The sequence below is a fragment of the Pseudonocardia sp. Ae150A_Ps1 genome (genome assembly GCF_001932315.1).
In the GTDB taxonomy this organism is placed as follows: domain Bacteria; phylum Actinomycetota; class Actinomycetes; order Mycobacteriales; family Pseudonocardiaceae; genus Pseudonocardia.
In genome coordinates this window covers 6,079,097-6,135,547 of record NZ_MCIJ01000001.1, presented here as the reverse complement: position 1 = coordinate 6,135,547, position 56,451 = coordinate 6,079,097, and the positions used below count along the sequence as shown (strand labels likewise).

At 73.4% G+C, this 56,451-nt stretch carries 51 protein-coding genes and 1 pseudogene (1 of these 52 running past the window's edge); 21 read left to right on the top strand and 31 right to left on the bottom strand.

All coding sequences use genetic code 11. From position 1 onward, the window contains the following. Positions 1 to 299: 299 nt before the first annotated feature. The 10 genes from tyrS to argC form a co-directional block, all read right to left on the bottom strand. The gene (gene tyrS, locus Ae150APs1_RS28885) at positions 300 to 1,571 is read right to left on the bottom strand and encodes a tyrosine--tRNA ligase (protein ID WP_170918156.1); all 1,272 of its coding nucleotides are present in this window, start codon (positions 1,569 to 1,571) and stop codon (positions 300 to 302) included. Positions 1,572 to 1,579: 8 nt separating this feature from the next. Beyond that, positions 1,580 to 2,254, bottom strand: coding sequence for a DNA-3-methyladenine glycosylase (locus Ae150APs1_RS28880; RefSeq protein ID WP_075302769.1), 675 nt, complete (start codon positions 2,252 to 2,254; stop codon positions 1,580 to 1,582). Positions 2,255 to 2,317: 63 nt separating this feature from the next. Then, positions 2,318 to 3,541: an aminotransferase class I/II-fold pyridoxal phosphate-dependent enzyme gene (locus Ae150APs1_RS28875; protein ID WP_075301504.1), complete on the bottom strand. Its 1,224-nt coding sequence runs from the start codon at positions 3,539 to 3,541 to the stop codon at positions 2,318 to 2,320. Beyond that, on the bottom strand, positions 3,538 to 4,947 hold the full coding sequence (gene argH, locus Ae150APs1_RS28870) for an argininosuccinate lyase (protein ID WP_075301502.1): 1,410 nt from the start codon (positions 4,945 to 4,947) through the stop codon (positions 3,538 to 3,540). Before argH ends, Ae150APs1_RS28875 begins: the two co-directional genes overlap by 4 nt. A gap of 84 nt (positions 4,948 to 5,031) precedes the next feature. Continuing rightward, the gene (locus Ae150APs1_RS28865) at positions 5,032 to 5,583 is read right to left on the bottom strand and encodes an arginine repressor (RefSeq protein ID WP_010225546.1); all 552 of its coding nucleotides are present in this window, start codon (positions 5,581 to 5,583) and stop codon (positions 5,032 to 5,034) included. Next, positions 5,580 to 6,500: an ornithine carbamoyltransferase gene (argF, locus tag Ae150APs1_RS28860; RefSeq protein ID WP_075301500.1), complete on the bottom strand. Its 921-nt coding sequence runs from the start codon at positions 6,498 to 6,500 to the stop codon at positions 5,580 to 5,582. The genes Ae150APs1_RS28865 and argF overlap by 4 nt, the downstream gene beginning before the upstream one ends. Beyond that, the gene (locus Ae150APs1_RS28855; RefSeq protein ID WP_075301498.1) at positions 6,500 to 7,693 is read right to left on the bottom strand and encodes an acetylornithine transaminase; all 1,194 of its coding nucleotides are present in this window, start codon (positions 7,691 to 7,693) and stop codon (positions 6,500 to 6,502) included. Before Ae150APs1_RS28855 ends, argF begins: the two co-directional genes overlap by 1 nt. Then, positions 7,690 to 8,616 carry an acetylglutamate kinase gene (gene argB, locus Ae150APs1_RS28850; protein ID WP_010225551.1) on the bottom strand — a complete coding sequence of 309 codons (927 nt, stop codon included), beginning with the start codon at positions 8,614 to 8,616 and terminating at the stop codon, positions 7,690 to 7,692. The genes Ae150APs1_RS28855 and argB overlap by 4 nt, the downstream gene beginning before the upstream one ends. Before the next feature lie 31 nt (positions 8,617 to 8,647). Further along, entirely contained in the window at positions 8,648 to 9,820 is a 1,173-nt protein-coding gene (argJ, locus tag Ae150APs1_RS28845; protein WP_075301496.1) for a bifunctional glutamate N-acetyltransferase/amino-acid acetyltransferase ArgJ, read from the bottom strand. Continuing rightward, entirely contained in the window at positions 9,817 to 10,851 is a 1,035-nt protein-coding gene (gene argC, locus Ae150APs1_RS28840; RefSeq protein WP_170918205.1) for an N-acetyl-gamma-glutamyl-phosphate reductase, read from the bottom strand. Before argC ends, argJ begins: the two co-directional genes overlap by 4 nt. Positions 10,852 to 10,953: 102 nt before the next feature. Here argC and Ae150APs1_RS31585 point away from each other — a divergent pair, with 102 nt between their 5' ends. Further along, the gene (locus tag Ae150APs1_RS31585) at positions 10,954 to 11,766 is read left to right on the top strand and encodes a hypothetical protein (protein ID WP_075301492.1); all 813 of its coding nucleotides are present in this window, start codon (positions 10,954 to 10,956) and stop codon (positions 11,764 to 11,766) included. A 13-nt stretch (positions 11,767 to 11,779) separates the two neighbouring features. Here Ae150APs1_RS31585 and pheT read toward each other — a convergent pair whose 3' ends face one another. From pheT to uvrA, 7 genes are all read right to left on the bottom strand, one after another. Continuing rightward, entirely contained in the window at positions 11,780 to 14,287 is a 2,508-nt protein-coding gene (gene pheT / locus Ae150APs1_RS28830; RefSeq protein ID WP_075301490.1) for a phenylalanine--tRNA ligase subunit beta, read from the bottom strand. A gap of 45 nt (positions 14,288 to 14,332) precedes the next feature. Next, positions 14,333 to 15,385 (bottom strand): phenylalanine--tRNA ligase subunit alpha, encoded by a 1,053-nt coding sequence (gene pheS / locus Ae150APs1_RS28825; RefSeq protein WP_075301488.1) that lies wholly within the window; start codon positions 15,383 to 15,385, stop codon positions 14,333 to 14,335. A 46-nt stretch (positions 15,386 to 15,431) separates the two neighbouring features. Beyond that, positions 15,432 to 16,274, bottom strand: coding sequence for an RNA methyltransferase (locus tag Ae150APs1_RS28820; protein WP_075301486.1), 843 nt, complete (start codon positions 16,272 to 16,274; stop codon positions 15,432 to 15,434). 1 nt (position 16,275) lies between these two features. Next, a complete protein-coding gene (rplT, locus tag Ae150APs1_RS28815) occupies positions 16,276 to 16,659 on the bottom strand; it encodes a 50S ribosomal protein L20 (protein ID WP_010225564.1) in 384 nt (127 codons plus the stop codon). Between the two features lie 72 nt (positions 16,660 to 16,731). Next, positions 16,732 to 16,926, bottom strand: a complete 195-nt coding sequence (gene rpmI, locus Ae150APs1_RS28810; RefSeq protein ID WP_010225565.1) for a 50S ribosomal protein L35 — start codon at positions 16,924 to 16,926, stop codon at positions 16,732 to 16,734. A gap of 96 nt (positions 16,927 to 17,022) precedes the next feature. Continuing rightward, on the bottom strand, positions 17,023 to 17,595 hold the full coding sequence (gene infC / locus Ae150APs1_RS28805; protein ID WP_075302767.1) for a translation initiation factor IF-3: 573 nt from the start codon (positions 17,593 to 17,595) through the stop codon (positions 17,023 to 17,025). A gap of 319 nt (positions 17,596 to 17,914) precedes the next feature. Then, positions 17,915 to 20,938: an excinuclease ABC subunit UvrA gene (uvrA, locus tag Ae150APs1_RS28800; protein ID WP_075302765.1), complete on the bottom strand. Its 3,024-nt coding sequence runs from the start codon at positions 20,936 to 20,938 to the stop codon at positions 17,915 to 17,917. Between the two features lie 366 nt (positions 20,939 to 21,304). Here uvrA and Ae150APs1_RS28795 point away from each other — a divergent pair, with 366 nt between their 5' ends. Next, positions 21,305 to 21,979: an MBL fold metallo-hydrolase gene (locus tag Ae150APs1_RS28795; RefSeq protein ID WP_010225571.1), complete on the top strand. Its 675-nt coding sequence runs from the start codon at positions 21,305 to 21,307 to the stop codon at positions 21,977 to 21,979. Between the two features lie 24 nt (positions 21,980 to 22,003). On the opposite strand, the gene Ae150APs1_RS28790 is transcribed toward Ae150APs1_RS28795, so the two are convergent. Further along, positions 22,004 to 22,834: an AraC family transcriptional regulator gene (locus Ae150APs1_RS28790; protein ID WP_010225574.1), complete on the bottom strand. Its 831-nt coding sequence runs from the start codon at positions 22,832 to 22,834 to the stop codon at positions 22,004 to 22,006. A gap of 49 nt (positions 22,835 to 22,883) precedes the next feature. Between Ae150APs1_RS28790 and Ae150APs1_RS28785 the strand changes: the two genes are divergently transcribed. Further along, positions 22,884 to 23,339: a DUF2000 domain-containing protein gene (locus tag Ae150APs1_RS28785; protein WP_010225576.1), complete on the top strand. Its 456-nt coding sequence runs from the start codon at positions 22,884 to 22,886 to the stop codon at positions 23,337 to 23,339. Here Ae150APs1_RS28785 and Ae150APs1_RS32340 read toward each other — a convergent pair. After that, entirely contained in the window at positions 23,314 to 23,643 is a 330-nt protein-coding gene (locus tag Ae150APs1_RS32340; RefSeq protein ID WP_075301484.1) for a hypothetical protein, read from the bottom strand. The two genes, Ae150APs1_RS28785 and Ae150APs1_RS32340, sit on opposite strands and share 26 nt — an antisense overlap. Before the next feature lie 669 nt (positions 23,644 to 24,312). Here Ae150APs1_RS32340 and Ae150APs1_RS32335 point away from each other — a divergent pair. From Ae150APs1_RS32335 to pqqE, 12 genes and pseudogenes are all read left to right on the top strand, one after another. Next, positions 24,313 to 24,960, top strand: a complete 648-nt coding sequence (locus Ae150APs1_RS32335; protein ID WP_170918154.1) for a hypothetical protein — start codon at positions 24,313 to 24,315, stop codon at positions 24,958 to 24,960. A gap of 24 nt (positions 24,961 to 24,984) precedes the next feature. Next, on the top strand, positions 24,985 to 25,503 hold the full coding sequence (gene rnhA, locus Ae150APs1_RS28770; protein WP_060722443.1) for a ribonuclease HI: 519 nt from the start codon (positions 24,985 to 24,987) through the stop codon (positions 25,501 to 25,503). Next, positions 25,500 to 27,596 (top strand): prolyl oligopeptidase family serine peptidase, encoded by a 2,097-nt coding sequence (locus Ae150APs1_RS28765; RefSeq protein WP_075301480.1) that lies wholly within the window; start codon positions 25,500 to 25,502, stop codon positions 27,594 to 27,596. Before rnhA ends, Ae150APs1_RS28765 begins: the two co-directional genes overlap by 4 nt. Before the next feature lie 264 nt (positions 27,597 to 27,860). Beyond that, positions 27,861 to 28,081, top strand: a pseudogene (locus Ae150APs1_RS28760) (rubredoxin). 13 nt (positions 28,082 to 28,094) lie between these two features. Then, the gene (locus tag Ae150APs1_RS28755; protein WP_075301478.1) at positions 28,095 to 28,862 is read left to right on the top strand and encodes a ribonucleotide-diphosphate reductase subunit beta; all 768 of its coding nucleotides are present in this window, start codon (positions 28,095 to 28,097) and stop codon (positions 28,860 to 28,862) included. Positions 28,863 to 29,847: 985 nt separating this feature from the next. Further along, the gene (locus tag Ae150APs1_RS28750) at positions 29,848 to 30,312 is read left to right on the top strand and encodes an MSMEG_3727 family PQQ-associated protein (protein WP_010241632.1); all 465 of its coding nucleotides are present in this window, start codon (positions 29,848 to 29,850) and stop codon (positions 30,310 to 30,312) included. Between the two features lie 12 nt (positions 30,313 to 30,324). Beyond that, a complete protein-coding gene (locus Ae150APs1_RS28745) occupies positions 30,325 to 32,013 on the top strand; it encodes a PQQ-dependent dehydrogenase, methanol/ethanol family (RefSeq protein WP_075301476.1) in 1,689 nt (562 codons plus the stop codon). Between the two features lie 53 nt (positions 32,014 to 32,066). Beyond that, positions 32,067 to 32,159: a pyrroloquinoline quinone precursor peptide PqqA gene (gene pqqA, locus Ae150APs1_RS31570; RefSeq protein WP_227012628.1), complete on the top strand. Its 93-nt coding sequence runs from the start codon at positions 32,067 to 32,069 to the stop codon at positions 32,157 to 32,159. A gap of 66 nt (positions 32,160 to 32,225) precedes the next feature. After that, positions 32,226 to 33,119, top strand: coding sequence for a pyrroloquinoline quinone biosynthesis protein PqqB (gene pqqB, locus Ae150APs1_RS28735; RefSeq protein ID WP_075301474.1), 894 nt, complete (start codon positions 32,226 to 32,228; stop codon positions 33,117 to 33,119). Position 33,120: 1 nt separating this feature from the next. Continuing rightward, positions 33,121 to 33,834 carry a pyrroloquinoline-quinone synthase PqqC gene (gene pqqC, locus Ae150APs1_RS28730; protein ID WP_075301472.1) on the top strand — a complete coding sequence of 238 codons (714 nt, stop codon included), beginning with the start codon at positions 33,121 to 33,123 and terminating at the stop codon, positions 33,832 to 33,834. Between the two features lie 4 nt (positions 33,835 to 33,838). Beyond that, positions 33,839 to 34,135 carry a pyrroloquinoline quinone biosynthesis peptide chaperone PqqD gene (pqqD, locus tag Ae150APs1_RS28725; RefSeq protein WP_029239985.1) on the top strand — a complete coding sequence of 99 codons (297 nt, stop codon included), beginning with the start codon at positions 33,839 to 33,841 and terminating at the stop codon, positions 34,133 to 34,135. Beyond that, positions 34,132 to 35,214 (top strand): pyrroloquinoline quinone biosynthesis protein PqqE, encoded by a 1,083-nt coding sequence (gene pqqE / locus Ae150APs1_RS28720; RefSeq protein WP_075301470.1) that lies wholly within the window; start codon positions 34,132 to 34,134, stop codon positions 35,212 to 35,214. Before pqqD ends, pqqE begins: the two co-directional genes overlap by 4 nt. Before the next feature lie 68 nt (positions 35,215 to 35,282). On the opposite strand, the gene Ae150APs1_RS28715 is transcribed toward pqqE, so the two are convergent. After that, positions 35,283 to 36,365, bottom strand: coding sequence for a sodium:proton exchanger (locus tag Ae150APs1_RS28715; RefSeq protein ID WP_139317165.1), 1,083 nt, complete (start codon positions 36,363 to 36,365; stop codon positions 35,283 to 35,285). A 192-nt stretch (positions 36,366 to 36,557) separates the two neighbouring features. Further along, entirely contained in the window at positions 36,558 to 37,181 is a 624-nt protein-coding gene (locus Ae150APs1_RS28710; protein WP_075301468.1) for an SMI1/KNR4 family protein, read from the bottom strand. A 176-nt stretch (positions 37,182 to 37,357) separates the two neighbouring features. On the opposite strand from Ae150APs1_RS28710, the gene Ae150APs1_RS34060 reads away from it, so the two are divergent. Both Ae150APs1_RS34060 and Ae150APs1_RS28700 read left to right on the top strand, forming a co-directional pair. Beyond that, the gene (locus tag Ae150APs1_RS34060; protein ID WP_010241620.1) at positions 37,358 to 37,735 is read left to right on the top strand and encodes an FKBP-type peptidyl-prolyl cis-trans isomerase; all 378 of its coding nucleotides are present in this window, start codon (positions 37,358 to 37,360) and stop codon (positions 37,733 to 37,735) included. Beyond that, positions 37,732 to 38,241, top strand: coding sequence for a metallophosphoesterase family protein (locus tag Ae150APs1_RS28700; RefSeq protein WP_075302761.1), 510 nt, complete (start codon positions 37,732 to 37,734; stop codon positions 38,239 to 38,241). Before Ae150APs1_RS34060 ends, Ae150APs1_RS28700 begins: the two co-directional genes overlap by 4 nt. Here Ae150APs1_RS28700 and Ae150APs1_RS28695 read toward each other — a convergent pair. Then, positions 38,238 to 39,332: a TerC family protein gene (locus Ae150APs1_RS28695; protein ID WP_075301466.1), complete on the bottom strand. Its 1,095-nt coding sequence runs from the start codon at positions 39,330 to 39,332 to the stop codon at positions 38,238 to 38,240. The genes Ae150APs1_RS28700 and Ae150APs1_RS28695 overlap by 4 nt on opposite strands. Positions 39,333 to 39,711: 379 nt before the next feature. Here Ae150APs1_RS28695 and Ae150APs1_RS28690 point away from each other — a divergent pair, with 379 nt between their 5' ends. Together Ae150APs1_RS28690 and Ae150APs1_RS28685 are read left to right on the top strand one after the other, a co-directional pair. Further along, the gene (locus Ae150APs1_RS28690; protein WP_249266510.1) at positions 39,712 to 42,855 is read left to right on the top strand and encodes an ATP-binding cassette domain-containing protein; all 3,144 of its coding nucleotides are present in this window, start codon (positions 39,712 to 39,714) and stop codon (positions 42,853 to 42,855) included. Continuing rightward, the gene (locus Ae150APs1_RS28685) at positions 42,852 to 43,778 is read left to right on the top strand and encodes an ABC transporter permease (RefSeq protein WP_060572367.1); all 927 of its coding nucleotides are present in this window, start codon (positions 42,852 to 42,854) and stop codon (positions 43,776 to 43,778) included. Before Ae150APs1_RS28690 ends, Ae150APs1_RS28685 begins: the two co-directional genes overlap by 4 nt. A gap of 41 nt (positions 43,779 to 43,819) precedes the next feature. On the opposite strand, the gene Ae150APs1_RS28680 is transcribed toward Ae150APs1_RS28685, so the two are convergent. From Ae150APs1_RS28680 to uvrB, 4 genes are all read right to left on the bottom strand, one after another. Next, complete coding sequence (locus tag Ae150APs1_RS28680; protein WP_010241611.1) at positions 43,820 to 44,587, bottom strand: acetoin reductase; 768 nt, start codon at positions 44,585 to 44,587, stop codon at positions 43,820 to 43,822. 159 nt (positions 44,588 to 44,746) lie between these two features. Further along, a complete protein-coding gene (locus Ae150APs1_RS28675) occupies positions 44,747 to 46,024 on the bottom strand; it encodes a GAF domain-containing protein (protein WP_083680493.1) in 1,278 nt (425 codons plus the stop codon). A gap of 84 nt (positions 46,025 to 46,108) precedes the next feature. Then, entirely contained in the window at positions 46,109 to 47,386 is a 1,278-nt protein-coding gene (locus Ae150APs1_RS28670) for a glycosyltransferase 87 family protein (protein WP_075301462.1), read from the bottom strand. Positions 47,387 to 47,516: 130 nt separating this feature from the next. Continuing rightward, positions 47,517 to 49,745 carry an excinuclease ABC subunit UvrB gene (uvrB, locus tag Ae150APs1_RS28665; RefSeq protein ID WP_249266509.1) on the bottom strand — a complete coding sequence of 743 codons (2,229 nt, stop codon included), beginning with the start codon at positions 49,743 to 49,745 and terminating at the stop codon, positions 47,517 to 47,519. Positions 49,746 to 49,819: 74 nt separating this feature from the next. Here uvrB and Ae150APs1_RS28660 point away from each other — a divergent pair, with 74 nt between their 5' ends. Beyond that, positions 49,820 to 50,362 (top strand): DUF402 domain-containing protein, encoded by a 543-nt coding sequence (locus Ae150APs1_RS28660; RefSeq protein WP_075301460.1) that lies wholly within the window; start codon positions 49,820 to 49,822, stop codon positions 50,360 to 50,362. A 12-nt stretch (positions 50,363 to 50,374) separates the two neighbouring features. Here Ae150APs1_RS28660 and Ae150APs1_RS32330 read toward each other — a convergent pair whose 3' ends face one another. The 5 genes from Ae150APs1_RS32330 to rpsA form a co-directional block, all read right to left on the bottom strand. Beyond that, positions 50,375 to 51,190, bottom strand: coding sequence for a hypothetical protein (locus Ae150APs1_RS32330; protein WP_075301458.1), 816 nt, complete (start codon positions 51,188 to 51,190; stop codon positions 50,375 to 50,377). Then, positions 51,187 to 51,960 carry a sigma factor-like helix-turn-helix DNA-binding protein gene (locus Ae150APs1_RS28650; protein WP_075301456.1) on the bottom strand — a complete coding sequence of 258 codons (774 nt, stop codon included), beginning with the start codon at positions 51,958 to 51,960 and terminating at the stop codon, positions 51,187 to 51,189. The genes Ae150APs1_RS32330 and Ae150APs1_RS28650 overlap by 4 nt, the downstream gene beginning before the upstream one ends. A gap of 213 nt (positions 51,961 to 52,173) precedes the next feature. After that, entirely contained in the window at positions 52,174 to 53,301 is a 1,128-nt protein-coding gene (gene coaE / locus Ae150APs1_RS28645) for a dephospho-CoA kinase (protein ID WP_075301454.1), read from the bottom strand. A gap of 36 nt (positions 53,302 to 53,337) precedes the next feature. Further along, positions 53,338 to 54,153, bottom strand: coding sequence for a hypothetical protein (locus tag Ae150APs1_RS28640; RefSeq protein ID WP_075301452.1), 816 nt, complete (start codon positions 54,151 to 54,153; stop codon positions 53,338 to 53,340). 260 nt (positions 54,154 to 54,413) lie between these two features. Next, positions 54,414 to 55,901 carry a 30S ribosomal protein S1 gene (gene rpsA, locus Ae150APs1_RS28635; RefSeq protein ID WP_075301450.1) on the bottom strand — a complete coding sequence of 496 codons (1,488 nt, stop codon included), beginning with the start codon at positions 55,899 to 55,901 and terminating at the stop codon, positions 54,414 to 54,416. Positions 55,902 to 56,220: 319 nt separating this feature from the next. Here rpsA and Ae150APs1_RS28630 point away from each other — a divergent pair, with 319 nt between their 5' ends. After that, positions 56,221 to 56,451, top strand: partial view of a class I SAM-dependent methyltransferase gene (locus tag Ae150APs1_RS28630; RefSeq protein WP_075302755.1) — the start only. Its footprint extends 618 nt past the window's final position; only the first 231 of its 849 coding nucleotides appear in the window; its start codon is at positions 56,221 to 56,223; its stop codon lies off the right edge, out of view.

The window sequence follows — 56,451 nt, the reverse complement described above, 5'->3', positions numbered from 1 at the left end:
GCTCGAGAACCGGACCTCTCGGCCGTCGTCCCGGGGCATCGAGTTGCTCCTTCAGGGAGGCAACTCTTCTATGCTACGTGCACCTGAGGCCAGAGTCAACCCTTGTCTCAGGCGTCCTGATCTCCACCAGAGTGGATCTCGAGGCCGTCACCCCCGGCCCGGACTCGGGGCTTCGGCCTGTCGGCCGTTCCCGCTCTCGTCCGTCCCGTCCTGGCGACGAAGAGAAAGTTACAGCACCGTGGACAGGGCCTCTGCACGGGGGGGTACCCAACGACAGTCTCTGCAGGTCAGGCAGTCATTCAGCCCGCAAGGCGTGCGCCCGCGAGGTTGCGCTTCCCGCGCCGGACCACGAGCCATCCCCCGGCGAGGGCGTCCTCGGCGCGTGGCACCCACTCCTCGTCGGTCACCTTCACGTTGTTGACGTACGCCCCGCCCTCCTTGACCGCGCGGCGCGCGGCGCCCCGGCTGTCGGTCAGTCCGGTCGACACGAGCAGGTCGACGATCGTGTCGCTCCCACCGGTGTCGGCCGTGGGTACCTCGGCGAGCGCTGCGGCCAGCGTGCCGGCGTCCAGCTCGGACAGGTCTGCGCGTCCGAAGAGGGCCTGACTCGCCGTCGTCACCTGCCGGGTCTGCTCCTCACCGTGGACCATCGTGGTCAGCTCGGTCGCCAGCCGTCGTTGTGCGCTGCGCAGATGGGGCGCGTCGGTCAGTTCGGTGGCCAGGACGTCGATCTCCTCGCGATCCAGGAAGGTGAGGAGCTTCAGGTAGCCGATGACGTCGGCGTCGGCGACGTTCACGAAGTACTGGTACCAGGCGTAGGGCGAGGTCCGGTCCGGATCGAGCCAGATGTTGCCGCCACCCGTGGACTTGCCGAACTTCCGCCCCTCGGAGTCCGTCACCAGCGGCAGTGTCATCGCGTGCACGGACGCACCCTCGATCCGCCGGATCAGGTCGACCCCGCCGACGATGTTGCCCCACTGGTCGGAGCCACCGATCTGGAGACGGCAGCCGAGCTCCCGGTACAGGTGCAGGTAGTCCTGCGACTGGAGCAACAGGTAGCTGAACTCGGTGTAGGACATGCCCTCCCCGGCGAGACGACGCTTCACCGTCTCCCGGGCGAGCATCGTGTTCACGGGGAAGTGTTTGCCGAGGTCGCGCAGGAACTCGAGGACGGTCTGCTGCCCCGTCCAGTCCAGGTTGTTGACCGCCAGGGCCCCGGTCGGGGAGTCGTCGAACGTCACGAACCGCTCGAGCTGGCCCCGGATCAGGCCCGTCCACTCGGCGACGGTCGCCTCGTCGTTGAGGGTCCGCTCCCCCACGTCCCGCGGGTCCCCGATCATCCCCGTGGCTCCCCCGGCGAGGATCACCGGCCGGTGACCGGCCTCCTGGAACCGTCGCAACGTCAGCATCGGGGCGAGGTGCCCGGCGTGCAGGCTCGGCGCGGTCGGATCGAACCCGGCGTAGAGCGTGATCGGCTCGTCGCCGGCGAGATCCTTCGCCAGCGCGTCACGGTCGGTGCTCTGCGCGATCAGGCCGCGCCACTCCAGCTCGTCCAGGATGTCCGTACCCACGCCGCCCATCATCGTCGGCGGGGCCGGGACGCCGCATCCGGGTACGGATCCCCATCCGGGGAGCCGCCGTCGGAACGGCTCCTGCGCCCTGCCCGGGTCCCCGCCCGGTACGTACTCACGGCGGTCGACCCCGCCACCCAGTACCGCCACGGCAGGTCGGCCGCGGCCGCCACACCCACCCGGGGACCGGTCCGCACGGACCCGGAGGGCACCGGGTCCCCCGCGACCAGCCGCACGCGCGACGCCGGGTCGGTGACGTCGACACCGTTGTCGTCGCGCCCCAGCCCGAGCAGCGACGCCAGGCGGGCCGGTCCGCGAGCCAGGTCGGCGTCCGTGCGGGCGGTCGGCCGCCGGAGCCGGGCGACCCCCGGGTCGGTCAGGACCTCGGCACCACGAAGCAGCACCGCGCCCGGCTCACCGTCGGACAAGCACGTCACGTTCGCGCAGAAGTGCATGCCGTACACGAAGTACACGTAGAGGTGCCCCGGCGGTCCGAACATCACCGCGTTGCGCGGAGTACGGCCCCGGAACGAGTGCGACGCCGGGTCGTCCCGTCCCCGGTACGCCTCGACCTCGACGAGCCGCACCGCGACCACACCGTCCGGGGTGTCCGCCTCCAGCACGCACCCCAGGAGCCGCTCGGCGGCCGGCAGGACGTCGACCGCCAGCTCCGACCGGTCCAGGACGGCCGAGGGGCCCGGCCGGTCGTACCGGTCGGGCCCCTCGGCGTCGTGCTCCGCCCCCACTCAGCGCCGGGACAGGGCGAGCTGCACGCAGGTCACGACACCCGCCATCGCCTTCTCCACCTCGTCCTGCGGCGGCAGGGTCGGGGCGAGGCGGATGACCGCGTCCTGCGGGTCCTTGCCTCCCGGGTGCGTCGCACCGGCCGGCGTCAGCACGACGCCGGCGTCCTTGGCGAGGCGCACGACCTCGGTCGCCAGACCCTCCGGAACGGTGAGGCTGACGAAGTAGCCGCCCTTCGGCGTCGTCCACGAGACGCCCTCGACGTCGGAGAACGCCTCGCTCAGCAGCCGTTCGACGGCGGCGAACTTCGGCGCGATCAGCTCACGGTGGGCGGCCATGTGGGCACGCAGACCGGCCTCGTCCTTGAGGAAGCGGGCCTGGCGCAGGTGATTGACCTTGTCCGGGCCGATCGACTTCTTGCCGGTGAGCGCCGTCCACCAGTCGACGTTCGCCGGCGACGCGCCGAGGAAGGCGACGCCGGCACCGGCGAGCGTGATCTTCGAGGTCGAGCCGAACACGAACGGACGGTCGGGGTGACCGGCCTCGGCGGCCAGCGCCAGCATGTCGGCCAACTCGATCTCGTCGGTGGTCAGGTGGTGCACCGCGTAGGCGTTGTCCCACATGATCCGGAAGTCCGGGGCCGCGGTCGGCATCGACGCGAGCCGGCGCACGACGTCGTCGGAGTAGACGGCACCGTCCGGGTTCGAGTACTTGGGCACGCACCAGATGCCCTTGATCGACGGGGCGTCGGCCACGAGCCGCTCGACCTCGTCCATGTCCGGGCCCTCGGGGGTCATCGGAACGGACACCAGGTCGATGCCGAGGCGGTCGCAGACGCCGTAGTGCCGGTCGTAGCCGGGGACGGGCGCGATGAAGGCCACCCGGCCGGCGTCGGCCCAGCGGGTGGTCGCGCCCGGCAACGGGGACAGCAGCGCGTGCACCAGCGTGTCGTGCATCAGCTCCAGGCTGGAGTTGTTCCACGCGATCAGCTGGTCGACCGGGACCTGCAGGGACGGCGCGAAGATCTCCCGGAGCTCGGGCAGGCCCTTGAGACCGCCGTAGTTGCGGGTGTCGGTGCCGTCGGCTGCGCGGTGGTCACCCGCACCCGGCAGTCCGAGCAGCGCGTTCGACAGGTCGAGCTGCTCGGATGACGGCTTGCCCCGCGTCAGGTCCAGCTTCAGGCCGGCGGCCTTGAGCTCCTCGTACACTGCGGCAGGGTCGGTCATGCGGTTCCTCCGGTGAACTCTCGTGCTGCTGCGGCTTCGTCGCGCAGGTCGGTCAGCTGCTCGGCGACCCGGTCGCCCGCGGTACCGCCCCGGGCGTCCCGTGACGCGATGGAGCCTTCCACGCTCAGCACCTCGCGGACACTCGGAGTCAGCGCCGGGTGGACGCCGGCCAGTTCGCCGTCGGTCAGGTCGTCGAGGCCGACGCCGCGGGCCTCCGCGGCCCGGACGCATCCGCCGGCCGCCTCGTGCGCCACCCGGAACGGCACGCCCTGGCGGACGAGCCACTCCGCGACGTCCGTCGCGAGGGTGAAGCCGGCCGGGGCCAGCTCGGCCAGCCGGTCGGTGTGGAAGGTCAGTGTCGCCACCATCCCGGCGATCGCGGGGAGCAGGAGCTCGAGCTGGGCGACCGAGTCGAACAGCGGCTCCTTGTCCTCCTGCAGGTCGCGGTTGTAGGCGAGCGGAAGGCCCTTGAGCGTCGTCATCAGCCCGGTGAGGTTCCCGACCAGCCGGCCGGACTTGCCGCGGGCCAGCTCCGCGACGTCCGGGTTCTTCTTCTGCGGCATGATCGAGCTGCCCGTGGAGAAGGCGTCGTCGAGGGTGACGTAGCCGAACTCGGCGGTCGCCCAGAGGATCACCTCCTCCGACAGCCGCGAGAGATCGACGCCGATCATCGCAAGCACGAACGCGGCCTCGGCGGCGAAGTCCCGCGACGCGGTGCCGTCGATCGAGTTCGCCGACGAGCCGGTGAAGCCGAGCTCCGCGGCCACGGCCTCCGGGTCGAGCCCCAGCGAGGAACCGGCGAGCGCGCCGGAGCCGTACGGCGAGTACGCGGTGCGCCGGTCCCAGTCGCGGAGCCGGTCCACGTCGCGCAGCAGAGCCTGCGCGTGGGCACCGAGCTGGTGACCGAGCAGCACCGGCTGGGCGTGCTGCAGGTGGGTGCGGCCCGGCATCGCCGCGAACGAGTGCGTCTCGGCCTGGCCGACCAGCGCATCGACCACGTCGAGCACCCCGTCGGCGACCCGCCGGGTCGCGTCGCGCAGCCACATCCGGAACTGGGTGGCGACCTGGTCGTTGCGCGACCGGCCGGCGCGCAGCTTCCCGCCGAGGTCGGGCCCGGCCCGCTCGATCAGGCCGCGCTCCAGAGCGGTGTGCACGTCCTCGTCACCCGGCTCGGGGCCGAACACGCCGGACGCCACGTCCGCGGCGAGCTCGTCGAGCGCCTTGTGCATGCCGGACAGCTCCTCGTCCGACAGCAGTCCGGCGCGGTGCAGCACGCGGGCGTGCGCCTTCGAACCGCGGATGTCGTAGGGGGCCAGTGCCCAGTCGAAGTGCGTCGACTTGCTCAGCGCGGCGAGCGCATCGGCCGGACCGGACGCGAACCGGCCACCCCACAGCGCGGCGCTCATGACCGCCGCCCGTCGCCGGTGCCGCCGGTCGCCGGTGCGGTGCCCGGCCCGGCTCCGTGGGCCGGTACGCCCCGGTCCGCCATGTCAGCTCTCCTTCGTCGCGTGCGCCGGGACCGGCACGTCGGCCGGCACGGCGTTCGGCAGTTCCTGCAGCCGCTGCGCGAGCTCCGCCCCGGTGCGGGGCTCGCGAGCGACCACGATGATCGTGTCGTCGCCGGCGATGGTCCCGACGACGTCGTGCAGCGCGGCCCGGTCGAGCGCGCTCGCAAGGTAGTGCGCGGCGCCCGGCGGCGTCCGCAGGACCGCCAGGTTCCCACTCGCGTCGGCCGAGACGAGCAGCTCCCCCAGCAAGCGGCCCAGCCGCGTCGTGCCGCCCTCGACGCCACGGACCGGGCTTCCGTCCTCGGGGATGCGGTAGACCGGGGCGCCGCCGTCGGGGCCACGGAGCTTGACCGCGCCGAGCTCGTCGAGATCCCGCGACAGCGTGGCCTGTGTGGTCTCGATGCCGTGCAGCTGGTCCAGCAGGACCTGCAGCTCCGGCTGGCTGCGGACCGCGCGATGCCAGAGCACGTCGACGATCTTGGCCTGCCGGGTGACCCGGCTCGCGTTGCCCTGACGTCGTTCGCCGTCGCTCATGCGCGCAGCAGCCAGGTGAGGAGGGCCTTCTGCGCGTGCAGCCGGTTCTCCGCCTCGTCCCACACCGCGCTGGCCGGGCCGTCGATCACGTCGTCGGTGATCTCCTCCCCGCGGTGCGCGGGCAGGCAGTGCAGCACGATGGCGCCGGGGGCGGCGCGGGCGAGCAGATCGGCGCCGATCTGGTACGAGCGGAACGGCGCGATCCGGTCCAGACCGTCCTCCTCCTGCCCCATCGACGTCCAGGTGTCGGTGACCAGGACGTCGGCGCCCGCGACCGCGGCGACCGGGTCGGCGACGAGCGTGACCGAACCGCCGGTCCGCTCGGCGCGCGCCTTCGCGTCGCGGACCACCTCCGGGTCCGGGGTGAACCCGGCCGGGGCGGACACGCGCACGTGCAGCCCGGCGGTCGCCCCGCCGAGCAGCAGCGAGTGCGCGATGTTGTTCGCGCCGTCGCCGAGGTAGGTGAGCGTGACGCCGGCGAGCCGCCCGAGCCGCTCCCGGACCGTCTGCAGGTCGGCGAGGATCTGGCACGGGTGGAACCGGTCGGTCAGCGCGTTCACCACCGGCACGGTCGCCACCGATGCCATCTCCTCGATCCGCTCCTGGCCCGAGGTGCGCCAGACGATCGCGTCGACGTAGCGGGACAGGACCCGGGAGGTGTCGGAGATGGTCTCGCCACGCCCGAGCTGGCTGGTGGTCCCGTCGAGGATGACCGCCGTGCCCCCGAGCTGGGTGATCCCGGCCTCGAACGACACGCGGGTGCGGGTCGAGGACTTGTCGAAGACGACGGCGACGGCCTTCGGTCCCTCGAGGGGACGCTCGGAGAACCGGTCGGCCTTGAGCCGGTCGGCCAGGTCGAGGACCTCGGTCTGCTCGGCCGGGGAGAGATCGTCGTCGCGCAGGAGGTGACGGAGCATCAGCTGCCCTGGCCTTCCCGCTCGGCGGCGGCCGCGTCGAGGATCGCGGGGAACGCGGCGAGGAACTCGTGGGCCTCCTCGTCGGTCAGTGTGAGCGCCGGGGCCAGGCGCAGCCGCTCCGGTGTGCAGTTGTTGATCAGGAAACCGGCGTCGCGCGCCGCGGTCGCCGCCTGGGCCGCGACCGGCGAGGTCAGCCCGATGCCGATGTGCAGGCCCGCACCCGTCACCTCGCCGACCACCGGGTGTCCGAGGCCCTCGATCCCGCTGCGGATCTCCTTGCCGAGCCGGCCGACGTGCTCGAGCAGGCCGTCGGTCGCGACCGTGTCGAGCACCGCGAGCGCCGCCGCGCAGGCGACCGGGTTGCCGCCGAAGGTGGTGCCGTGCTGCCCCGGTTCGAGCAGCGCGGCCGCTGCGCCGATCCCGATGCAGGCTCCGATCGGCAGACCGCCACCGAGGCCCTTGGCCAGGGTGACGACGTCGGGAACGACGCCGTGGGCCTGGTGGGCGAACCACTGCCCGGTCCGCCCGATGCCCGTCTGCACCTCGTCGAGGACGAGCAGGGCCCCCCGCTCCGCGGTGATCCGGCGCGCCTCGGCGAGATAGCCCTCCGGGGGCACGATCACCCCGGCCTCGCCGAGGATCGGCTCCAGGAACACCGCGGCCGTGTTCTCGGTGACCGCCGCGTCGAGCACCGCGAGGTCTCCGAACGGGATGTGCGTGACACCCGACGGCATCGGCTCGAACGGGGCCCGCTTTGCCGGCTGCCCGGTGAGCGCGAGCGCTCCCATGGTGCGGCCGTGGAACGCACCCTCGCAGGCGACGATCTCCGGCCGCCCGGTGCGGCGCGCGATCTTGAACGCGGCCTCGTTGGCCTCGGTCCCGGAGTTGCAGAGGAGCGTGCGCGCGTCGACCCGGCCGAGCAGCCCCTGCAGGCGCTCGGCGAGCTGGAGAGCGGGCTCGGTGATGAAGAAGTTCGAGGTGTGGCCGAGCGTGCCGACCTGGGTGGACACCGCCTCGACGACCGCGGGGTGGGCGTGGCCCAGCGCGTTGACCGCGATGCCGGCGTAGAGGTCCAGGTACCGGCGGCCCTCGGCGTCCCACACGTGGGCGCCCTCGCCGCGGACCAGGGTCAGCGGCGGGGTGCCGTAGTTGTTCATCAGCGCGGCCTGCCACCGCTGGGCGTGCGTGGTCATTCCTGTGTCACCCCGTCAGCAGGGGTGTCGGGAAGGACCATCGTCCCGACACCCTCGTGTGTGAAGACCTCGAGCAGGACCGAGTGCGGTACCCGCCCGTCGATCACGTGCGCCTGCCCGACGCCCGAGCGCACCGCGCGCAGGCAGGCCTCCATCTTGGGCGCCATGCCGCTCTCCAGCCGGGGCAGCATCGGCTCGAGCTGGTCCGCCGTCAGCGAGGTGATGATCGACTCCGGGTCGGGGTAGTTCGCGTAGAGCCCCTCGACGTCGGTGAGCACCACCAGCTTCGCGGCGTCCAGTGCACCCGCCAGCGCGGCGGCCGCGCTGTCGGCGTTGATGTTGTGCACCTGGCCGTCGGCGTCCGGCGCGATCCCGGCGACCACCGGGATCCGGCCCGCGGCGATGATGTCCAGCACCGCGTCCGGGTTCACCTCGGTGACGTCGCCGACCAGCCCGATGTCGACCGGGTCGCCGCCCACCAGGGCGGTGCGCTTCTCGGCGGTGAACAGGCCGGCGTCCTCACCGGAGAGCCCCACCGCCAGGGGCCCGTGCTGGTTGATCAGCCCGACCAGCTCCCGGCCGACCTGACCGAAGAGCACCATCCGGACGATCTCCATCGTCTCCGGGGTGGTGACCCGCAGCCCGCCGCGGAACTCGCCGGGCATCCCCAGCCGGGTGAGCATCGCGCTGATCTGCGGTCCGCCGCCGTGGACGACGACCGGGTGGATGCCCGCCAGCCGCAGGAAGACCATGTCCCGGGCGAAGGCCTGCTTCAGCTCCTCGTCGATCATCGCGTTGCCGCCGTACTTCACGACCACGATCCGGCCGTGGAAGCGCTGCAGCCACGGCAGCGCCTCGGCCAGCACCCCGGCCTTCTCGCCGGCCCGCTTCAGCCGTGCAGGTGTCTCCGGCGAGGGCGCCACCTGCGGCTGCGGTCTGCTCGCGGCGGACTGCTCAGGAGGAGTAGGCACTGTTCTCCTCCACGTAGGCATGGGACAGGTCGGTGGTCCGGATCTCCGCGGTGTTGCCCTCGATCCCGCCGGAGCGGCCGAGCTCGACCTCGATCAGGACGTCCTTGCCGGACAGGTCGCAGTCGGCGCGGTCACCGGCCACGACGGCACCGCGGCACAGCAGCACGCCGTTGATCGTGATGTCCAGCGTCTCCGGATCGATGTCCGCGTCGGCGTACCCGGCCGCGGCGGCGATCCGGCCCCAGTTCGGGTCGGAGCCGAACATCGCGGTCTTCACCAGCGCGTCCCGGGCGATCGTGCGGGCGACCGTGACTGCGTCGTCCTCCGAGGCGGCCCCGCTGACCCGCACGGTGATCCGCTTGCTGACCCCCTCGGCGTCGGCCTGCATCTGGGCGGCCAGGTCCCGGCAGACCCGGGTGAGCGCAGCGGTGAACACGGCCTGGTCGGCCGGCACGCCCGACGCACCCGACGACAGCACGAGCACGGTGTCGTTGGTCGACATCGAGCCGTCGACGTCGAGTCGGTCGAAGCTGTAGCGCACCGCCTCGCGCAGCGCCGCGTCGAGCACCGGCTGCTCGACCACCGCGTCGGTGGTGATCACGCTGAGCATCGTCGCCATCGACGGGGCGATCATCCCGGCGCCCTTGGTGGTGCCGCCGACGGTCCAGCCCGCCGGGTCGGAGACCTGGGCCTCCTTCGGCACGGTGTCGGTGGTCATGATCGCGCCGGCCACCGAGGCCCCCGCCTCGGGAGTCGCCGCCAGCTCGCCGGACACCTTCTCCACACCGGCGAGCACGGTCTCGCGCGGGAGCTGCTCGCCGATGAGACCGGTCGAGCAGATCGCGACCTCGATCGCGCCGCACCCGAGCATCTCCGCGGTCTTCTCCGCGGTGGCGTGCGCCGTCTGGAAGCCCTCGGGGCCGGTGCAGGCGTTCGCGCCGCCGGCGTTGAGCACGACCGCGCGGAGCGCTCCCGTGGTGAGCACCTGCTGCGACCACAACACCGGAGCGGCCTTCACCTTGTTCCGGGTGAACACGCCCGCGGCCTCGGTGCGCGGCCCGTCGTTGACGACCAGCGCCAGGTCGGCCCTGCCGGACTTCTTGATCCCCGCGGCGATCCCCGCGGCACGGAACCCCTGCGCTGCGGTCACGCTCACGGTGCCACTCCCGTCGTCGGCAGGCCGGTCGTCTCGGGCAGGCCGAGCGCCAGGTTCATGCACTGCACGGCACCGCCGGCGGTGCCCTTGGTGAGGTTGTCGATGGCGGAGACGACGATCAGGCGCCCCGCGTCGGGGTCGACGGTCATCTGCAGGGCCACCACGTTCGACCCCAGGGTCTGCGCGGTGGTCGGCCACTGCCCCTCCGGCAGCAGCCGGACGAACGGCTCGCCCGCGTAGGCCTTCTCGTACGCCTGCCGGACCGTGGCCGTGTCGGTCGAGGGATCGGCCAGCGGTGCCGAGCACGAGGCGAGGATGCCCCGGGGCAGCGGCGCGAGGACCGGGGTGAAGCTCACCGACACCGGTGCGCCGAGTGCGGCCGACAGGTTCTGGGTGATCTCGGGGGTGTGCCGGTGGGCGCCCCCGACGCCGTACGCCGACAGGGAGCCCATGACCTCGGCGCCGAGCAGGTGGGGCTTGAGCGACTTGCCCGCGCCCGACGTGCCGGTCACGGCGGTGATCACGACCTCGGGCGCGACCAGGCCCGCGACCAGCGCGGGGAACAGTGCGAGGCTCGTGCCCGTCGGGTAGCAGCCGGGCACGGCGACCCGGTTCGAGCCGACGAGCTGCTCCCGTGCCCCGGGCAGCTCGGGCAGGCCGTACGGCCAGTGCCCGGCGTGCTCGCCGCCGTACCAGCGGTCCCAGGCGGCGGGATCGGTCAGCCGGTGGTCCGCCCCGCAGTCGATCACCAGGGTGTCCTCGCCGAGCTGCGCGGCGAGCTCGGCGGACTTGCCGTGCGGGAGCGCGAGGAACACCGCGTCGTGCCCGGCGAGACGCTCCGCCGTGCTCTCCTCCAGCACACGCTCCGCGAGCGGCGCGAGGTGCGGCTGGTGCTCGCCCAGACGGCTCCCGGCGTTGCCGCCTGCTGTGAGGGCACCGATCTCCACGTCCGGATGTGCGAGGAGCAACCGGAGGAGCTCTCCCCCGGCGTACCCGCTGGCTCCCGCCACTGCGATGCGTACCACGTGGATGATTATGCACGCCGACGGAAGCTCATGCAACGCGGTTCGCGATCGCGATCGGGGGACCGCGGACCGCGACCGGCGACGCCGCCGGACCCTAGCCTCCCGCGGGTGCGGACGGAGCGTTCGACCGGGTATCTCCCGGCGAGGATCGTCGCGGCGGGCCTGACCGGCCTGGCCGCGGTCGTGCTGGTGGGCTGCGCGACCACCGTGGCGGGCACGCCGTGGCCGGCCGGTCAGGGACCGGCCCGTCCCGCCGGGGTGGCCGCACCGGTACCCGGGCCCACGGCGACACGCGTCCCACCGTCGTCGTTCACGGAGCCGGCGTCGCCGGTGACGGGCGAGCCCGCGCCGGCCCCGGTGCCGGAACCCGCCCCGCAGACACCGCCGCCCGCCCCGGTGACCGGGGCGACCCGCGTCGTCCCGCCGGTGGCGGTCGGCGGTGACGGGGAGACCGGTGGTCGCCGGCCGGGGCGTGGCGCCCCGGTGCCACGACCCGCCACCGCGCCGCCCGCGCTCACCTCGGACGTCCTCGCGGACGAGTGCCTCCTCGACGAGGTGGCCCTGACCGGCCTGCTCGGCACCGGCCCGGCCGTCGACGCGGCCGACTCCGAGGTCCGCCGGTCGGACGGCACCACCACCCGCTCCTGCTTCGCCGTCGGCGGGTCGTCGTCGGTCGCGGTGAACGTGTACACGACCAACCGGACCACCCCGGCCCGCTACGTGCGCGACGCCGCGGGCGCCCGCCCGCTCACCGGGACCGGCGACGGCACGCAGGCCGCACTGCTCGGCACGGTGGCCGGTCCGACGCTGCAGCTCGGGACCGCACGCCACCTCGTGACGATCGCCGTCGCCGGCCGCACCCCGAGCGACGAGCAGTGGCGGGCCGCCGCACGCTCCGCGGCCGCCGCGCTCCCCCGCTGAGCCACGACACGGGTCAGCGCAGCGCCGCCCCGTACCGGCTCGTCGCCTCGGCGACCGCGGCGTCGCGCGCGGTGTTCGCCTCCTCGCTGGTCAGCGTCCGGTCCCCGGCGCGCAACCGGAGCGAGAACGCCAGCGACCGCTTGCCCGCACCGACCTGGTCGCCGGTGTAGACGTCGAACAGCCGCACCGACTCCAGCAGCTCCCCCGCACCCGCGGTCAGCGCGTCCGCGAGGTCCGCCGAGGGGACCGACTCGTCGGCGACCAGTGCGACGTCCACCGCGACCGGCGGGAACGCCGACACCAGCGGGACCGGCAGGTTCTCGCGCAGCGGCACCGCGTCCAGGTCGATCTCGGCGGCGGCGGTGCGCGCAGGGAGACCCAGCGCCTCGACGACCTTCGGGTGCAGCTCGCCGGCGTGACCGACGACCGTCCCGGTCCCGGCCACGACGATCTCGGCGCACCGGCCCGGGTGCCACGGCGCGCGCTCGGCGCGCCGCGGGCGGAGCTCCACCCCCGCCGCCGCACCCGTCAGGCGGGCGGCCTCGACGGCGTCCTCCCAGGCCGCCGGGCGGCCACGCCCCCACCATCCGCGCGGCTCACGGTTCCCGGCGAGGACGACGCCGACGTGCACCGGCTGCGCGGGCAGCGCGGCCCGGATCGCGGCGTACTCGTCGTCGGACGGCCTGCCGGTGACCGCCGGGTCCGGCATCTCCGGTGTGGTCTCCTGCGGCTGCACGACCTGCGCGATCGCGTACAGCGCGAGGTCCTCCGTCCCACGGGAACGGTTGCGCACCAGCATGTCCAGCAGCCCCGGCAGCAGGGTGGTGGTCAGCCGGGACCGCTCGGCGTCCAGCGGGTTGGTGACGGCGACGGTGCGACGCCTCTCGTCACCGGCGTCCAGCCCGAGGTCGTCCCACACGCTGTCGGAGACGAACGGGAACGGCAGCACCTCGACGTGCCCGGCCTCGGCCAGCGCCCGCGCCACCGCGCGCCGCCGCAGCTGGGACACCGTCAGCCCGCGCCCGGCCGGAGCGGTCGGCAGCTCGGAGGGGATGGTGTCGTAGCCCTCGAGCCGCAGCACCTCCTCGACCAGGTCGGCGGCCATCCGCAGGTCCGGTCGCCAGGTCGGTGGCGTCGCGACGACGACGCCCTGACCGTCGGTGCCGGTGTCCAGGTCGACCGCGCACCCCACCTGGCCGAGGCGGCGGACGGTGGCACCCCGCGGGTAGGCGACGCCGGCGACCCGGTCCGGCATCGACAGCGGCATCCGCACCGACGGGACCGCAGGGATCCCGCCCTCGTCCGTGCGCCCGTCGGCGAGCGTGCCGCCGCCCAGCTCGACGAGCAGCTGCGCGGCCCGTTCGGCCGCGACCGGCGGCAGCGCCGGATCGACGACCCGCTCGAAACGGCGGGACGCCTCGCTCGGCAGCTTGTGCCGACGCGCGGCGCGGGCGATGACCTGCGGGGCGAAGTGCGCGGCCTCGATCAGCACGTCCACCCGGGCGTCGTCGGTGAGGTCGGCGAGCGCGGGGATCTCGGTCGACGCCCCACCCATCACGCCGGCGAGCCCGATCGGCCCGGAGTCGTCGGTGATCAGCAGGTCGTCGGGGTCGAGGGTGCGGGACTGCCCGTCGAGCGTCTCCAGCTTCTCCCCCGCCGCCGCCCGGCGGACCTCGATCGCTCCGGAGACGCGCACGGCATCGTAGGCGTGCAGCGGCTGCCCGAGATCCAGCATGACGAAGTTCGTGACGTCGACGATCAGCGAGATGGGCCGAATCCCGGCGGAGAGCAGCGCGCGCTGCATCCACCAGGGGCTGGCCGCGGCCGGGTCGACGCCGTCCACGCGGCGGACGACGAAGCGCGGGCACCCCTCGGTGTCGGCGATCCGGACCGGCCAGGCGTCGCCGCCGGTGTCCGGGACGGTCACCCGGCCGGCCGGGTCGGTGAAGTCCGCCCCGAGCGAGGTGGCCAGCTCGCGGGCCAGGCCGCGCACGGCGAAGCAGTAGCCCCGGTCCGGTGTGACGGCGAGCTCGACGACCGGCTCGGCCAGACCGAGGACGGCCACGGCGTCGTCGCCAGGCTCGGCGGTGCCCGGGGGCAGCACGAGGATCCCGGCGTGGTCCGCGCCGAGGCCGAGCTCCTTCGCCGAGGCGATCATGCCGTCGGAGACGTGCCCGTAGGTCGTCCGCGAGGCGATCGCGAACCCGCCGGGCAGGACGGCCCCCGGCTCCGTGACGACGACGAGGTCGCCGACGGCGAAGTTGGTCGCCCCGCAGACGACCTGGCGGGAACGGTCACCCTCGAAGCCGACCCGGCAGTACCGGATGGGCTTCTTGAACCCGGTGAGCTCGGAGATCTCCAGCACCCGCGCGACCGTCACCGGCCCGCTGATCTCCGGGGTCGGGTGGATGTCCTCGACCTCCAGCCCGACCCGCACGAAGGCCTCGCCGATCTCCTCGGGCGAGGCGGGCAGGGCCGCCGGGTCGACGTGCCGGGCGAGCCAGGAGGCGGACACTCGCACTGCTCAGAACTCCTCAGGTGGTGACGCAGGTGGTGGCGGGATCGCTCAGACGCCGAACGCGGTGGAGAAGCGGACGTCGCCCTCGACCATGTCGCGCATGTCGGGGATGCCGTTGCGGAACATCAGGGTCCGCTCGATGCCCATGCCGAACGCGAAGCCGGAGAACTCGTCAGGGTCGACGCCCGAGGCGCGCAGGACGTTCGGGTTGACCATCCCGCAGCCACCCCACTCGACCCAGCCCGCCCCGCCCTTCTTCTGCGGGAACCAGAGGTCCACCTCGGCGGACGGCTCGGTGAAGGGGAAGTACGACGGCCGCATCCGGGTACCGGCCTCCGGCCCGAAGACGGCGCGGGCGAACGCGTCGAGGGTGCCCTTGAGGTGCGCCATGGTGAGACCGCGGTCGACGGCGAGCCCCTCGACCTGGTGGAACACCGGCGTGTGCGTGGCGTCCAGCTCGTCGGTACGGAACGTGCGGCCCGGGCAGGCCACGTACACGGGGAGCTCCCGCTCGAGCAGGGTCCGGACCTGCACCGGCGAGGTGTGCGTGCGCAGCACCGTCCCCGAGTCCTGCCCGCGCGCCGGATCACCGAGGTAGAAGGTGTCCTGCATGGTGCGGGCGGGGTGGTCCTTGCCGAAGTTCAGCGCGTCGAAGTTCAGCCACGACGCCTCGACCTCGGGGCCCTCGGCGACCTCCCAGCCCATCGCGACGAAGATGTCGGCGATCCGCTCGGACAGCTGGGTGACGGGGTGCCGGGCGCCGCGGGGGCGCCGGTCCCACGGCAGGGTCACGTCGACGGCCTCGTCGCGCAGCACCCGCGCGTCGCGCTCGGTGACCAGCACGGCCCGGCGCTCGTCGAACGCGGCCTGTGCCTCCAGGCGGGCGGCGTTGACCCGCTTCCCGGCGTCGGCGCGCTCCGGGCCGGGCAGCTGCCCGAGCTCGCGGCGGGCCATCGGGATCGGGGCACGGTCGCCGAGGTGGGCCGGCTTCACGGCGGCCAGGTCGTCCAGGTCCGCGGCGGCGTCGAACGCCGCACGCGCCGCCTCCACGGCAGCCTTCAGCGCGTCCGGGTCCAGCGGGTTCGTACCGTCGTCACTCATGGTGCCCCGATCGTAGAGGTGCGCCCCGAACGGGTTTCGGAGCAGGTCAGTCCCGGGCGGACGGGGGCCGCGGGGCCGCCCCGGCCCGGGCGCCGACCGTCGCGTACAGGCAGATCGCTGCGGCCGTGGCCAGGTTCAGCGACTCGGCGCGGCCGTGGATCGGCACCCGCACCCGGTGGTCGGCGGCGGCGAAGACGTCGGGACCGGGACCGTGCGCCTCGCTGCCGAGGATCCAGGCGACCGGACCAGCCAGGATCGGCGCCGCCTCCGGGGCGTGCAGGTCGAGCTCACCGCGGCCGTCGGCGACCAGCGTGGTGAGCCCTGCGGACCGGCAGGCCGCGACGACGCCCTGGGCGTCCCGGTCACGCGCCAGCGGGAGGTGGAAGACACTGCCGGTGGAGGCGCGGACCGCCTTCCCGTTGTGCGGGTCGACGGTGTCCCCGGCGAGCAGGACCGCGTCGCAGCCGGCCGCGTCCGCCACCCGGACCACGGTCCCGACGTTGCCGGGATCGGAGATTCCGGCGCAGACGGTGACGAAGCCGGGACTGCCGGCGAGCGCCGTCGCGAGCGGTACGTCGAGCAGGTCGCAGACCGCGACCAGTCCCTGCGGGGTCACGGTCTCGGACAGGCCGGCCGCCGCCTGGTCGGTGACGGTCAGGACGCGTGCACCCCGCTCCCGCGCCGACTCGACCAGCTCGGGGTGTCGCTGCGCGGCCGCCGTGGTCACGAACACCTCGTGCACGGGGCAGGCGTCGAGGGCCTCACGGACCGCCTGCGCGCCCTCGACGAGAAAACGCCCGGCCCGATCGCGCCCCGGGCGTCGCAGCAGCTTGCGGGCGGCTGCGACGCGCGGGGTGCGCTCGGTACCGGGCGTCTCGGTACGGGTCACCTCAGGCCGCGGAGCCCTGCTCGGTCCCGGCCGGCAGGTTCTCCTTCGCGACCTTGACCAGCGCGGCGAACGCGGCCGGGTCGCTCACGGCGATCTCGGCGAGGTTCTTGCGGTCGACCTCGACACCGGCGGCCTTGAGGCCCTGGACGAACCGGTTGTACGTCATGTCGTTCGCGCGGGCCGCGGCGTTGATGCGGGTGATCCACAGCTGCCGGAAGTCGCCCTTGCGCTGGCGGCGGTCCCGGTAGGAGTAGGTCATGGAGTGGAGCATCTGCTCCTTGGCCTTGCGGTAGAGCCGCGAACGCTGTCCGCGGTATCCGGCGGCCGACTCCAGCGTGGTGCGACGCTTCTTCTGGGCGTTCACCGCGCGCTTCACGCGTGCCATGGTGTGTCTCCTGGGGGGTTTCGGCGCCGGCCGAGGGGGATGGACGGCGCCGGAAGTTCGTGGGGCGGAAAGTCAGCGACCGAGCAGCTTCTTGACGCGCTTCACGTCCGGCTTGGCCACGTCGACCGTGCCCGAGAGGTCACGCTTCTCCTTGCGGGACTTGACCTCCAGCCGGTGACGGAGGCCGGCCTGCTGACGCATCAGCTTGCCGCTGCCGGTGGTGCGGACCCGCTTCGCGGTCCCCTTGTGCGTCTTGTTCTTGGGCATGACGAATCCGTTCGGTGTCGGCCCCCGGCGGCCCGGGGGTCGTTTCGGGTACTGCGTCTCCTCCCACCCGCCGGGCGACCGGCGGGCGGGCCGGACTCACGCCTCGGCTTCCGCCGGGGCCTCGGTGCTGGCGGCGGCCGCGGACTTGCGCGGTGCCGGCTTCTTGGTCGGCGCCAGGACCATCGTCATGTTGCGGCCGTCCTGCTTCGGAGCGGCCTCGACGACGGCGATGTCCCCGATGTCCTCGGCAAGACGCTGCAACAGCCGGTAGCCCAGCTCGGGGCGGGACTGCTCGCGGCCACGGAACATGATCGTGACCTTGACCTTGTTGCCGCCCTCGAGGAAACGGCGGACGTGTCCGCGCTTCGTCTCGTAGTCGTGCTTGTCGATCTTCGGCCGGAGCTTCTGCTCCTTGATCACGGTGAGCTGCTGGTTGCGCCGGGACTCCCGGGCCTTCTGCGCGCTCTCGTACTTGAACTTGCCGTAGTCCATGAGCTTGCAGACCGGCGGGCGGGCCTGGCCGGCGACCTCGACGAGGTCGAGATCGGCGTCCTGGGCCAGCCGGAGGGCGTCCTCGATGCGCACGATCCCGACCTGCTCCCCGTTCGGGCCGACGAGGCGGACCTCGGGCACGCGGATGCGGTCGTTGATGCGGGGCTCTGTGCTGATGGGGTCTCCTGTGTGACTCGCTGTGTCGCTTCTACCTGGTGCGTCGGCGACGACAAGCGAAGACCCGTTGATCGGCCGGGTGGCACACGTACGCCACAGGGCCGGACCATGGACCCGGACGCCGCTACGATCACGGCGCGGGTGGGAGCGGGGCTCCACTTGACGCCCGGAACACACGAGTCAACGCGGCCCCGGGTGGTCGCATTCCCAGGCTAGCAGGCGCTGCCCAGATGCCCGAACCGGGCCCGCCGTCCGGTGCGTCGCGGGGACGTCGGACCGCCGTCCGCCGATCCGGTCCCCGGAGGGACGGGCACGCGGATCAGGACGCCGCGGTCGCCCGGCTGCGCCGCCGGGTCGCCGGGGCCGAGCCGTTCGAGCTCCCGCTCCCGGTGGCGCCGTTCGACGAGGCGTCGGCCGTACGGCTGCGGGCCGTGCGGCGACGACGTGGCGCCGGGCTGTCGTCCGGTGTCACCAGGTCGCGCAGGAACCGGCCCGTGTGGCTCGCCTGCTCGGCCGCCACCTGCTCGGGTGTCCCCTGTGCGACGACGGCGCCACCACCGGATCCGCCTTCCGGACCCATGTCGATGACCCAGTCCGACGTCTTGATGACGTCGAGATTGTGCTCGATCACGATCACCGTGTTGCCCTTGTCGGCGAGCCCCTGGATCACCGCGAGCAGCTTGCGGATGTCCTCGAAGTGCAGGCCCGTGGTCGGCTCGTCGAGGATGTAGACGGTCCGGCCGTTGCTGCGCTTCTGCAGCTCGGAGGCCAGCTTGACCCGCTGTGCCTCACCCCCGGACAGCGTGGGAGCGGGCTGCCCGAGCCGGACGTAGCCGAGGCCGACGTCGACCAGGGTCCGCAGGTAGCGGCTGATCGAGGTGATCGGCTCGAAGAACTCCGCGGCCTCCTCGATCGGCATGTCGAGCACGTCGGCCACGGTCTTGCCCTTGTAGTGCACCTCGAGCGTCTCCCGGTTGTACCGGGCGCCCTTGCAGACCTCGCACGGGACGTAGACGTCCGGGAGGAAGTTCATCTCGATCTTGATCGTGCCGTCGCCGGTGCACGCCTCGCAGCGGCCGCCCTTGACGTTGAAGGAGAACCGGCCCTCGGCATAGCCGCGCACCTTCGCCTCGGTGGTCGCGGCGAACAGCTTGCGGACCTTGTCCCAGACCCCGGTGTAGGTCGCCGGGTTGGAGCGCGGGGTCCGCCCGATCGGCGACTGGTCGACCCGCACCAGTTTGTCGACCTGGTCGACGCCCGTGATCCGGGTGTGCCGGCCCGGGACCTGCCGGGCGCCGTTGAGCTTGTTCGCCAGGACCGTGGCCAGGATGTCGTTGATCAGCGTGGACTTCCCGGAGCCGGAGACGCCGGTGATGGAGACGAGGCCACCGAGCGGGACGTCGACGTCGATCCCGCGCAGGTTGTGCTCCCGCGCGCCGACGACGGTCAGCTTCCGGTCGTGGTCCAGCTCGCGGCGCTGCGGCAGCGGGATCGTCTTCCGCCCGGACAGGTATGCCCCCGTCAGGGAGGTGTCGTGCGACTCCAGCTCCGCGACCGGCCCGGAGTGCACGATGTGCCCACCGTGCTCACCGGCCCCCGGGCCGATGTCCACCGCCCAGTCGCAGGCCCGGATGGTGTCCTCGTCGTGCTCGACGACGATCAGCGTGTTCCCGAGGTCCTTCAGCCGGGTCAGGGTGTCGATCAGCCGCCGGTTGTCGCGCTGGTGCAGGCCGATCGACGGCTCGTCGAGCACGTAGAGCACGCCGACCAGGCCGGAACCGATCTGGGTGGCCAGCCGGATGCGCTGCGCCTCGCCGCCGGACAGCGTGCCGGCGGCCCGGTCCAGCGACAGGTACTCCAGCCCGACGTCGAGCAGGAAGCCGAGCCTGGCCTGGATCTCCTTGAGCACCGCACCGGCGATCACGGTCTGGCGCTCGTCGAGCACCATGCCCTGCAGGAAGTGCGAGCACTCGGCGACCGACATGTTCGAGACCTGGGCGATCGACCGCTCCCCCAGGGCACGGTGCGGCATGGTGACCGAGAGGACCTCGGGCCGGAGCCGCGCGCCGCCGCAGGCCGGGCACGGGATGTCGCGCATGTAGCCCTCGTAGCGCTCGCGCTGCGACTCCGACTCGGTCTGCTCCAGGCGACGCTCGAGGAACGGCATGACGCCCTCGAAGTTCGCGTAGTACGACCGTTCCCGGCCGTACCGGTTGCGGTAGCGGACGTGGACCTGGTCGTCGCTCCCGTTCAGCACCGCCTTCTGCGCGGCGGCCGGCAGCTTGCGCCACGGGGTGTCCATCCGGAAACCGATGGCCGTCGACAACCCCGACAGCAGCCGGCCGAAGTACTCGGCGTTGTGCCCGGCGGACCAGGGCGCGATCGCGCCGTCGCCGAGCGACAGGTCCGGGTCGGGGACGACCAGCTCCGGGTCGACCTCCTTCTTGATGCCCAGGCCCGCGCAGGCCGGGCAGGCGCCGTAGGGCGAATTGAAGGAGAAGGTCCGGGGCTCGAGGTCGTCGACGGCGAGGGTGTGCCCGTTCGGGCAGGCCATCTTCTCGGAGAACCGGCGCTCGCGGCCGGCGTCGTCGTCGGGGAGGTCGACGAAGTCGAGCACGACGAGCCCGTCGGCCAGCCGCAGCGCCGTCTCCACCGAGTCGGTGAGCCGCTGCTTGGCGGTCGCCTTGACCGACAGCCGGTCGACGACGACGGAGATGTCGTGCTTCTCCTGCTTCTTCAGCTTCGGCGGGTCCGCGAGCTGGTGCACGGTGCCGTCGACGAGCACCCGGGAGTAGCCCTGCGACTGCAGGGTGGAGAACAGGTCGACGAACTCGCCCTTGCGGGTCCGGACGACCGGGGCGAGCACCTGGAAGCGGCTGCCCTGCTCCATCTCGAGGACCTGGTCCACGATCTGCTGCGGCGTCTGCTTCGCGATCCGCTCGCCGCACTGCGGGCAGTGCGGGATCCCGGCCCGCGCGTAGAGCAGGCGCAGGTAGTCGTGGATCTCGGTGATCGTGCCGACCGTCGACCGCGGGTTGCGGTTGGTCGACTTCTGGTCGATCGAGACCGCCGGCGAGAGGCCCTCGATGAAGTCGACGTCGGGCTTGTCCATCTGCCCGAGGAACTGGCGGGCGTAGGCCGACAGCGACTCGACGTACCGGCGCTGACCCTCGGCGAAGATCGTGTCGAACGCGAGGCTCGACTTGCCCGACCCGGACAGCCCGGTGAACACGATCATGCTGTCGCGGGGCAGGTCGATGTCGACGCCCTGCAGGTTGTGCTCGCGCGCGCCGCGCACGACCAGCTTCGGACCGCTCGGTACCGGCTGGGCGCCCGGTGACAGGGCGTCGCCGGCCGCGCGGCGGTCGGTGCTCTGGTCGCTCACGATGCGCGCCTCCTGGAACAGCGGGGTCGTCGGGCCGGACCCGGTTGTGACGTCCGCGGCGGTCGGGACATTCCCGTGGACCGGGCTCCGGCGACCGGTGCGGGCTGTCTCCACGTCCGGCTCCGATGCTAGGTCGGCCCACCGACAAGAACCCGTCGAGCCGGGCTCCGCCCGGTCCCTCCTCGGTGGACGCACCCCGGCACGCGCCGGTCGGTCCGCCGGGGACGATACTCGTACGCATGTTCGAGCCGTGAGCGGCCCCGCCGGTGCGACCGGCGGGTTCTCCCCACCGCGATCGTCGGGGGCGGCCGATACCCTCGCGCCGTGGACGTCCTGGAGAACTACACCGGTCACACCGACCCCGGTGGCGCGGCCATCCGCCGCGACCTGGAGAAGCTCAGCATCAGCAAGATCTCGGTGGGCGAGATGGACAACAACGCCTACCTCCTGGTCTGCAAGGAGAGCAGCGAGGCGCTGCTGATCGACGCGGCGGCGGAGCCGGCCCGGCTGGCCGACCTGATCGGCGCGACCGACGAGCGCCCCGACCTGCGTCACCTCGTCACCACGCACCGGCACGCCGACCACTGGCAGGCGCTGGGCGCGATCGCGGGCATGTTCGAGCCGCGGCTGATCGCCCACCCGCAGGACGCCCCGGAGCTGCCGGCCCCGATGGACGAGCTGGTCGAGGGCGGCGACACGATCGTCTTCGGCGCCGTGGAGCTCGAGGTGATCCACCTGCGCGGGCACACGCCGGGCTCGATCGCGCTGCTCTACCGGGGCGAGGACCGGCCGCACCTGTTCACCGGGGACAGCCTGTTCCCGGGCGGTCCGGGCAAGACCTGGTCGCCGGAGGACAACGCGCAGCTGCTCACCGATCTCGAGGGCCGCGTGTTCGACACCCTGCCGGACGACACCTGGTTCTACCCCGGCCACGGCGACGACTCGACGCTCGGCGAGCAGCGCCCGGGCCTGCCGGAGTGGAAGTCGCGCGGCTGGTGACGCAGGAGGGCCGCCCGGTCGTCGTCAGCGCGTCGCCGGTGCGCCCGGTCGTGACCGGGAGTACCGCCCGGGCGTGACGCCGAGCAGCCGGACGAACCGCCGGTGCAGGTGCGCCTGGTCGTGGAACCCGGCGGTGACGGCCGCCGTCGCCGGGGCCATGCCGTCCAGCAGGAGCCCACGGGCCCGTTCGACGCGGCGGGCGTCCAGGTAGCGGTGCGGGGGCAGCCCGAACCGCCGGGAGAACGCCCGCACCAGGTGACCGGGATGGGCGTGCAGCAGGCGGCCCGCCTCGTCGAGGGTGATCCCGTCCGCCGTGCGGGCGTCGAGGAGGTCGCGCAGCCGCCCGGCGAGGCCGTCGCCGGGCGGCCCCGGATCGGGCGTCCCGGCGGGGGCGAGGTGCCGGGCGAGCCGCTCGGTGACGAGTGCCAGCCGGCTCTCCGCGTGCAGGTCCGTCCCGGACGCGGTCAGCACCCGGTGCAGCTCGTCGAGGCGACGGCGCAGCACCGGGTCGCGCACCCCGGGGTGGTCGACGGCGGGCCCGATCCCGTGGTGCCCGAGCAGCCCGGGTTCGAGGTAGAGCACCCGCTTGCGGAAGCCCGCCCCGCTCGCTGCGCGGCCGTCGTGCGCGACGCCCGGGGGCAGCAGCGTCACCGGGGCCTCCTCGGTCCCGTGCGGCCGCCGGTCCAGGTCGTAGCGGACGGCACCGTCGTCGACGATCAGCAGCGTCCACGTCGCGTGCGCGTGCACCGGGTAGCGGTGCGTGCCGAACCGGGCGTGCAGGACCTCGGCGATCCCGGGGACCCGTTCCGGGCGCCAGGCGACGACGTCGTCCGGTGCCCGCTCCGCTCGGGACATGTGAGGAACGTACAAGACCCGCCGGGCCCGGCACCGGAGGATCGGCCGGGTGACCGCACCCGACACGACGACCGTCCCCGCCCCGGCCCCGGTCGAGCGCCCCGCGACGAAGATCGTGGTGGTGCTCCGCGACGATCTCGCCGGCTGGCAGGTCGCGAACGTGACCGCCTTCCTCTCCGCCGGCGTCGCCACCGCCGTCCCGGAACTGATCGGCGCCCCCTACGCCGACGCCGACGGCAACACCTACCTCCCCACGCTCGGCCTCCCGGTGATCGTCCGGGCGGCCGACGCCGCGACGCTCGGGACCTGCCGGGCCCGTGCCGTCACCCGCGGGCTGCCGGCCGCGATCTACACCTCGGCGATGTTCGGCACCGGCAACGACGACGACAACCGGGCCGTCGTCGCCGCCGACCGGGCCGAGGAGCTCGATCTCGTCGGTGTGGCCGTGCACGGGCCGCGGAACGCCGTCGACAAGATCGTCAAGGGGACGCGCGTCCATCCGTGATCCGCGCCGCCTCGTCCGTGACCGCCGCGCCGGGCGGGACGGGGACCCCGGCCGCCGCGAACAGCTCGGCCCAGCGTGCGGGGCCCAGCCGGTCGACGGCGTCGTCGGCCCCCGCCCAGGCCTGCCGGACCGCCGCGGGGAGGAGCTCGTCGTCCAGCAGGCCCGCGTCGTCCAGCTCGGCGAGCAGCAACGGAACCCGGTTCCCGCCGACGCGGGCGGCCGCCGCGTCCCACTCGGCGGCCGTGAGCGGGCGGTCGCGGTCGAGCAGCGCGTTCACGGTGATCTCGTAGAGGGCCTGGCTCACCCGGCCAGGATGCCGTGACGCGCGGGCCCCGTCGGCGACCGGGCCCGTCCGAGCGGCGTACGGGCTCCGGTCGTGCCGGCGGTACGTCCGTCGCTGTCGTTCACGCACGGTCATCGTTGCAGGACGACCGGCCGCCGTTACTGCTCCGAACGGACGCTGTGCGCGACCACGAGGTGCACTTACCGTGCCCGATCGATGAGCGCTCCCCACGCCGACGACCGTGCCCACGACCGAACCGAGGACCGCCGCAACGGCCATCCGGCCGCCGGTGTGCTCGACGGACCACCGTTGCCGCGTCCCCGTCCGGCACCGTCGCCCGGCGCCGGCGCCGGCGCCGATCGCCGCGCAGCCCCGGACGGAGCGGGCGTTCCCGGCGGCCCCGGTGAGGCGGGGACGCCGGACGGGCCGGGCGCCCTCGGGCAGGCCGGCTTCCCCGGGGTAGCCGGTGTCCCCGGCCCGCGCCGCGACGCCGGGCCGATCGCTCCACCGCGCCCACAGGTCCCGGGTCCGCGTGCACCCGGGACCGCCGGACCGGCCGGACACGGGCCCGCCACACCGGCGGGCCCGGCCCCCGGGGCGACCGAGCTGACCGGCCCCGTCCAGGGCCCGCCGACCGGCCCGCGCACTCCCCCCATGCCCTGGCCTGCGGTCCCGCCGCCCGGAGCGCCCGTGCCGCAGGTGTACCCCGGCGGCCGTCCGCAGCACGACCAGGACCGGCAGGCGGGCCGGTGGAACCCCCTCGTCGCCCTGCGTGCCGTCGACACCGAGCGGTTCACCGGGACGCTCCGGTCCGCCGTGCCGCACCGGACCGCCGCGGTCGCCGTCGGCGCGACGCTGGCGCTCGCCGTCGGCGTCGTCGTCGCCGCCTACGCGGGGACCGGCTCCGGGACGGACGCCGCCGGTGTGGGTGCACCGGCGACGGACGCGACCGTCCCGGCCCCGGCCGACCTGGTCGCGGGCAGCACCGCCGCCGACCCGGCCGCGTTCGGCGACGTCGCGGCCTTCACCTCCCCGACCGGCAACATCGCCTGCCGCGTCGACGGCGGCGAGGCGCGCTGCGACGTGCGGAACCGGCAGTGGACCGCCGAGGGCACCGACGGCTGCACCGACCCCGGCCTCGTCGTCGGCCGCGCCGGCGGCGCGCGGGCGAGCTGCGACGGTGTCCCGGCGCCGACCGACGGGACGGCCCTCGGCTACGACACGCACGTGACACGCGGCGACGTCACCTGTGTCAGCCGCCGGACCGGTGTCGAGTGCCGTGATGCGGCGTCCGGCCACGGCTTCAGCGCGGCCCGGGCGTCGTACCGCCTGTACTGACGGCTAGCGTCGCGGCCCGTGACGGTGGTCGTGGAGATCTTCACCGACGGTGCCTGCGTGCCGAACCCGGGTCCCGGTGGCTGGGGTGCGGTGCTGCGTTACGGCGAACACGAGCGGGAGCTGCACGGCGGGGAGCCCACGACCACGACGAACAACCGGATGGAGCTCACCGCGCCGATCCGCGCGCTGGAGGCGCTCACCCGGCACAGCGTCGTCCACCTGCACACCGACAGCACCTACGTGCGCAACGGGATCACCCAGTGGCTGCCGCGCTGGAAGACGCGCGGCTGGCGCACCGCCGCCGGGGAGCCGGTGAAGAACGACGACCTCTGGCGCGAGCTGGACGCCGCCGTCCGGCGGCACGACGTGACCTGGTTCTGGGTGAAGGGACACTCGGGGCACCCGGAGAACGAGCGCGCCGACCGGCTCGCGGCGCAGGGCTGCGCGGAGGCCGGTGGCCGGGCGGCGCCGGCGCGCACGGCCGCGACGGGGCGTCGGATACGGTCCGGCTCGACCCCGACCTCCCCGGAGAGACGCCCGTGACGGACACGTTCCCCCGCCTGCACGCCCGCACCCGACGGTTCTCCCTCGGCGTCCCCCGCGGGTTCACCGTCGCCCCGGACGGGTCCCGCGCGGTGTTCCTGCGCACCCGGTCGGGGACCGACCCGGTGACGTGCCTGTGGTCGGTCGACGCGGCGACCGGCGAGGAGCGGCTGCTGGTGGACCCGGCGCAGGTCCCGGGTCTGCCGGGTGAGGAGGACCTGCCCGCCGCGGAGCGCGCCCGCCGGGAGCGGGTGCGCGAGCAGGCCGGCGGCGTCGTCGGGTACACGGTGGACGCCGCCGTCGAGCGGGCCGTGTTCGCGCTGTCCGGGCGTCCGTTCACCGTCGCGCTCACCGGGGACCCGCAGGTCCGCCCGCTCGACGTGGGCGCGGTGGAGGCCGTCGTCGACCCGCGGATCGACCCCACCGGTTCCCGGGTCGCGTTCGTCGCCGACCGGGCACTGCACCTGCACGACCTCGCCACCGGTACGACGACGCGGCCGGCCGTGCCCGACGCCGACGACGTGTCCTACGGACTCGCCGACTTCGCCGCGGCCGAGGAGATGGGCCGCACCCGCGGCTTCTGGTGGTCCCTCGACGGCGACGCGCTGCTCGTCGCCCGGGTCGACGAGTCCCCCGTCGCCCGCTGGCACATCGCCGATCCGGCACACCCGGACCGGGTCCCGGCCGAGGTCCGGTACCCCGCAGCGGGCACCCCGAACGCTGTCGTCGGCCTGGAGATCGTGGCCCTCGACGGCACCCGTACGCCGGTGCGCTGGGACGCCGGCGCCCACGAGTACCTCGCCACCGCCGGGTGGGACGCGCACGGCCCGCTGCTCTCGGTGCAGCCGCGCGACCAGCGGGAGGTGCGCACCCTCGCCGTCGACCCCGCGACGGGCACCACGACCACCCTGTACTCGCAGACCGACCCGGTGTGGGTGGAGAACGTCCCGGGCGTGCCGGCCCGCACGGAGTCCGGTGCGCTCGTCCGCGTCACCGACGACGGCGGGGCCCGCCGCCTCGTGCACGGCGACACCACCCTCACCGGACCGGACCTGCAGGTCCGCGACGTCCTCGGGATCGACGGCGAGACCGTCCTGTTCCGGGCGTCGGCCGACCCGACGTCGGTGGCGCTGTACTCGGTCGCCCCCGGCGGTACGCCCGTCCTGCTCTCCCCCGCCGACGGCCTGCACTCGGGGACCGCGGCGGGCGGCACCCTGGTCCGGACCTCCCAGGACCTGGTGACCGCGCCGCACGCGGTGCTGGTGACCGCGGACGGCACCGAGCACCCGGTCGCCGGGCACGCCGTCGAGCCGGGCCTCTCCCCCGCACCCGCGCTGCACGCGTTCGGCGAGCGGGCGCTGCGGACCGCGGTGTTCCTGCCGTCCGGGCACGTCCCGGGGACGAAGGTCCCGGTCCTGCTCGACCCGTACGGCGGGCCGCACTCCCAGCGCGTCGTGCGGTCCCGCAACGCGCACCTGACCAGCCGCTGGTTCGCCGAGCAGGGTTTCGCGGTGGTCGTCACCGACGGCCGCGGCTCGCCGGGGCGCGGCCCGGAGTTCGAGCGGGCGATCCACGGCGACCTCGCGGGTCCGGTGCTGGAGGACCAGGTCGCGGCGCTGCAGGCGGCCGCCGACGAGTACCCGGACCTGGACCTGACCCGGGTCGGCATCCGCGGCTGGTCGTTCGGCGGGTACCTGGCCGCGCTCGCGGTGCTGCGCAGGCCGGACGTGTTCCACGCGGGTGTGGCGGGCGCGCCGGTCACCGACTGGGCGCTGTACGACACCCACTACACCGAGCGCTACCTGGGGCTGCCCGGCGGCGAGTCGTACGCCCGGTCGTCGATCGTCGACGACGCCGCGACCCCGCCGACCGCGGACGCCCCGCACCGTCCGCTGATGATCGTCCACGGCCTGGCCGACGACAACGTCGTCGCCGCGCACACGCTGCGCCTGTCCTCGGCGCTGCTCGCCGCCGGGCGTCCGCACCAGGTGCTGCCGCTGTCGGGGGTCACGCACATGACCCCGCAGGAGGTCGTCGCGGAGAACCTGCTGCTCCTGCAGGTCGGGTTCCTGCGCGAGGCCCTCGGCGGCTGAGTCCCGCCCCCGGTGCACCCGGTGCCGGTACCGGGCACCGCGACGGGCCGCATCACCCGAAACACGTGTTTCGCGGTGGACCTTGCGAGGGCGGCACGTGGTGTGGCTCCCTGGTCACAGGACGACCGTGACCGGCCTCGTGCGGCGCGGCCGGTGTCGTCCGGTGGTACGGCAACGACGCCGTGGGAGGCACATGACGATGCACGAACACACCACGCGGCGCCGGTCCGGTCCGGTCCGGTCCGGTCCGGTCCGGAGCGGCGTATGAGCGGCGGCGGGACGGCGGTCGCCGAGGCACAGGCCCGGCTGTGGTTCTGCGAACCGTGCGGTTTCGTCTACGACCCGGCCGAGGGCGATCCGGACAGCGGCATCGAGCCCGGCACCCCTTCGAGGACATCCCGGACGACTGGATGTGCCCCATCTGCGGCGCCTCGAAGTCGGACTTCCGCGAGCTCGAGCCGGGCGAGGAGTTCCCGGGACGGTGAGGACGGTGCGGTCATGGCCATGATCGGCAGCTACGACCACTTCGTGACGCTGGCCGCGTCGCTGCAGTGGGACGAGACGGAGATCGACTTCTCGGAGGACCGCGCCGCCTGGCCGGCGCTGACCGAGTGGGAGCACGAGCGGGTCCTCGGGCTCATCGCGGGCTTCTGCATCGCCGAGACCTCGGTGGCGGGACAGCTCGGCTCCTACCAGGCGGCGGCCCGTGAGGACTCGATGGAGGCGGCGTTCCGGGCGCAGGCCCGGGACGAGGCACGGCACGCCCGCTTCTTCGACCGGGTCGCCTCGGACGTCGCCGGGATCCCGGGGGCGAACCCGGCCGCGCGGCAGGATGTGCTGCGCGCGCAGGTCGGTGCCGAGCTCGTCGACCTGTTCGAGCACCGCCTCCCGGCCACCGCGCGGCAGCTGGCCGAGGACCCGGCCGGGCTGACGGGAGCCGTCGGGCTCTACCACATGGTCATCGAGGGGGTCGTCCTGCTGGCCGGGCAGCACGCGATGCTCGACACCCTGGAGGGCCTCTCCCGCCCGCTGCCGGGGGTGCGGAAGGGGATGGAGCTCGTCCTGCGCGACGAGCGGTGGCACATCGGGTTCGGCTCCCGGATCGTGCAGTGCGCCGACATCGGCCGTGAGGACGCCGACGCGCTGCTGGAGCAGGGCGAGAACGCGGCGAAGGTCTGGGGCGACCTGATCACCCCGGAGACGATCGACACCGCGGTGCGTCAGCACCGCCGGCGGCTGAAGGCTGCCGGCATCAAGTTCTGGTGACGACGACCGGACGGCACGAACGGCGGCGACCCTGACCGTAAGGTCAGGGTCGCCGCCGTCTTTCCGCCCGCCCGTGTCGGGTCCGCCGCCACGGCCGCCACCTGCGGGCACCGGGCCCGGCGCCGTGTTCCTGCCCTCCCGCGCCGTCCCTGTCCCGGGCCCCGCGCCCGCACCACGGTGACGCCTCGCCGGAACCGACCCGGGAAACACATGTTTCATTCGCCCCGGTACCGCGCGGACCAGCGGGAAATACCTCCCAGCACCGCCCCGGGACGCGCCCGGAGCGGGCGTCGCACTCGATGTCCACATCAGACAGAGCGATCGCCGGACGATCTTCGTCTACGGGAACGCTGCACGTCACAGCGTCACAGGCCGGGCCCGCTGGAGCGACGGGCGCCACCCACCGGGCGACGGAATCGCACACCGGACAGAAGCCGGAACGAATTCCGGAAAGCTCACCGACACAGGCTCGACGCTTATTCTCGGCCAGAGGTGCGGTGTCCGGCGAAATGCGATCGCACACGTCCCGGAGCAATTCCCGGAACAGCTACGAACGGCACTTCCGGATCAGCACCCGGCGCTCGGGCGCACCACCGGAGCGGACGACCTCGACGCCCGGCCCCGATCCCCCGGCCCCCGCCCACCCGCGCCCCGGCGCGCCGCCACGGCCGACCACGTCGTCGACCGTGCACCGCCGTGACCAGCAAGATCCTCCGGCGGAGCGCGTCGGTGCCGGCGGACACCACGTCCCACCGGCGGCGCCCCGGCGCCGGACCGGCCACCCGGACCTGCTGCGCGACACCGGACGGTGAGCCCCTCGCGAAGCCTGCGGGAGCGCCGTCGTATTCACGTCCGGATCGCCCCCCCCGGGGGACCGCGTGATCGTTCTCCGGAATTCCCACGATCCTGGGGTTGACGGCCGTACCGACCAGTGTGAAAGTGATCACGCAACCCGCCGACGAATTGCGCCCGGGAGGATATGTCAATGACGACGACTTCAGGTGATCGGACGGCCGAACTGGCCGCTGCGGGCCTGGACGGGCAGAACAGGACCGCACTCGGCCGGCTGCTCAACACCGGGAGCATCGGCAACGCCGAGGAGGGTGCCGACGGTGTCCTGCGCGCCACCATCCGGATCCCGGAGGACGAGCTGCGCTACGACCCCGCCATCCTCGTCCTCCCGCACGGCGGGGACATCGAGCTGACGCTGATCAACGACGACAAGAACACCCACTGTGCGGTGCTGCCGAGCAACGGCGACCCCAAGTTCATCTGGCTGGTGAACCACTCCAAGGGCACCGCGAAGCTCAACCTGGACGGGCCGGGCACCTACTACTACGGCTCCGCGAGCGGGAACGACGAGGGCCGCGGTCTCACCGGGGCGATCGTCATCGGTGGCGAGGTCCCCGACAGCGCCAAGCTCGACCGACCCCCGCAGCCGCGCCCGTAGGAAGGAGACGAGATGACCGACTACGTCGACGCGGGCGAAGCCATCCCGCACGCACAGCTCAGCAACGTCAAGGGCGAGGCCCCGGCCACCCGCAACGTGGACTACGACCGGATCCTCGGTGCCCGCTCGGAGCCGGACAACTGGCTGACCTACTACGGGACCTACGACGGTCAGCGCTACAGCGAGCTCGACCAGATCAACAAGGACAACCTCCGCCGCCTCACCCCCGCGTGGGTGTTCCAGGCCGGCGCGGTCGGCATGCAGTCCGGCGCCTCGACCTACTCGTTCGAGGCGTCGCCGATCGTGGTCGAGGGCGTCATGTACGTCTCCGGCCCGGACGGCCGGGCCTGGGCCATCGACGCCAAGACCGGCGAGGAGCTCTGGCGCTACAAGCACGCCTCGCCGTACGACGTGTCGCTGTGCTGCGGCAACGTCAACCGAGGCGTCGCCGTGGGCCACGGCAAGGTGTACATGTACACCCTCAACGCCCACCTCATCGCGCTCGACGCGCGTACCGGCGAGAAGGTCTGGGACGTCGTCAACGGTGACGTACGTGCCGGCGAGAGCGGCTCGGTCGCGCCGCTGATCGTCAAGGACATGGTGATCTGCGGCAGCGCGGGCGGCGAGTTCGGCGTCCGCGGTCACCTGGACGCCTTCGACGCGCAGACCGGCGAGCGGCGCTGGCGCTGCTACATGGTCCCGAAGCCGGGCGAGCCCGGCTCGGAGACCTGGCCCGACGACGGCGAGGCGTGGCAGCGGGGCGGGGCGAACTGCTGGGTCACACCCACCTACGACCCGGAGCTGGAGCTGCTGTTCCAGGGCACCGGCAACCCGGCGCCGGACTTCGACGGCGCGGTCCGCCCCGGTGACAACCTGTACACCGACAGCACCGTCGCGGTGGACGTCAACACGGGGCAGATCCGCTGGCACTACCAGTTCACCCCGCACGACCTGTGGGACTACGACTCCACGATGGAGAACGTCCTGTTCGACGCGCCGGACGGGCGGAAGCTCCTCGCGCACGTGGACAAGAACGGCTACTTCTTCGTCCTCGACCGCACCAACGGCGAGCTCGTCCGCGTGTTCCCGTTCGTCGACCGGATCACCTGGGGTGAGATCACCCCGGAGGGCAAGGTCACGCCCAAGGTGTATCCGGACGAGGAGGGCGTCCCGGTGCACTTCTGGCCGGGTCCGGCCGGCGGCAAGGAATGGACGCACATGTCCTACAGCCGCCAGACCGGGCTGATCTACGTCCCGGTGCAGGAGGTCGGGGCGACGGCGACCCGCAGGCGCCGGGAGTTCAAGGAGTCGATCCCCTACTGGGGCGCGGGCGTCGCCGTCGACCTCGAGGACTTCTACGGCTTCGTGAGCGCGATCGACCCGCTCACCGGCGAGGAGAAGTGGCGCTGGCGCAACGAGTACCCGATGTGCGCCTCGAACGTCACCACGGCGGGCGGCCTGGTCTTCCAGGGCACGCCGACCGGTGAGTTCGTCGCGCTCGACGCCGAGACCGGGGAGAAGCTCTGGTCGTTCCAGTGCGGCAGCGGTCACCACTCCAGCCCGACGGTCTTCAGCGTCGACGGCCGGCAGTACATCGCGGTGCCGACCGGCTGGGGCGGCTGGATCGAGGGCTTCCTACCCGGCCTGCTCGGGGCCGCCGCGGGCGACGCGCTGTTCTGCTTCGCCCTGCCGGAGGACTGAGGACCGGCCATTCTGGACACGGCAGACCCGAGACCCGAAAGGAGGTGTCCGCCGTGGAGAGCATCACCGAGTGGGAGGCCCCCGACTTCGAGGAGGTCGGTTGCGCGCCCGAGGTGACGATGTACATCGCCCGCACCGAGGCGTGACGGAGTGAACGTCCAGGGGCGCCGGAGAGGACCCGGCGCCCCTGCGGCGTGCCTACGAGGAGGAACATGCGCGTCCGGATCCTGGGTTCGGCAGCCGGTGGTGGATTCCCGCAGTGGAACTGCGGCTGCCCGGGGTGCCGGGCGGTGCGCGACGGCACGCGCCCCGCGACACCGCGTACCCAGTCGTCGATCGCGGTCAGCCCGGACGGGGAACGGTGGTGGCTCGTCAACGCCTCCCCCGACGTCCGCACGCAGCTGGCGGACACCCCCGCGCTGCACCCCACCGGCGACCGGGCCTCACCGCTGCAGGGCGTACTGCTCACCGACGCCGAGATCGACCACACGCTCGGCCTGGTGCTGCTGCGCGAGGGCAGCGGTGTGCACGTGCACGCGACCGCCGCCTCCGAACGCACCCTGCGCGCCGGCACCGGTCTGCTGGACACGCTCGAGAAGTTCTGCCCCGTGCACTGGACACCCGTCGTCCCCGGGACCGGGCACGACCTCGGCGGGCTCGTCTACCGGGCGTTCGACGTGCCCACCGCGAAGCACGACCGGTTCGGCACCGGCGGCGACAGCGCGGGCCGGGTCGTCGGCTACCGGTTCACCGACACCGCGAGCGGCCGCAGCGCGGTGTACCTGCCCGGGGTCCAGCAGCTGACCCCCGCGGTGCTGGGCGAGCTGGCGGGTGCCGACGTGCTGCTGATCGACGGCACCACCTGGCACGACGACGAGATGATCCGGCTCGGCCTGGCCTCCAAGACCGCGCACGACATGGGACACCTGCACGTCGGGGGCCCCGGTGGCAGTCTGGACGTGCTGTCCCGGCTGGGCCTGCCGCGGGTCGTCTACGTGCACGTCAACAACACCAACCCGATCCTGCTCGACGACTCGGACGAGCGCGCCGAGGTGGAGAAGGCCGGCTTCACGGTCGGCACCGACGGACTGGACCTGGAGGTCTGAGGTGAGCGCAACGCTCGACAGCGGCACCGGCACCGCACTGGTGGAACGCCTGCGCGCCCACGCCCGCAGCTACCACAGCGCGCACCCGTTCCACCTGCGGATGAACGAGGGCACGCTGACGCCCGACCAGATCCGCGGGTGGGTCGCGAACCGGTTCGCCTACCAGGAGGCCATCCCCGTCAAGGACGCGGCGATCCTCTCGAACTGCCCGGACGTCACGGTCCGGCGGCGTTGGATCCGCCGCATCACCGATCACGACGGCACCGTCGCCGACGGCCCCACGAGCGGTGGGATCGAGGCGTGGCTGCGGCTCGGCGAGGCGTGCGGCCTGAGCCGGGCGGAGATCCTCGACCACCGGCACGTCCAGCCGGGTGTCCGGTTCGCCGTCGACGCCTACGTCACCTTCGCCCGCACGAAGCCGTGGGTCGAGGCGGTCGCGTCCTCGCTGACGGAGCTGTTCGCGCCCGACCTGATGGCCGAGCGGCTGGCCGCGTTCGAGAAGTACTACACCTGGATCGAGCCGGACGGCCTCCAGTACTTCCGGAACCGGTTGTTCCAGGCACCGCGGGACTCCGAGCACGCGCTCGAGGTCGTCGTCGAGCACTGCCACAGCGCCGCCGAGCAGGACGCCGCCGAGGCCGCGCTGTCCTTCAAGTGCGACGTGTTGTGGTCCATGATGGACGCGATCGACCATGCCTATCCCGATCGTGGGTGACACCGTGACGGAGGTTCCCGGCGACGCCCGTCCCCGGCTCGGTCAGTTCGTCCGGATGCGTCCGGACCGGGCCACCGGCGGGCACGTCCTGCTCGGACCGGAGACCGTCGTCGTACTGAACCCCACCGGGCACGCCGTGCTGGCGCTGTGCGACGGCGGCCGGACGGTCGACGAGATCGTCGCCGCGCTCGTCGCCGGGCACGAGGGTGCCGACGAGGCCACGGTCGCCGGCCAGGTGCGCGACTACCTGGGCCGGCTCGCGGACCGGAACCTCGTGACCCTCGGCGGAGCGGGCCGATGACCGCGCCGCGCCCGTTCGGGCTGCTCGCCGAGCTCACCTACCGCTGCCCGCTGGCCTGCGCCTACTGCTCCAACCCGATCGAGCTCGCCCGCTACGACGACGAGCTCTCCACCGCCGACTGGCAGCGGGTGTTCGCCGAGGCGGCCGACCTCGGGGTGCTGCAGTGCCACCTGTCCGGCGGCGAGCCGCTGCTGCGCCGCGACCTGACCGAGCTGGTGCGCACGGCGCAGTCCCTGGGGATGTACACGAACCTGGTCACCAGCGCGATCGGGCTGTCCCGGCCGCGGGCCGAGGCGCTGCGCGCCGCCGGGCTCGACCACGTGCAGGTCAGTGTCCAGGCCGACGAACCCGCCACGTCCGACCGGATCGCCGGGGTCCGCTCCTTCGAGCGCAAGATCGAGGCGTGCCGGCTGGTCCGGGAGCTGGGCTGGCCGTTGACCGTCAACGTCGTGCTGCACCGGCAGAACATCGACCGGATCGGCGAGATCATCGCCCTGGTCGAGGAGCTGCAGGCCGACCGGGTGGAGCTGGCGAACACCCAGTACTACGGCTGGGCGTGGAAGAACCGGTCGTCGCTGCTGCCCAGCCGCGAGCAGCTCGACCGCGCCGAGGAGATCGTCACGGCGGCCCGGGCGCGGTTGGCCGGGCGCATGGAGATCGTGCACGTGCTGCCCGACTACTACAGCCGCTACCCGAAGCCCTGCATGGGCGGATGGGCGCAGCGACAGCTCACCGTCGCGCCGGACGGGCACGCACTGCCCTGCCCGGCCGCGCAGACCCTGCCGTTGCCGCCCGCGTCCGTCCGGGAGTCCTCGCTCGCCGACATCTGGACCTCCGCGCCGCTGTTCACCGCGTACCGCGGCGACAGCTGGATGCAGGACCCGTGCCGGACCTGCGACCGCAAGGAGATCGACCTCGGGGGCTGCCGCTGCCAGGCCTTCCAGCTGACCGGGGACCCGGCGGCGACCGACCCGGTCTGCCACCTCTCCCCCGAGCACGCCCGGGTGGAGGAGGCCGTGGCCGAGGCGAACCGCCCGGACCCCGTCGACCTCGAGCTGGTGCCGCGGCCACATCGGTAGGCGCTCCGCGCTCGTGAGTGGAAAAGTGGGTCAGGGCCACTTTTTCCACTCACGGGCGCGCAGCGCCCCTAATCGTCGTCCGCAGGGACGACCCCGAAGACGACGAAGCTGACGATCCAGTAGAGGACGTAGCCGACGAGCAGCACGACGCCGTGCCAGCGTCGCAGCTGTCCGGTCCACAACGCGTACGTCGAGAACCCGATCAGGAGGATCAGCGCCGGCAGGTGCCAGACGAAGACGTCGTCGCCCACCTCGATCGCCCCGCCGGCCAGCACGATGATGCCGAGCTTGGCCGTCACGGAGAACACGACCGACCCGATGACGTTGCCGACGCCGATCAGCGGCGCACCGCGGCGGGCGGGCTCGACGGTGAGGAAGATGTCCTCCAGGGTCAGCACCAGGGTCGCGATGGTCGCGCCGAACACGGTGCCGACGATCCCGAAGTCCTCCAGGATGCCCTCGGTGCCCTCGGCCATCACCCAGGCGCCGACGACCAGCCCGACCAGCGACAGCACCGCCAGCCCGAGCAGTGCCCAGCCGGGCAGGTGCCGTTTGGAGGTGAGTGTCATGTCGCCGGTGCGGGAGACGTCGTCGGACAGTGTGCCGCCACCGCCGTTCCCGGCCCCCTCCATGACCTCGCTGTCGCGGAACACCGCGACCGACCGGGTGCGCTCGCGCACCGCGACGTAGGCCACGAACGCGACGAACAGCGCGATCAGCAGGATCGCCAGTGCCGTCCCGATCTGGCCGACGAACGCCAGCGCCACCAGGACCAGCGGGGACGCCGCGAAGATCACGAGGTAGTCGCGGGGCACCTGGACGCGGCACGGCACCAGCAGTGCGGCCAGCGCCAGCACCACGCCGACCATCGAGATCACCGTGCCGAAGACGACGCCGAGCGCGACGTCCTCCATGCCCTCCAGGTTGAGCGCGACACCGAACACGAGGTCGTCGAACTCGATTCCGGTGAAGATCACCGCGAGGAGGAAGACGGAGATCGCGAGACCGCGGGCGGCCCCGACCAGATAGGTGATCAGTTTCTCGGCGCTGTAGATCAGCAACGCGGCACCGGCCGCGAATATGAGGATCGACATCATCGGCGGTCGCAGCCTCCTCGTCGCCACACCGCCGCGGACCAGCGCGAACGCCATCGGCGAACTCGTCGTGTGAGTATTCGTGCGCGCACCACGACACCGGCGTCACCCCACCGGGATCGATGCTGTGATAGATGCTCGCAAGAATGTGACGGCCACGACAGAGTTGATTTCCGATCCTCATCGGAGCACTATGTCCTGTCCGCGGTGATCGGCACCACACCGTCCGATCCGGACCGCTGGGGCGGTTCAGCGCAGGTCGGGCAGGTCCCAGAAGCAGTACGACGACCCGCCGGGGTCGGGGTCCTGCGGTGCGGGCAGTGCGGAGGCGGCCAACCGGCGCAGGTAGTCGGTGACGCCGGCCCCGACGCGCCGGCGTTCGTCCTCGTCCGGCCCGGCGACGACGACCTGGCCCACGTCCCCGCCCGGCTCCGGGACGACGTCGACGGCGAGCGCGTTCCCACCCCCGTCGAGGGCGAGCGGCCACCAGCCCGCGTCCCAGTAGCGGGCCCGGACCGGGTCACCGGCGCGGACGGTCACGTGGTCGTGGCTGCCGTCCTCCAGCACGTCCAGCCAGCCGCGGTAGATCACCACGGCCTCGGCGACCGGGAGCATCCGGTAGGTCGCCGGGAAGAGGCTGGTGAACCGGTCCGGCTTGTACCCCGGCACCCGCGGGTGGTCGTTCCACTGACCGTCGCAGAGCAGGTAGAGCGCCCGGAGCGCGGCCGGGAACGGGCTGCCGAACACGACCTCGGCGGCGTCGACGTCGGCCGGGGCGGCGGACGGACGGGCGTTCTCCGATGCGGGGTAGCCGGCGGCGTCGAGGGCGGCCAGCCAGGTGGTCCAGGCGACGCGCGGGTCGGGATCGGTCATGGGGCGCAGCCTGGCACGAACCGGGTGGTCACCGGGCCGGATCGGGGACGACCGGCACCGGGCGCTCCGCGAGCGGCACGGCCCGGGGTCCGGCGCGTCCCGGTGGACCCCGTTCTGGCAGGGTCCCCGGGGACAGCCGACCGAGGTCGGGATCCAGCCCGCTGGGAGCACGCACCGTGACCGCACCGCAGAAGCCCGCCGTCGAGATCGTCGACGGCCCGCTGCCCACCGACCTGGTGGTCGAGGACCTCGCCGTCGGCGACGGCCCGGAGGCCAAGCCGGGCGACGCCGTCGCCGTGCACTACGTCGGCGTCTCCCAGTCCACCGGCCGCGAGTTCGACAACTCGTACGACCGTGGCCAGCCGCTGCAGTTCGGCCTCGGCGCCGGCCAGGTCATCTCCGGCTGGGACACCGGCGTCGTCGGCATGAGGATCGGCGGCCGTCGCCGGCTCGTCATCCCGCCGCACCTGGGCTACGGCGCCCGTGGCGCCGGCGGCGTCATCGCGCCGAACGAGACGCTGATCTTCGTCTGCGACCTGGTCGGCGTGAACTGAGCTCGCTCGTCCTGATCTCGGACACCCATGCCCCGGCCCGGGGAGGCGCCCACGAGGGCGGCCTCCCCGGGCCGGTCTGGGATGCGGTGGACGCCGCCGACGTCGTCGTGCACGCGGGCGACTGGTGCTCGGTGGAGCTGCTCGACCGCCTGTCGGCGCGGGCGGCCCGGCTGGTCGCCTGCTGGGGCAACAACGACGGCGACGACCTGCGGGCCCAGCTGCCGGAGACGGCCCGGGTCGTGATCGACGGCGTCCGGGTCGCGGTCACCCACGAGACCGGCGCGAAGCAGGGCCGGGAGAACCGGGCACTGCGGGCACACCCGGACACCGACCTGCTCGTGTTCGGGCACTCGCACATCCCGTGGGACACGTGCGCGGGCGGGCTCCGCCTGCTCAACCCGGGGTCGCCGACCGACCGCAGGCGGATGCCCACCCACACCTGGATGACGCTCACGCTGGACGACGGCCGGATCGGCGACGTCGTCCTCCACCACCTCGAGGGCTAGTCGCGCGGCGGGGACGACACGTGGTGGTCGGCCTGCTCGTCGGCGGCCACGATCCGCGCGGCCTCCTCCTTCGAGCGCGCCAGCGGCGGCGCGGTGATGGCGCTGCTCTGCTCGGCCAGCTCCGGCTTGAGGCGCACCGCGACCAGGCTGGAGATCGTGGTGATCGCCAGGACGCCGATGATGACGGCCAGCGACAGCCCGATCCCGATCTCCGGCACCGGCAGCGGCTCCCCGCCGTTCAGGAACGGCAGGTCGTTCTCGTGCATGGCGTGCAGCGCGAGCTTCACGCCGATGAAGGCCAGCAGCACGGCCAGCCCGTACGACAGGAACACGAGCTTGTTGAGCAGGCCGCCGAGCAGGAAGTAGAGCTGGCGCAGGCCCATCAGCGCGAACGCGTTCGCGGTGAAGACCAGGTACGCCTCCTGGGTCAGGCCGAAGATCGCCGGGATCGAGTCCAGCGCGAACATGATGTCGGTGACGCCGATCGCGATCATCACGATCAGCATCGGCGTCAGCCAGCGCTTGCCGTCGATCTTCACGATCGTCTTGGCGCCCTGGTAGTCGTCGGTGACGGGGAAGACCTTGCGCACCCAGCGGAGGACGCGGCCCTCCTCCCACTCCTCGTCGTCGCCACCCGCGGCCTGCTTGACCAGCGTGATCGCGGTGTAGACGAGGAACGCGGCGAACAGGTAGTAGACCCAGCTGAACTCGTTGATCACCGCGGCGCCCGCCGCGATGAAGATGCTGCGCATGATCAGCGCGATCACGATGCCGACGAGCAGCACCCGGTGCTGGTGGATCACCGGCACCTTGAACGCCGACATGATGATCAGGAAGACGAACAGGTTGTCGACCGAGAGCGAGTACTCGGTGAGGTAGCCGGCGAAGAACTCACCGGCGTAGGTGCCTCCGGCGACGAACCAGATGCCGATACCGAAGGCCACGGCGAGCGCGACGTAGAAGGCGACCCAGCGCGTCACCTCGCCGAGCGTGACGGCGTGCGGCTTGTGGTCGTTCAGCCAGAGATCGGCGCCGATGACCAGGACGAACCCGGCGATCGTGACCAGCCAGACCCACAGGGGGACGTTCACGTACTTCCTCCAGACCAGGGCAGCATGAGACGGCCCGAGGTCTCTCCCGCCACGTCGCCGCGGTGGCGGCGCCAGGCGTGGCCGGTGGTGCCGGGTCCACCGGGAACAACGCTCCCGTCGGCACCGTGCTGACGACACCACCGCGGTAGGGATACTCCCCTGCGGTTCGCGTGGAGTGTCCACCTCAGAACCGTTGCGTGGCGAGGCGGGGTGACCGACAGCACCCGGTACCACCCGGACGGGGACCTCGTCCGTCCTTTTTGCCCGGTCCGATTCCGGATGCCGGAAGCGTCCCACCCCGGCCGGTGGCGACGTGACTCGCCGGACACCGCACCCGGCGCGGGGGCGCGGCCGGAGCGTTCTGCGTAGTTTCGGTGTGGTGCACGTCCTCCCCCGGGCCCGCCGGCTCACCGGTCCGCTCGTCGCCCTGCTCGTCGGCGGCCTCCTGGTGTCGGTCGCCCCCGTGGCCGCCGCCGCGACCGGCGACGACGGCGGTGCCGTCACCGTCTCCGAGGAGCGGGTCGCTGTGCCCGCCGGGCCCGGTGAGCCGGGGTCGGTCGGGATCGACACCTCGCTGTACGTCCCGGCCTCCGCGACGGCGGCCACGCCCGCACCCGCGGTGCTGGTCGCCCACGGCTTCGGCGGGTCGAAGCAGTCGGTCGACCGCGACGCCCGCGAGCTCGCCGCACGCGGCTACGTCGTGCAGACCTGGACCGCCCGCGGGTTCGGTGCGTCCGGCGGCACGATCGGACTGAACGACCCGCAGCGCGAGGTCGCCGACGCGTCCCGGCTCCTCGACCGGCTGGCCGCGCGGCCCGAGGTCGCGCAGGACGGCGCCGGGGACCCGCGGGCCGGCGTCACGGGCGGGTCCTACGGCGGCGGGCTCGCACTGCTCCTCGCCGGCACCGATCCCCGCATCGACGCGCTCGCCCCGGTGATGACGTGGAACGACCTCGTGCAGTCGCTGTTCCCGAACAACGCGGTCCCGGCCGGCGAGGACCTGCCCGGCACGCCCGCCGCGGCCGCGGACGGTCCGGACGGGGTCTTCAAGAGCGGCTGGGCCGGGGTGTTCTTCGGCTCCGGTGGCCGGGTCGCCGGAGGCTCGGGCGGGTCGGGTGGCCCGGACGACTCGAGTGGTCCCGGTGGCTCGGACGGCACCGGATCCGACGGCTCCGGCGGCACCGGTGACTCCGGCGGTCCCTCTGGTCCGGGTGGCTCTGGTGACGCGTCCGACGACGCCGCGGGGGGCGGCGGATCGTCGGCCGGTGGCTCCGGTGGCTCCGGTGGCTCCGACGCGCCCGGAGCCGGATCGTCCGCCGGGAGCGGCGGCCCGGCCGGCAGGGCCGTTCCCGGCTCCGCCGCCCCCGGAGCCGGAGGCGTCCCCGGAGCACCGTCCGCCGCCGTTCCGGGCGCACAGGTGACCTGCGGCCGGTTCGCCGCCGACGTCTGCGCCGCCTACGCCGAGGCCGCCCGCAGCGGCCGGGTCTCGCCGGAGCTGGCGGCACTGCTGCGCCGTTCCTCCCCCGCGACCGCCACCGGCCGGATCGCCGCGCCGGCGCTGCTGGTGCAGGGCGAGCAGGACACCCTCTTCGGCCTCGACCAGGCCGACGCGAACGCCCGGGAGATCGCCGCGAACGGCACGCCGGTGTCGGTGCTGTGGTTCGCGGGCGGTCACGACGGCTCCGCCCCGGACTCCGAGGTCCGCGCCCGGATCGGCGACTGGTTCGACCAGCACCTGCGCGGGGAACCCGCCGCCGACGGCACGACCGGAGCGCTGGCGGAGGCCCCGTTCGCCTACCAGGTGCGCAGCAACGTCCGCACCCGCGGCGACACGCCGACCGGCCGCACCGTGCTCGCCGACGGCTACCCCGGTCTCACCGGTGGCGCGACCCCGGCGACGCCCGTCCCGCTGTCGGGCGGCGAGCAGGTCGTCGCGCACCCGCCCGGCGGCAACCCGGCGGCGATCACCTCGCTGCCCGGTCTGGGCTCGGCGCTCGGCTCGCTGGGGTCGCTCGGGTCGCTCTCCTCGCTCGCCGCGCCCGGACAGTCCGCACGGTTCGTCTCCGAGCCGGTCGCCGAGGCGATGCAGCCGTCCGGGGCCGCGCGGACGACGGTGCGGATCGCGCGGGTGCCGGGCCAGCCGGCGCCGTCGACGGCGGTCCTGTTCGCCTCGGTGAGTGCGCTGTCCCCGGACGGCCGCAGCACCCTGCTCGGCAACGCCGTCGCCCCGCTGCGGGTCGGCGTCCCGGCCGACGGCAGCCCGGTGGAGGTGGCGGTGACGCTGCCCGGCGTCGTCGCACCGGTCACGGCGGGCAGCCGGCTGCAGGTGCAGTTCGCGACGACCGACCAGTCCTACGACTCGGGCACCGATCCGGCGGTGTGGCGGGTCTCCCCGGGCGGGGACGGGACGCTGTCGGTCCCGCAGGTCCCCGGCCGTACCGAGTCGGCAGGCACCGTGCCCCTCTGGCCGGTCCTCGGGATCGCCGGTGTGCTCGCCGCCGCGCTGGTGCTCTGGCTGGCCGCCCGGTACCGGTCCCGCCGTGCGGATCCGGACGCCGCGGACGCCGCCGGGGACGGGAGCGGCGACGAGGTGCCGCCGTTGCAGGTGAGCGGCCTCGCGAAGACCTACCGCAACGGCTTCCGGGCCGTCTCCGACGTCTCCCTGACGGTGCCCCGCGGGGCGGTGCTCGGGCTGCTCGGCCCGAACGGCGCCGGGAAGACGACCGTGCTTCGGATGCTGCTGGGCCTGATCGCACCGACGGGTGGCGAGATGCGGGCGTTCGGGCGCCCGATCCGCCCGGGGGCGGCGGTGCTGTCCCGGATCGGGGCGTTCGTGGAGGGGCCGGGCTTCCTGCCGCACCTGTCGGGGGCGGAGAACCTGCGGCTGTACTGGCAGGCGACCGGGCGCCCCCCGGAGCAGGCGCGGATGGCGGAGACCCTGGAGATCGCCGGGCTCGGCGACTCGGTGCACCGGAAGGTCGGCACGTACTCGCAGGGGATGCGCCAGCGGCTGGCGATCGCGCAGGCCATGCTCGGGCTCCCGGAGCTGCTCATCCTCGACGAGCCCACCAACGGGCTCGACCCGCCCCAGATCCACGCGATGCGGGAGCTGCTGCGCCGCTACGCCTCCGCCGGCCGCACGGTGCTGGTCTCCAGCCACCTGCTGTCGGAGGTCGAGCGGACCTGCACCGACGTCGTCGTCATGCACCGGGGAACGGTCGTCGCGTCCGGCACCGTCGCCGAGCTCACGGCGGCCGGCGGCGGGTCGTCGTTCACCGTCGACGACACCGGCCGGACCGCCGGGATCCTGGCCGGTCTGGACGGTGTGTCCGACGTGATCACCGGCGACGAACCGGGTGTGGTGCACGCCCACCTCGACGGCGTCGCGCGGGCCGACGCCGTCGCCGCGCTGGTCGGCGCGGGGATCGCGGTCAGCGCGGCCGGGCCGCGCGGACGGCTGGAGGACGCGTTCCTGGAACTGGTGGGCCCGGAGGGCCGTGACGTGAGCGGAGGTGGCTCGTGAGCAGCGACGACGGCCGCCGGGGCGGGGACGAGCGCCAGCTGTCCACCCGGCGGGGGCACGTGGGCGATCTCGTCGAGGGCGGGGCCGCGCCACCGGCCGTCCCCGGCCGGACGCTGCCGCTGCGGACCGAGCTGGTCCGGCAGCTGGAGCGGCGCCGCACGCAGGTGGCGTTCGCGCTGGTCGTGGCCATGCCGATCATCCTGTGGGCGGCGTTCTCACTGGGCGGCGACGACGACGGCGGCACGGCGAGCGGGCCGAACCTCGTCGACCTGGCGTCGGGTTCCGCGACGAACTTCGCGGTCTTCACGCTGTTCGCGTCGGCGAGCTTCCTGCTGGTGGTGCTGGTGGCGTTGTTCTTCGGGGACACGGTGGCGGCCGAGGCGTCCTGGTCGTCGCTGCGCTACCTGCTGGCGATCCCGGTGCCGCGGGCGCGGCTGCTGCGGCAGAAGGCCGTCGTCGCGGGGCTGCTGTCGGTCGCGGCCCTGTTGCTGCTCCCGATCGCGTCGCTGGTGGTGGGTGCGATCGCGTACGGCACCGGGGACCTGGTGTCCCCGGTGGGCGAGTCGCTGCCGTTCTGGACGGCCGTCGGCCGGGTCCTGCTCGGGGCGCTCTACGTCACCGTGCAGCTGAGCTGGGTCGCGGGGCTCGCCCTGCTGCTGTCGGTGAGCACCGACGCACCGCTGGGCGCAGTCGGCGGGGCGGTGATGGCGTCGATCGTCTCCCAGATCATCGACCAGATCGACGACCTCGGCGTGATCCGGAACTTCCTGCCCACCCACTACGGCGACGCCTGGTCCGCACTGCTGGCCCGGGACATCGACTGGGCCGAGATGACCTACGGGGCGTTCTCCGCGGTCTGCTACGCGACCGTCTTCCTGGGGGCGGCGGCCTGGCGCTTCACCCGCAAGGACATCACCAGCTGAGCGGTGCCGGGCCGGGGGGGCTCCCCGGCCCGGCGCGCGGCTCAGACCATGACGACCCCGCCGTCGATCATGACGGCCTGGCCGGTCATGTAGTCCGAGTCCGGTGAAGCCAGGTAGGAGACGAAGGCCGCGACGTCGTCTGCGGTCTGCACCCGTCCCAGCGGGATGCCCTGGGCGTACTGCTTCAGGGTCTCCCCCTTCGCCGCGCCGCTGCGGGCGCCCATCTGCTCGTCGATGAGGTCCCACATGTCGGTGCCGACGATGCCCGGGCAGTAGGCGTTGACGGTAATCCGGTGCGGCGCGAGCTCCTTCGCCGCGGCCTGGGTCAGCGCGCGGACGGCGAACTTGGTCGCCGAGTAGTGGCCGAGCAGGTCGAACCCGGCATGGCCGGCGATCGACGCGGCGTTGACGATCTTGCCGCCGGTGCCGCGGTCGATCATCACGCGGGCCGCGGCCTGCAGGCAGTACACGACACCGAACACGTTGACGTCGAAGATCCTCCGCAGGTCGTCGGGGGTGACCTCCAGCAGCGGCTTGACCTGGGCGATCCCGGCGTTCGCGACCATGACGTCCAGCCCGCCGAGCTCGTCGACGACCCGGCCCACCAGCGCGGTGACGGCGTCCGGGTCGGTGACGTCGCCGGGATACGGACGGGCGGTCCCGCCGGCCGCGACGATCTCCTCGGCCACCGCGGCGGCGCCGTCGGCGTTCACGTCGTTGACGGCGACCGAGTGGCCGTCGCGGGCGAGGCGCAACGCGATGCCCCGCCCGATCCCCCGCCCTGCTCCGGTGACCACGGCGACACCCATGTCGGCTCCCTTCGTCTCGGCAGACGCGCGGGACGCCGGTGCGCGCGGCGCGGCGTCCCTGCCGCGTGGGCCGGTCCCGGCCCGCCACACCGAGTCCACCGCGTGACGCCGGTCACGGCCACCGTTGCAGCCGGGTTGCAGCGGGACGGCCGCGGGCCGTCAGGCCCGGCGGAGGGCGGCGACGCCGGGTGCCGCCGAGTCGCGGACGATCCGGCTCTGCGCGACCCCGGCGAGGTCCAGCTCGACCTCCGGGGCGATCCGGTACGGGCGGGCCAGCAGGATCCCGCCGAGGCCACGCCGGAGCCGGGACATCTCCGCGCGCACCGTGACCAGGTGCGCCCGGTCGCCGTACAGGCCCTGCGACAGCGCCGCCGCGTCCAGCCCACCGGTGCCCGCGCGGGCCAGGAGGACGAGCACCTCGGCGTGCCGGGTCGACAGCGGGTGCACCCAGCGGGAGGTGCCCTCGACGACGGCGCTCGGCGGGCGGGCGTCCAGGTCCAGGCGGAGCCGCATCCGCGGGGAGCCGCCGGCGTCGGCGGGCCGCAGCAGCCACCCGCCCGGGACCGGCTCCGGGAGACACGGGCCCAGGCCGTGCACCGCGAGCAACCGGTCCGCGGTCGGTGCCGCGACCCGTTCCACACCGGGCAGCCCGGTCGCGGCGGCGACCCAGCCGTGGTCGTCGACGACCAGACCGGGCCCCGACGAGCGGGCGAGCATCGGGGCGCCGATGGTGCGCAGCATCTCCAGCCGGGCCTCGTGCCACTGCCACAGCCCGGCCTCGGCGAGGCGCACCGCGGTGTCGACCAGCGCGACCGTCGTCGGATGGATGGTCTCGGCGGGCCCGGAGATGTCGACGACCCCGAGCAGCTCCCCGCTGCGCGGGTCGTGCACCGGTGCCGCGGTGCAGGTCCAGCCGTGGTGGCTGCGCACGAAGTGCTCGGCGGAGAAGATCTGGACCGGTCCGTCCTCGGCGATCGCGGTCCCGATCGCATTCGTGCCGACCGTGCGCTCCGACCAGTTCGCGCCCTCGGTGAAGCCCAGTGCGTCGGCACGGCGGCGGACGGAGGTGGAGCCCTCCCGCCAGAGCAGCACCCCGTCGGCGTCGGTCACCACCATCACGTGCCGCGCGTCCTCGGCGATCGAGGTGAGCGCCGACCGCAACGCCGGGAGCACCGGGACCAGCGGGGAGGTGGTCCGTCGCTGCTCCACCACGCCCGCGTCGAGCGGACCGGGAGGGTCACCCGCGTCGGGGTTCACACCCTGCGCGCGGACCCGGTCCCAGGAGCGGGCCACCAGCCGCCGGGCACGGTCGGGCACGGCGTCGCCGGACAGCACGGCGTCGTGCAGCCGGGACAGCATGCGGGCGTGCCTGCCGAGATCGGTGCCCGGACGTACCGCGCAGATGCTCGCCTCGTTCTCGACGTCGTCGTCGGCCACCGGCACCTCCCGGCCCCAGGTTAGGCGTGCCCCTGTGGCGCGCGCCATAGGGGCACGCCGAACGACGAGCCGGTCGGGGCGGGGTCAGGGCCCGACGCGGAGCATCTCCGGCGCAGGTGCCGCCGGGCCGCCAGGGCGGCCCGCCCCGCGGGTGACGTACCAGCAGCCCAAGGCGAGCGCGATCACCGCCGGGACGACGTAGCTGGCGCAGAGCAGCTGCTCGTACCAGGTCCAGCGCATCTGGACGCCCCACACGTTCGGCAGCCAGCGGAAGGGCGCGAGGAAGAAGATCGTCGCGATGACCGCGCCGACCACCCCCCAGGCGACGGACCGGTACCGGATCGCGTGCGCGGCGATGCCGATCAGGGCGGGCACCACCCACACCCAGTGGTGCGACCAGGCGGTGGGCGTCGCCATCAGGACGACGGCGGCGGTCGCCGACAGCGCGATCACCGGCTCGCTGCGGCGGATCACCGGCACCGCCAGCGCGAGCAGCCCGGCGACGATCAGCAGCCACAGCACGGTGAACCACGGCTCGGGCAGCCCCATCCGGGCCAGCGACGCCTGCACGGTCTCGTTGGAGAAGAACGTCGACCCGCTCACCCCGGCCGCCGGCCCCCCGACGAACCAGTAACGGACCGACGAGTCGAGATCGACGAGGAACCCGATCCCGGTGGCGACGACACCGGTGACGACGGCGACGCCCGCCGCCTTCCACTCACGGCGCACCAGGAAGAACAGCACCAGCCCGCCGGGGGTCAGCTTGATCGCGGCGGCGAGCCCGAGCAGCATGCCGCGCGGCCAGAGCGTGCGGGGGGCGAGGCAGTCGACGGCGACCAGCGCCATCAGGACCAGGTTGATCTGGCCGAAGGCGTAGGTCTGCGCCACGGGCTCGATCAGCAGCGTCGCCGCCAGTGCCGGCACTCCGAGGACGAGCGCGGCACGCCATCCGCCCGCCGGCCACGCCGCCCGGATCGCCAGCACGATGCACAGCGCCAGCGAGAGCAACGAGACGACGAACTGGGTGCCGAACGCGGCGCCGTACGGGATCACCGTCAGCGGGACCATCGCGATCGCCGCGAACGGCGGGTAGATGAAGGGCAGCGGGGGCCCGTTCATCGGCAACGGCAGCGGGCCGTACATGTCGCCGCCCGCCATCCACACCTGCACGCCGAGCCGGTAGACGTCGAGATCGAGCGCGTAGCCGCCGAGCCGGATGAACGACCAGAACAGCGAGACCGCCAGCAGCGGCACTGTCACCCAGAGCGTGGCCGTGGTCAACGCCGCGGACCGCAGCCGGAACAGGGTCCCGGCACCGGGGACGGGCACGTCCGGGTCGGGCGTGGTGCTGGTGACGGTCACGCGGGCTCCTCCGCTGCGCGCCGGGGCCGGGCCGGAGGACCCGGACGGCCGTGTGGTGGACGAGAACGGTGGCCCACGGTAGCGGGAGGCCGTTGCACACCCACAGCCCGGCCGCCCTACGGCACGGCCGTCACGTCACCCCGGCCGCGTCCATCCCGCGCAGCTCCTTCTTGAGGTCCCCGATCTCGTCACGCAGCCGGGCCGCGAGCTCGAACTGGAGGTCCCGGGCCGCGGTCAGCATCTGGTCGTTCATCTGCTGGATCAGGTCGGCGAGCTCGGCCCGCGGCATCCCCGCGGTGTCCTTCGCCGGCACACCGGCGCTGCCCGCCGACGGGGCCCGGCCCGCCTCGCCGGCGGCCCGCTTGCCCCGGGAGGCGTTGCGCCCGGAGCCGCCGACCGGCACCGACTCGGTGTCCTCGGCCTCGCGGTAGACCTGGTCGAGGATGTCGGCGATCCGCTTGCGCAGCGGCTGCGGGTCGATGCCGCGCTCGGTGTTGTAGGCGACCTGCTTCGCCCGGCGACGGTCGGTCTCGTCGATGGCGTACTGCATCGAGTCGGTGATCCGGTCGGCGTACATGTGCACCTGGCCGGACACGTTCCGCGCGGCGCGGCCGATCGTCTGGATCAGCGACGTGCCCGAGCGCAGGAAGCCCTCCTTGTCCGCGTCGAGGATCGCGACCAGCGACACCTCGGGCAGGTCGAGACCCTCGCGGAGCAGGTTGATGCCGACCAGCACGTCGTACTCGCCGGACCGCAGCTGGCGCAGCAGCTCCACCCGGCGCAGCGTGTCGACCTCGGAGTGCAGGTACCGGACCTTGATGCCGAGCTCGAGCAGGTAGTCGGTGAGGTCCTCGGCCATCTTCTTGGTCAGCGTGGTGACCAGGACCCGCTCGTCGCGCTCGGTGCGGTCGCGGATCTCGGCGACCAGGTCGTCGATCTGGCCCTTGGTGGGCTTCACGACGACCTCGGGGTCGACCAGCCCGGTCGGCCGGATCACCTGCTCGACGAACTCACCGCCGGTCCGGTTCAGCTCGTAGGGCCCCGGGGTGGCGGACAGGTAGACGGTCTGACCGATCCGGTCGGCGAACTCCTCCCAGGTCAGCGGCCGGTTGTCGACCGCCGACGGGAGCCGGAACCCGTACTCGACGAGGTTGCGCTTGCGGGACATGTCGCCCTCGTACATGCCGCCGATCTGCGGCACGGTCACGTGCGACTCGTCGATGACGAGGAGGAAGTCCTCCGGGAAGTAGTCGATCAGCGTGGCCGGTGCGGTGCCGGCCCCGCGGCCGTCGATGTGGCGCGAGTAGTTCTCGATGCCCGAGCAGAACCCGACCTGGCGGATCATCTCGATGTCGTACTGGGTGCGCATCCGCAGCCGCTGGGCCTCGAGCAGCTTGCCCTGGTTCTCCAGCTGCTCGAGCCGCTGCTCCAGCTCGGCCTCGATGTCGGAGACCGCACGCTCCATCCGGTCCGGGCCCGCGACGTAGTGGGTGGCCGGGAAGATCCGGATCTCGTCGACCTGCTCGACGGTGTCCCCCGTCAGCGGGTTGAGGTGGTAGAGTGCCTCGATCTCGTCGCCGAAGAACTCGATCCGCAGCGCCAGCTCCTCGTACGCCGGGATGATCTCGACGGTGTCCCCGCGGACCCGGAAGGTGCCGCGGGTGAAGGACATGTCGTTGCGCGTGTACTGGATGTCGACCAGGAGCCTCAGCAACCGGTCCCGCTCGACCTCCTGACCGACCGCCAGGGCCACCGACCGGTCCAGGTACGACTGCGGGGTACCGAGGCCGTAGATGCAGGACACCGACGCGACCACGACGACGTCGCGCCGGGACAGCAGGTTCATCGTGGCCGAGTGCCGCAGCCGCTCGACGTCGTCGTTGACGGAGCTGTCCTTCTCGATGTAGGTGTCGGTCTGCGCGATGTACGCCTCGGGCTGGTAGTAGTCGTAGTACGAGACGAAGTACTCGACCGCGTTGTGCGGCAGCATCTCCCGCAGCTCGTTCGCCAGCTGTGCGGCCAGCGTCTTGTTGGGCGCCATCACGAGCGTCGGCCGCTGCTGCTGCTCGATCAGCCAGGCCGTGGTCGCCGACTTGCCCGTACCGGTCGCGCCCATCAGCACGATGTCCTGCTCGGCGGCGCGGAGCCGCCGGTCGAGGTCCGCGATCGCCGTCGGCTGGTCCCCCGCCGGCTGGAGGTCGCTGACGACCTGGAACCGGCCGTCCTTCCGCTCGATCTCGCCGACCGGGCGGTGCTCGGAGTGCGCGAGCGGCGTGTCCGTCGGCGTGGTGCCGGCATCGGGGTGCACGTCGACGGCGGTGCTCGCCGCGGAGCCCGGGACCTCGGTCGCGAAAGCCATGGCCCCAGGGTACGAGCGACCTCCGACAGTTTCGCGTCGTACGCCCCTGACAGCCCCTCGCCCGCCCCGGCAGGATGCACCCCGTGCACCCGCCGAAGTCGCAGCTGTTCGACCCCGACGCCCGCGCCCAGTACGACACCAAGGGCATCCGCCGCGAGATCGAGACGCTCCGTGAGGAGAGCTGGGGGCTCTACGTCTCCCGGCCGGTCGTCGCCCGGCCGAACGCCTGGTGGGTCGAGTCCTGGGTGCTGCCGGAACTCGGCGTCTGCCTGTCCGACTGGCGGTGGCGGCCCGGGCACGAGCGTGACCAGGACATGTACATCGACGTCGCGTCGCTGGTCCGGGAGGGCCGGCGGATCCGGATGACCGACCTCTACCTGGATCTCGTGGTCCACCGCGGCCGGGAGACCGAGGTCGTCGACACGGACGAGTTCGTCGCCGCGGTCGCCCAGGGCCTCCTGGACCCCGCGCAGGCCGAGTACGCCCTGGAGCGCTCGCACGCGATGCTCGACGGTCTCGCGCGGCACGGCCACGACCACGAGGCGTGGCTGGCCTCGCTCGGCGTCGACCTGGGGCCGCGCGCCGAGCCCGAGGCCCCCGCCGATCTCGCCGGCTGACCCGGCGCCCGGTCAGACGGCCGGGTGCTGTGCCGGGCCGAGCCCGACGGCGCTGGTGCTCGACGACTCGCCGGTCTCCGAGCTGGTGCTGGTCGGGCCGGCCGTCGTCGAGCTCGTGGTCGGGGCAGCCGAGCTCGAGGTCGTCGTCTCGGTCGGCTCCGGCGAGCCCTCCCCGTTCGACGACGACGGCGGCGTCGTCGGGTCGTCGGTGGGGGTCGGCGTCGGCGTCTCGCTCGGCGGCGGCGTCGTCGGCGGGGTGGTCGGGTCCGGCGAGCCCTCCGGCGGGTTCGTCGTCGACGGGGGCGGCGTGCTGCCACCGTCGTCGTCCCCCGGCGGCGGTGTGCCCGGACCCGGACCCGGTCCCGGTGCGGGCGGGGGCGGCGGGACCTGTCCCCCACCGGCGGGCGGGGCCGGGGGCGGCGGCAGCACGGGCGCCGGGGCACCCGCCACCGGGCCGGAGCCCTCCAGCGCGCCGCCCTCGGTCGCGGCGGTGGTGGGGTCGAACGACGGCGGCAGCGTCCCGTCGTCGAGCGCGGGGCTGCCCGGCTCCTCGGCCTGCACCGGCGCCGGGGTCGACGCGCCGGTCTGCGGCGAGGCGACGGCGAACGGCGCTCCCACGAAGGAGCCACCCGGGGCGGCGGCCGTCGCGACCGCGGTGAGCCCGCCCAGCGAGCCGACGGTCAGCACCGCGGCGGCCGCGGCGGTGGTCGCGCGCCGGGCGCCGGCGGCGCGGGCGATCACGTCGTCGATCGCCGGCAGCGGCACCGCGGACGCCAGCACGTCGTCGAGCCGGTGAAACTCGCGGTCGATGTCGCCGTACCCGTTCATGCCCGTCCCCCCTCGACGGCGGGCGGGTACCCACCGTCCGCGCCGGGGAACGCCACGGGCGCCCCGACGATCTCCTCCAGCACCTCGGCCATGCCCTCGGTGACGATCTCGCGCCCCCGCGCCAGCCGTCGCCGGACGTCCTGCTCGCCGACCCGTTCCAGCTCCGCCACGGCGCCGACCGGCAGGCCCACCATGTGGTGCAGCACGACCGCGCGGCGGTCCGCCGCGCCGAGCCGGCCCAGCGCCTCCAGCAGGGCCCCGGTGCGCGGGTCGGTCTCCTCCGCGGAGGGACGGCGCCTGCGTCGCAGGAACCGGCCGCGCATCGAGGTCCGGATCGCGACCCGGCGCACCCAGCCGACGGCCGCGTCGCCGTCGGCGCCGTGGCCGTCGTCGACCCGCAGGTCCGACCAGCGCCGCCAGGCGCGCGAGTACGCGTCCTGCACGGCGTCGTGCGCCTCCTGCGGGTTCAGCGTGATCGCGTAGAGCTGGGCCACCAGGCGCGGGTAGTGCGTCTCGAGGTGCGCACCGAAGTCCGCGCGGAGCTCGCCGTGCGGGAGCGTGCGGTGCTGCTGCACCATCGCCCCGCTGATCGGCGGGGGCTCCTCGCCCGCCGGTCCGTCGTCCCACGCACCGCCGCCGGTCCAGGCCCCGTACTCGGCACCCGGGGCCCCTCCGACGTAGGGGTCGTACCCGTACTCGTCCGGATGGGGGACGCCGGGCACGCGACCGGGCCCGGCGTACTCGCCGCCCGCCCCGTATCGCTGCGCCACCGTGCTCAACCCCGTGTCCTCTCGTCGCCGTACCCGGTCCCCGTGCCGACCAGGCCGCGGTGCGGCCCGACCGGCGGAGACCGCCCGTACCCCGGCGGGACGGGAGCGCCGACGCTCTCTCCCCGCCTGATCGACCAACGAGCAGGAACCGTTACAGAAACGGGTGGATCTTCACGCGGGCGTCACGGATCGCATCACACCCGGACGGACGTATCACCCGGACGGGTCGTCGCGCCACGCCGCCGTGTGCGCCGAGTAGCGGATCGGGTCCGGATCGTCCCCGTAGAGCGTCGCGGCGGCCTGCTTCCGTTCGGCGTAACCGGCACGGGCCCGGTCGTCGGCACGGAGGCGGTCCCGGATCCCGAGCGCGTGCCGCCACGCGGGGGAACCGTGGACCCGCACGACGACGACGGCCGGCCGGCCCGGATCGGCGGAACGGTGCACCCGGACGGTTCCCGCGGCGTCCGGCTCCGCCCCCGGGTCCACCGGGAATCCGGCGTCGGCGAGCGGACCGGCCAGTAGTGCGGCGTCGGAACGCGACTCGACCGCCAGCTGCAGGTCCAGCACGTCGCGGGCACGGAGCCCGGGTACCGCCGTCGAGCCGACGTGCTCGACGCCGCGCCCGAGCCGCCCGGCCGCGACGCCGATCCGGTCGGCGAGCCTGCGGGCCTGCCCGGCCCAGTCCGGGTCCGGCTCGACCAGGCTCGGGACCCCGTCGGAGACCGGTCGCCCGCGGCGCAGGTTCTCCTCGAACGGCACCAGCCGCTCGTCCCACAGCGCGTCCACCCGGCGACGGGTGGAGTCCTCGTCGCCGGAGTTGTCGAGCCAGACGTCCGCAGCGGCCCGGCGCTGCGCGTCGGTGGCCTGGGCCGCGGTCCGGGCGCGGGCGTCGGCCTCGGCCATCCCGCGGGCCCCGACGAGCCGACGGACCCGCTCCTCGGCGTCGACCCCGACCACGACGAGGAGGGGGAACGCCGGCGCCGTCCCGCCCTCCACGAGCAGCGGGACGTCCTGCACGACGATCGCCTCCGGCGGCGCCGCGGCGACGAGCTCGTCCGAGCGTGCCCGCACCAGCGGGTGCACGATCCCGTCCAGCGTGCGCCGGGCCTCCGGGTCCCCGAAGACGATCGACGCGAGCGCGGGCCGGTCGAGCTCGCCGTCCGGCCCCAGCACGCCGTCACCGAACGCCCCGACCACCGCGGCGAGCCCCTCGGTCCCGCCCGCGACGACCTCGCGGGCGATGCGGTCGGAGTCGACCAGCACCGCCCCACGCTCGACGAGACGGCGGGCGACCGTCGACTTGCCCGCCCCGATTCCTCCGGTCAGCCCTGTCCGCAGCACACGAGCACCGTATCGGCGAGGACCGTCAGGACGTGATCAGGTCGCGCCGGGTGCACCGGAGGCGGGACGGCCCGCCTGCGACACGGGGCCGCCCGGCGCCGGCGTGGCCGGCGGCTCCGGGCGCGCCGACGGCGGCTGCGTCGGCGTGAGCGCCGGGAGGATGCGCTGGGCGAGGTCCGGCAGGGTCTCCGAGGCCGGGCGGTTCTGCCCCGGCGCCGCGACCGGCAGGATGAAGGTCAGCGTGTCGACCCCGTAGACCATCGCGAGGGTGGTCTCGTCCGGCCGCTCGATCAGCACCCCGGGGACGGTCCCGACGGTGATGTCCCGCGAGGCCGTGGCGTCCGACCGCTCGGCGTTGGCGTTGAGCTGCCACTGCCGGGTCGCCGATGCGGTGTCGCCGTACCGGCCGATGTTGAGCTGGTAGAGCACCGGGCCGCTGTTGCGGGCGCCGCCACCGCCGAACGCCTGCTCCTGCCCGCCGGCACGGTAGGTGCAGGCGGTGCGCTCGGTGCGGTTCACGGCCGGCTCGGGGACCCCGCGCACGGACTGGACCGACACGGAGCCGAGGACCTGGCCGAACAGCGCACCGGCCTGCTCCGGGTCCATGATCTGCGCACAGTCGGTGGGCAGGGCGATCGGGATCGGCGCGGACCCGGACTGGGCCGAGGCCGAGTCCTCCGCGGCGAAGGTCGGGACGGCGATCCCGGGATCACCCGACGCGGTGGCGCATCCGGAGAGGACGGCCCCGACGAGGGCGCCCCCGGCGAGGAGCGCCACCCGTCCGCGACGGGTGGCGGAGAAGGACTGCAGGGCGGTGCCGGAGCGCGTCCGGCGGACGGAGCGGCCGGCCATGATGACAATCTAGAGCCCGGCGGAGATCGACTTCCCGAACGCAGCCGGAGCGTAGGGCGACCGGTGCCGAACCGTGATCTCTACCCGGCGTGTCCGACCCGACACGCCGTGCAACGGCGCAGGCATCACCCGGTCGTGTCGACACGCCGATGTACTCCCTCGGACGGCCGCCGACATGCGCCGAGCCCCGGCGACCACAGGGGTCACCGGGGCTCGGTGCGGCACTGCGATCCGGCCCGCGGGGGGGCCGGGTCACGGGATCAGGCTCCGCCGGAGAGCTTCTCCCGCAGCGCGGCGAGCTGCTCGTCGCTGGCGAGGGAGCCGCCCGACTCGGCCTGGCCACCGCCGCTGCCACCGGTGCTGGGACGCTCGTCGCCCCCACCCGAGGAGTAGTTGGCCGGCGCGACGTCGTCGCCACCCTCCGCCTCGGCCTCGGCGGCCTTGCGGATCTGCGCCATGTGCTGCTCGTAGCGGGCCTGGGCCTCGGAGTACTGCTTCTCCCAGGTGGAGCGGGCCTCGTCGAAGCCCTCCTTCCACTCGCCGGAGTCGACGTCGAAGCCCTCGGGGTAGATGTAGTTCCCCTGGTCGTCGTACTCGGCGGCCATGCCGTACCGGGTCGGGTCGAACTCGGTCTCGGTCGTCATGCCCTCGTTCGCCTGCTTCAGCGAGAGGGAGATGCGACGCCGGTCGAGGTCGATGTCGATGACCTTGACCATCGCGTCGTCGCCGACCTGGACGACCTGCTCCGGCACCTCGACGTGGCGCTCGGCCAGCTCGGAGATGTGGACCAGGCCCTCGATGCCCTCCTCGACGCGGACGAACGCGCCGAACGGGACGAGCTTGGTGACCTTGCCCGGGACGATCTGGCCGATCGCGTGGGTCCGGGCGTACAGGCGCCACGGGTCCTCCTGGGTCGCCTTCAGCGACAGGGAGACCCGCTCGCGGTCGAGGTCAACGTCGAGGACCTCGACGGTGACCTCCTGGCCGACCTCGACCACCTCGGAGGGGTGGTCGATGTGCTTCCAGGACAGCTCGGAGACGTGCACCAGGCCGTCGACACCGCCCAGGTCGACGAACGCACCGAAGTTGACCACCGAGGAGACGACGCCCTTGCGGACCTGGCCGCGCTGCAGCTGGTTGAGGAACTCGCTGCGGACCTCGGACTGGGTCTGCTCGAGCCAGGCGCGGCGGGACAGGACCACGTTGTTGCGGTTCTTGTCCAGCTCGATGATCTTGGCCTCGATCTTGCGGCCGACGTACGGCTGCAGGTCGCGGACGCGGCGCATCTCGACCAGCGAGGCCGGGAGGAAGCCACGGAGCCCGATGTCCAGGATCAGGCCGCCCTTGACGACCTCGATGACGGTGCCCTCGACCGGCTCGTCGGCCTCCTTGAGGGCCTCGATCGTGCCCCAGGCGCGCTCGTACTGGGCGCGCTTCTTGGACAGGATCAGGCGGCCTTCCTTGTCCTCCTTCTGGAGGACGAGGGCCTCGACGAACTCGCCGACCTCGGCGGGGTCGACGTCGTGCTTGATCGACAGCTCGCGCGAGGGGATGACGCCCTCGGTCTTGTAGCCGATGTCGAGCAGGACCTCGTCACGGTCGACCTTGACGATGGTGCCTTCGACGATGTCGCCATCGTTGAAGTACTTGATCGTCTGGTCGATGGCGGCGAGGAAGTCCTCCTCCGACCCGATGTCGTTGATAGCGACCTGCGGCGTGGTCGGGGCGGCGGTGGTGTCGGTGGACATGTAGTGGGGTGCTCCGATGGATTTCTCTGACATGGGCGGGATTTCTCTGACATGGGCGGTCCGGTCCGCGCTGCTGCAGCAACGCTCACCGGTTCTGGTGCGTATAGCTGTGACGTTGTAACAGTCACCCTCTGGCGTCGATTCCCGTGGTCGGAACCTACGTGCGACGGGCGGTCGCGAGGCGGCGCAGGAGTGGCGCCGGGCGGTCGTCCGACACGTTGACCACGGTCAGGAAATCATGCTACGCGGCACCGAAAGTCCCGGGCAATGCGGGTCCGGTAAACGGGCGAACGGCCGGCACTGCGACGATCGGGTGGCGATGAGCAGCCGCGACGAGTATTCCTCCGCCGAGACCGCCGTCGGGACCGCGGGCGTGGCCCGGCGCCGGGTGTCCGGCGCCGAGTCCGAGGCCGCGGGCCGCCGGTGGTGGGACGCCGACGCCGACGACTACCTGGCCGAGCACGGTGCCGACATCGGCGACGCGGCGTTCGTCTGGTGCCCGGAGAACCTCCACGAGGACGAGGCGGAGCTGCTCGGCCCGCGGGAGTCC

What these genes read in the sequence shown, in the direction of transcription:
- Ae150APs1_RS28875 (WP_075301504.1), bottom strand. Translation starts at nt 3,541, where the DNA reads ATGACCGACCCTGCCGCAGTGTACGAGGAGCTCAAGGCCGCCGGCCTG.
- argH (WP_075301502.1), bottom strand. Translation starts at nt 4,947, where the DNA reads ATGAGCGCCGCGCTGTGGGGTGGCCGGTTCGCGTCCGGTCCGGCCGAT.
- Ae150APs1_RS28865 (WP_010225546.1), bottom strand. Translation starts at nt 5,583, where the DNA reads ATGAGCGACGGCGAACGACGTCAGGGCAACGCGAGCCGGGTCACCCGG.
- argF (WP_075301500.1), bottom strand. Translation starts at nt 6,500, where the DNA reads ATGCTCCGTCACCTCCTGCGCGACGACGATCTCTCCCCGGCCGAGCAG.
- Ae150APs1_RS28855 (WP_075301498.1), bottom strand. Translation starts at nt 7,693, where the DNA reads ATGACCACGCACGCCCAGCGGTGGCAGGCCGCGCTGATGAACAACTAC.
- pheS (WP_075301488.1), bottom strand. Translation starts at nt 15,385, where the DNA reads ATGAGTGACGACGGTACGAACCCGCTGGACCCGGACGCGCTGAAGGCT.
- rplT (WP_010225564.1), bottom strand. Translation starts at nt 16,659, where the DNA reads ATGGCACGCGTGAAGCGCGCGGTGAACGCCCAGAAGAAGCGTCGCACC.
- rpmI (WP_010225565.1), bottom strand. Translation starts at nt 16,926, where the DNA reads ATGCCCAAGAACAAGACGCACAAGGGGACCGCGAAGCGGGTCCGCACC.
- Ae150APs1_RS28790 (WP_010225574.1), bottom strand. Translation starts at nt 22,834, where the DNA reads ATGTCCCGAGCGGAGCGGGCACCGGACGACGTCGTCGCCTGGCGCCCG.
- Ae150APs1_RS28755 (WP_075301478.1), top strand. Translation starts at nt 28,095, where the DNA reads ATGGCCATGATCGGCAGCTACGACCACTTCGTGACGCTGGCCGCGTCG.
- Ae150APs1_RS28750 (WP_010241632.1), top strand. Translation starts at nt 29,848, where the DNA reads ATGACGACGACTTCAGGTGATCGGACGGCCGAACTGGCCGCTGCGGGC.
- Ae150APs1_RS28745 (WP_075301476.1), top strand. Translation starts at nt 30,325, where the DNA reads ATGACCGACTACGTCGACGCGGGCGAAGCCATCCCGCACGCACAGCTC.
- pqqB (WP_075301474.1), top strand. Translation starts at nt 32,226, where the DNA reads ATGCGCGTCCGGATCCTGGGTTCGGCAGCCGGTGGTGGATTCCCGCAG.
- pqqE (WP_075301470.1), top strand. Translation starts at nt 34,132, where the DNA reads ATGACCGCGCCGCGCCCGTTCGGGCTGCTCGCCGAGCTCACCTACCGC.
- Ae150APs1_RS28715 (WP_139317165.1), bottom strand. Translation starts at nt 36,365, where the DNA reads ATGGCGTTCGCGCTGGTCCGCGGCGGTGTGGCGACGAGGAGGCTGCGA.
- Ae150APs1_RS28710 (WP_075301468.1), bottom strand. Translation starts at nt 37,181, where the DNA reads ATGACCGATCCCGACCCGCGCGTCGCCTGGACCACCTGGCTGGCCGCC.
- Ae150APs1_RS28680 (WP_010241611.1), bottom strand. Translation starts at nt 44,587, where the DNA reads ATGGGTGTCGCCGTGGTCACCGGAGCAGGGCGGGGGATCGGGCGGGGC.
- uvrB (WP_249266509.1), bottom strand. Translation starts at nt 49,745, where the DNA reads ATGGCTTTCGCGACCGAGGTCCCGGGCTCCGCGGCGAGCACCGCCGTC.
- Ae150APs1_RS28660 (WP_075301460.1), top strand. Translation starts at nt 49,820, where the DNA reads ATGCACCCCGTGCACCCGCCGAAGTCGCAGCTGTTCGACCCCGACGCC.
- Ae150APs1_RS32330 (WP_075301458.1), bottom strand. Translation starts at nt 51,190, where the DNA reads ATGAACGGGTACGGCGACATCGACCGCGAGTTTCACCGGCTCGACGAC.
- Ae150APs1_RS28640 (WP_075301452.1), bottom strand. Translation starts at nt 54,153, where the DNA reads ATGGCCGGCCGCTCCGTCCGCCGGACGCGCTCCGGCACCGCCCTGCAG.
- rpsA (WP_075301450.1), bottom strand. Translation starts at nt 55,901, where the DNA reads ATGTCCACCGACACCACCGCCGCCCCGACCACGCCGCAGGTCGCTATC.